The sequence below is a fragment of the Pseudomonas sp. URMO17WK12:I12 genome (assembly GCF_000514395.1).
Lineage (GTDB): Bacteria > Pseudomonadota > Gammaproteobacteria > Pseudomonadales > Pseudomonadaceae > Aquipseudomonas > Aquipseudomonas mucoides.
The window spans coordinates 1-57,218 of record NZ_AZVV01000011.1; the positions used below are offsets into that span (position 1 = coordinate 1).

General features: G+C 59.2%; 54 protein-coding genes, 4 tRNA genes and 1 pseudogene (1 of these 59 running past the window's edge). 31 read left to right on the forward strand and 28 right to left on the reverse strand.

What is annotated here, in order from left to right; genetic code table 11:
* Positions 1–348 precede the first annotated feature (348 nt).
* The 6 genes from msrQ to D882_RS0115765 form a co-directional block, all read right to left on the reverse strand.
* On the reverse strand, positions 349–969 hold the full coding sequence (gene msrQ / locus D882_RS0115740) for a protein-methionine-sulfoxide reductase heme-binding subunit MsrQ (RefSeq protein WP_027924134.1): 621 nt from the start codon (positions 967–969) through the stop codon (positions 349–351).
* Complete coding sequence (gene msrP / locus D882_RS0115745; protein ID WP_027924135.1) at positions 969–1,982, reverse strand: protein-methionine-sulfoxide reductase catalytic subunit MsrP; 1,014 nt, start codon at positions 1,980–1,982, stop codon at positions 969–971. The genes msrQ and msrP overlap by 1 nt, the downstream gene beginning before the upstream one ends.
* A gap of 63 nt (positions 1,983–2,045) precedes the next feature.
* Complete coding sequence (gene pssA / locus D882_RS0115750) at positions 2,046–2,903, reverse strand: CDP-diacylglycerol--serine O-phosphatidyltransferase (RefSeq protein ID WP_007948646.1); 858 nt, start codon at positions 2,901–2,903, stop codon at positions 2,046–2,048.
* Positions 2,904–3,048: 145 nt separating this feature from the next.
* The gene (ilvC, locus tag D882_RS0115755) at positions 3,049–4,065 is read right to left on the reverse strand and encodes a ketol-acid reductoisomerase (RefSeq protein ID WP_007948647.1); all 1,017 of its coding nucleotides are present in this window, start codon (positions 4,063–4,065) and stop codon (positions 3,049–3,051) included.
* Positions 4,066–4,113: 48 nt separating this feature from the next.
* Positions 4,114–4,605: an acetolactate synthase small subunit gene (gene ilvN, locus D882_RS0115760; RefSeq protein ID WP_003176102.1), complete on the reverse strand. Its 492-nt coding sequence runs from the start codon at positions 4,603–4,605 to the stop codon at positions 4,114–4,116.
* A gap of 2 nt (positions 4,606–4,607) precedes the next feature.
* Entirely contained in the window at positions 4,608–6,332 is a 1,725-nt protein-coding gene (locus D882_RS0115765; protein WP_027924136.1) for an acetolactate synthase 3 large subunit, read from the reverse strand.
* A 400-nt stretch (positions 6,333–6,732) separates the two neighbouring features.
* Between D882_RS0115765 and D882_RS0115770 the strand changes: the two genes are divergently transcribed.
* Positions 6,733–7,149 carry a DUF4124 domain-containing protein gene (locus D882_RS0115770; RefSeq protein WP_027924137.1) on the forward strand — a complete coding sequence of 139 codons (417 nt, stop codon included), beginning with the start codon at positions 6,733–6,735 and terminating at the stop codon, positions 7,147–7,149.
* Between the two features lie 18 nt (positions 7,150–7,167).
* Here D882_RS0115770 and D882_RS0115775 read toward each other — a convergent pair whose 3' ends face one another.
* From D882_RS0115775 to mrcB, 3 genes are read right to left on the reverse strand one after another with little or no spacing between them, the layout of a single operon-like run.
* Complete coding sequence (locus tag D882_RS0115775; protein WP_027924138.1) at positions 7,168–7,503, reverse strand: YqcC family protein; 336 nt, start codon at positions 7,501–7,503, stop codon at positions 7,168–7,170.
* On the reverse strand, positions 7,503–8,243 hold the full coding sequence (locus tag D882_RS0115780; RefSeq protein ID WP_027924139.1) for a tetratricopeptide repeat protein: 741 nt from the start codon (positions 8,241–8,243) through the stop codon (positions 7,503–7,505). Before D882_RS0115780 ends, D882_RS0115775 begins: the two co-directional genes overlap by 1 nt.
* Before the next feature lie 16 nt (positions 8,244–8,259).
* Positions 8,260–10,584: a penicillin-binding protein 1B gene (gene mrcB / locus D882_RS0115785; protein WP_027924140.1), complete on the reverse strand. Its 2,325-nt coding sequence runs from the start codon at positions 10,582–10,584 to the stop codon at positions 8,260–8,262.
* A gap of 118 nt (positions 10,585–10,702) precedes the next feature.
* Between mrcB and D882_RS0115790 the strand changes: the two genes are divergently transcribed.
* From D882_RS0115790 to D882_RS0115800, 3 genes are all read left to right on the forward strand, one after another.
* On the forward strand, positions 10,703–12,259 hold the full coding sequence (locus tag D882_RS0115790; protein ID WP_027924141.1) for a bifunctional aminoglycoside phosphotransferase/ATP-binding protein: 1,557 nt from the start codon (positions 10,703–10,705) through the stop codon (positions 12,257–12,259).
* Between the two features lie 90 nt (positions 12,260–12,349).
* Positions 12,350–12,694: a pentapeptide repeat-containing protein gene (locus tag D882_RS0115795; protein ID WP_027924142.1), complete on the forward strand. Its 345-nt coding sequence runs from the start codon at positions 12,350–12,352 to the stop codon at positions 12,692–12,694.
* A 221-nt stretch (positions 12,695–12,915) separates the two neighbouring features.
* Positions 12,916–13,188: a TfoX/Sxy family protein gene (locus D882_RS0115800; RefSeq protein WP_007948654.1), complete on the forward strand. Its 273-nt coding sequence runs from the start codon at positions 12,916–12,918 to the stop codon at positions 13,186–13,188.
* A 238-nt stretch (positions 13,189–13,426) separates the two neighbouring features.
* Here D882_RS0115800 and D882_RS0115805 read toward each other — a convergent pair whose 3' ends face one another.
* From D882_RS0115805 to D882_RS0115820, 4 genes are read right to left on the reverse strand one after another with little or no spacing between them, the layout of a single operon-like run.
* Positions 13,427–14,278, reverse strand: coding sequence for a ChaN family lipoprotein (locus tag D882_RS0115805; protein WP_027924143.1), 852 nt, complete (start codon positions 14,276–14,278; stop codon positions 13,427–13,429).
* Between the two features lie 19 nt (positions 14,279–14,297).
* Entirely contained in the window at positions 14,298–15,065 is a 768-nt protein-coding gene (locus tag D882_RS0115810; RefSeq protein ID WP_027924144.1) for a heme ABC transporter ATP-binding protein, read from the reverse strand.
* The gene (locus tag D882_RS0115815) at positions 15,065–16,048 is read right to left on the reverse strand and encodes an iron ABC transporter permease (protein WP_177327618.1); all 984 of its coding nucleotides are present in this window, start codon (positions 16,046–16,048) and stop codon (positions 15,065–15,067) included. The genes D882_RS0115810 and D882_RS0115815 overlap by 1 nt, the downstream gene beginning before the upstream one ends.
* A 50-nt stretch (positions 16,049–16,098) precedes the next feature.
* Entirely contained in the window at positions 16,099–16,971 is an 873-nt protein-coding gene (locus D882_RS0115820) for a hemin ABC transporter substrate-binding protein (RefSeq protein ID WP_027924146.1), read from the reverse strand.
* A gap of 165 nt (positions 16,972–17,136) precedes the next feature.
* Here D882_RS0115820 and D882_RS0115825 point away from each other — a divergent pair, with 165 nt between their 5' ends.
* Positions 17,137–17,454 (forward strand): Rieske (2Fe-2S) protein, encoded by a 318-nt coding sequence (locus D882_RS0115825; protein WP_027924147.1) that lies wholly within the window; start codon positions 17,137–17,139, stop codon positions 17,452–17,454.
* On the opposite strand, the gene sfsA is transcribed toward D882_RS0115825, so the two are convergent.
* Both sfsA and D882_RS0115835 read right to left on the reverse strand, forming a co-directional pair.
* Positions 17,451–18,164, reverse strand: coding sequence for a DNA/RNA nuclease SfsA (gene sfsA, locus D882_RS0115830; protein WP_027924148.1), 714 nt, complete (start codon positions 18,162–18,164; stop codon positions 17,451–17,453). The two genes, D882_RS0115825 and sfsA, sit on opposite strands and share 4 nt — an antisense overlap.
* Positions 18,164–19,336 (reverse strand): pyridoxal phosphate-dependent aminotransferase, encoded by a 1,173-nt coding sequence (locus D882_RS0115835; RefSeq protein ID WP_027924149.1) that lies wholly within the window; start codon positions 19,334–19,336, stop codon positions 18,164–18,166. The genes sfsA and D882_RS0115835 overlap by 1 nt, the downstream gene beginning before the upstream one ends.
* Positions 19,337–19,668: 332 nt before the next feature.
* Here D882_RS0115835 and dksA point away from each other — a divergent pair, with 332 nt between their 5' ends.
* The 16 genes from dksA (at position 19,669) to D882_RS0115915 (ending at position 40,581) form a co-directional block, all read left to right on the forward strand.
* On the forward strand, positions 19,669–20,109 hold the full coding sequence (dksA, locus tag D882_RS0115840; protein WP_027924150.1) for an RNA polymerase-binding protein DksA: 441 nt from the start codon (positions 19,669–19,671) through the stop codon (positions 20,107–20,109).
* 199 nt (positions 20,110–20,308) lie between these two features.
* On the forward strand, positions 20,309–21,205 hold the full coding sequence (gluQRS, locus tag D882_RS0115845; protein WP_027924151.1) for a tRNA glutamyl-Q(34) synthetase GluQRS: 897 nt from the start codon (positions 20,309–20,311) through the stop codon (positions 21,203–21,205).
* A 77-nt stretch (positions 21,206–21,282) separates the two neighbouring features.
* Positions 21,283–21,459 carry a hypothetical protein gene (locus tag D882_RS1000000132695; protein ID WP_003176118.1) on the forward strand — a complete coding sequence of 59 codons (177 nt, stop codon included), beginning with the start codon at positions 21,283–21,285 and terminating at the stop codon, positions 21,457–21,459.
* A complete protein-coding gene (locus D882_RS0115855; protein ID WP_027924152.1) occupies positions 21,443–24,397 on the forward strand; it encodes a sensor histidine kinase in 2,955 nt (984 codons plus the stop codon). The genes D882_RS1000000132695 and D882_RS0115855 overlap by 17 nt, the downstream gene beginning before the upstream one ends.
* 22 nt (positions 24,398–24,419) lie before the next feature.
* The gene (locus D882_RS0115860) at positions 24,420–25,856 is read left to right on the forward strand and encodes a sigma-54 dependent transcriptional regulator (protein WP_027924153.1); all 1,437 of its coding nucleotides are present in this window, start codon (positions 24,420–24,422) and stop codon (positions 25,854–25,856) included.
* 739 nt (positions 25,857–26,595) lie between these two features.
* Complete coding sequence (locus D882_RS0115865; RefSeq protein WP_027924154.1) at positions 26,596–27,996, forward strand: polynucleotide adenylyltransferase PcnB; 1,401 nt, start codon at positions 26,596–26,598, stop codon at positions 27,994–27,996.
* A gap of 3 nt (positions 27,997–27,999) precedes the next feature.
* The gene (folK, locus tag D882_RS0115870) at positions 28,000–28,485 is read left to right on the forward strand and encodes a 2-amino-4-hydroxy-6-hydroxymethyldihydropteridine diphosphokinase (RefSeq protein WP_027924155.1); all 486 of its coding nucleotides are present in this window, start codon (positions 28,000–28,002) and stop codon (positions 28,483–28,485) included.
* A 365-nt stretch (positions 28,486–28,850) separates the two neighbouring features.
* Positions 28,851–29,651, forward strand: a complete 801-nt coding sequence (panB, locus tag D882_RS0115875) for a 3-methyl-2-oxobutanoate hydroxymethyltransferase (RefSeq protein WP_027924156.1) — start codon at positions 28,851–28,853, stop codon at positions 29,649–29,651.
* Positions 29,648–30,508 carry a pantoate--beta-alanine ligase gene (gene panC / locus D882_RS0115880; RefSeq protein ID WP_027924157.1) on the forward strand — a complete coding sequence of 287 codons (861 nt, stop codon included), beginning with the start codon at positions 29,648–29,650 and terminating at the stop codon, positions 30,506–30,508. Before panB ends, panC begins: the two co-directional genes overlap by 4 nt.
* A 196-nt stretch (positions 30,509–30,704) precedes the next feature.
* Complete coding sequence (gene panD, locus D882_RS0115885; RefSeq protein WP_003228271.1) at positions 30,705–31,085, forward strand: aspartate 1-decarboxylase; 381 nt, start codon at positions 30,705–30,707, stop codon at positions 31,083–31,085.
* A 229-nt stretch (positions 31,086–31,314) separates the two neighbouring features.
* Entirely contained in the window at positions 31,315–32,979 is a 1,665-nt protein-coding gene (pgi, locus tag D882_RS0115890; protein ID WP_027924158.1) for a glucose-6-phosphate isomerase, read from the forward strand.
* A 227-nt stretch (positions 32,980–33,206) separates the two neighbouring features.
* Entirely contained in the window at positions 33,207–35,144 is a 1,938-nt protein-coding gene (gene acs / locus D882_RS0115895; protein ID WP_027924159.1) for an acetate--CoA ligase, read from the forward strand.
* A gap of 50 nt (positions 35,145–35,194) precedes the next feature.
* Positions 35,195–36,067, forward strand: coding sequence for an oxygenase MpaB family protein (locus D882_RS0115900; protein ID WP_027924160.1), 873 nt, complete (start codon positions 35,195–35,197; stop codon positions 36,065–36,067).
* 156 nt (positions 36,068–36,223) lie between these two features.
* Positions 36,224–37,240 carry a class I SAM-dependent rRNA methyltransferase gene (locus tag D882_RS0115905; RefSeq protein WP_027924161.1) on the forward strand — a complete coding sequence of 339 codons (1,017 nt, stop codon included), beginning with the start codon at positions 36,224–36,226 and terminating at the stop codon, positions 37,238–37,240.
* Between the two features lie 93 nt (positions 37,241–37,333).
* Positions 37,334–40,285 carry a DUF748 domain-containing protein gene (locus D882_RS0115910; protein ID WP_032833554.1) on the forward strand — a complete coding sequence of 984 codons (2,952 nt, stop codon included), beginning with the start codon at positions 37,334–37,336 and terminating at the stop codon, positions 40,283–40,285.
* A 35-nt stretch (positions 40,286–40,320) separates the two neighbouring features.
* Positions 40,321–40,581 (forward strand): DUF2845 domain-containing protein, encoded by a 261-nt coding sequence (locus D882_RS0115915; protein WP_050590206.1) that lies wholly within the window; start codon positions 40,321–40,323, stop codon positions 40,579–40,581.
* 181 nt (positions 40,582–40,762) lie between these two features.
* Here D882_RS0115915 and D882_RS0115920 read toward each other — a convergent pair whose 3' ends face one another.
* Together D882_RS0115920 and D882_RS0115925 are read right to left on the reverse strand one after the other, a co-directional pair.
* Entirely contained in the window at positions 40,763–41,116 is a 354-nt protein-coding gene (locus D882_RS0115920) for a BON domain-containing protein (RefSeq protein WP_027924164.1), read from the reverse strand.
* Positions 41,117–41,426: 310 nt separating this feature from the next.
* Positions 41,427–41,849, reverse strand: a complete 423-nt coding sequence (locus D882_RS0115925; protein WP_027924165.1) for a pilin — start codon at positions 41,847–41,849, stop codon at positions 41,427–41,429.
* Between the two features lie 225 nt (positions 41,850–42,074).
* On the opposite strand from D882_RS0115925, the gene pilB reads away from it, so the two are divergent.
* The 5 genes from pilB to yacG are packed head-to-tail and all read left to right on the forward strand — an operon-like array spanning position 42,075 to position 46,686.
* Complete coding sequence (pilB, locus tag D882_RS0115930) at positions 42,075–43,775, forward strand: type IV-A pilus assembly ATPase PilB (protein ID WP_027924166.1); 1,701 nt, start codon at positions 42,075–42,077, stop codon at positions 43,773–43,775.
* A 2-nt stretch (positions 43,776–43,777) separates the two neighbouring features.
* Entirely contained in the window at positions 43,778–44,995 is a 1,218-nt protein-coding gene (locus D882_RS0115935; RefSeq protein ID WP_027924167.1) for a type II secretion system F family protein, read from the forward strand.
* 1 nt (position 44,996) lies between these two features.
* Positions 44,997–45,869, forward strand: coding sequence for an A24 family peptidase (locus tag D882_RS0115940; RefSeq protein WP_027924168.1), 873 nt, complete (start codon positions 44,997–44,999; stop codon positions 45,867–45,869).
* Positions 45,866–46,489, forward strand: a complete 624-nt coding sequence (coaE, locus tag D882_RS0115945) for a dephospho-CoA kinase (RefSeq protein ID WP_027924169.1) — start codon at positions 45,866–45,868, stop codon at positions 46,487–46,489. The genes D882_RS0115940 and coaE overlap by 4 nt, the downstream gene beginning before the upstream one ends.
* Positions 46,486–46,686, forward strand: coding sequence for a DNA gyrase inhibitor YacG (gene yacG / locus D882_RS0115950; protein WP_027924170.1), 201 nt, complete (start codon positions 46,486–46,488; stop codon positions 46,684–46,686). Before coaE ends, yacG begins: the two co-directional genes overlap by 4 nt.
* 4 nt (positions 46,687–46,690) lie before the next feature.
* Here the strand turns inward: yacG and D882_RS0115955 are convergent, their stop codons facing one another.
* The 3 genes from D882_RS0115955 to D882_RS0115965 form a co-directional block, all read right to left on the reverse strand.
* Positions 46,691–46,906: a hypothetical protein gene (locus D882_RS0115955; protein WP_027924171.1), complete on the reverse strand. Its 216-nt coding sequence runs from the start codon at positions 46,904–46,906 to the stop codon at positions 46,691–46,693.
* 63 nt (positions 46,907–46,969) lie between these two features.
* Positions 46,970–47,659: an energy-coupling factor ABC transporter permease gene (locus D882_RS0115960; protein ID WP_027924172.1), complete on the reverse strand. Its 690-nt coding sequence runs from the start codon at positions 47,657–47,659 to the stop codon at positions 46,970–46,972.
* On the reverse strand, positions 47,656–48,123 hold the full coding sequence (locus D882_RS0115965; protein ID WP_027924173.1) for a hypothetical protein: 468 nt from the start codon (positions 48,121–48,123) through the stop codon (positions 47,656–47,658). Before D882_RS0115965 ends, D882_RS0115960 begins: the two co-directional genes overlap by 4 nt.
* Positions 48,124–48,251: 128 nt before the next feature.
* Here D882_RS0115965 and D882_RS0115970 point away from each other — a divergent pair, with 128 nt between their 5' ends.
* The 5 genes from D882_RS0115970 to D882_RS0115990 all read left to right on the forward strand — a co-directional run bounded on the left by D882_RS0115970 (position 48,252) and on the right by D882_RS0115990 (position 51,703).
* A complete protein-coding gene (locus D882_RS0115970; protein ID WP_027924174.1) occupies positions 48,252–48,878 on the forward strand; it encodes a DUF1780 domain-containing protein in 627 nt (208 codons plus the stop codon).
* Entirely contained in the window at positions 48,875–49,402 is a 528-nt protein-coding gene (locus D882_RS0115975; protein ID WP_027924175.1) for an MOSC domain-containing protein, read from the forward strand. Before D882_RS0115970 ends, D882_RS0115975 begins: the two co-directional genes overlap by 4 nt.
* Positions 49,403–49,452: 50 nt before the next feature.
* Complete coding sequence (locus tag D882_RS01000000131170; RefSeq protein WP_032833555.1) at positions 49,453–49,626, forward strand: DUF3094 domain-containing protein; 174 nt, start codon at positions 49,453–49,455, stop codon at positions 49,624–49,626.
* Between the two features lie 60 nt (positions 49,627–49,686).
* Positions 49,687–50,985: an NAD(P)/FAD-dependent oxidoreductase gene (locus D882_RS0115985; protein WP_027924176.1), complete on the forward strand. Its 1,299-nt coding sequence runs from the start codon at positions 49,687–49,689 to the stop codon at positions 50,983–50,985.
* Positions 50,986–51,304: 319 nt separating this feature from the next.
* On the forward strand, positions 51,305–51,703 hold the full coding sequence (locus D882_RS0115990; protein WP_027924177.1) for a hypothetical protein: 399 nt from the start codon (positions 51,305–51,307) through the stop codon (positions 51,701–51,703).
* Between the two features lie 62 nt (positions 51,704–51,765).
* Here the strand turns inward: D882_RS0115990 and D882_RS1000000133560 are convergent, their stop codons facing one another.
* The 8 genes and pseudogenes from D882_RS1000000133560 to pgeF all read right to left on the reverse strand — a co-directional run.
* Entirely contained in the window at positions 51,766–52,629 is an 864-nt protein-coding gene (locus D882_RS1000000133560) for a methyl-accepting chemotaxis protein (protein ID WP_371258950.1), read from the reverse strand.
* Positions 52,621–53,391, reverse strand: a pseudogene (locus D882_RS1000000133565) (MCP four helix bundle domain-containing protein); the annotation flags it as partial. The gene D882_RS1000000133560 and the pseudogene D882_RS1000000133565, both read right to left, overlap by 9 nt.
* A 171-nt stretch (positions 53,392–53,562) precedes the next feature.
* Positions 53,563–53,639 (reverse strand) — tRNA-Pro (locus tag D882_RS0116000).
* Positions 53,640–53,735: 96 nt separating this feature from the next.
* Positions 53,736–53,811, reverse strand: a tRNA-Lys gene (locus tag D882_RS0116005).
* 5 nt (positions 53,812–53,816) lie between these two features.
* A tRNA-Pro gene (locus D882_RS0116010) sits at positions 53,817–53,893 on the reverse strand.
* A gap of 9 nt (positions 53,894–53,902) precedes the next feature.
* Positions 53,903–53,978: transfer RNA gene (locus D882_RS0116015), tRNA-Asn, on the reverse strand.
* A 299-nt stretch (positions 53,979–54,277) separates the two neighbouring features.
* A complete protein-coding gene (gene clpB / locus D882_RS0116020; RefSeq protein ID WP_027924179.1) occupies positions 54,278–56,842 on the reverse strand; it encodes an ATP-dependent chaperone ClpB in 2,565 nt (854 codons plus the stop codon).
* Between the two features lie 264 nt (positions 56,843–57,106).
* Positions 57,107–57,218 carry the end of a peptidoglycan editing factor PgeF gene (gene pgeF, locus D882_RS0116025; protein ID WP_027924180.1) on the reverse strand. 641 nt of this gene lie beyond the right edge of the window, so only the last 112 of its 753 coding nucleotides appear in the window; its start codon lies off the right edge, out of view; the stop codon is at positions 57,107–57,109.

The window sequence follows — 57,218 nt, forward strand, 5'->3', positions numbered from 1 at the left end:
TGTTAAAGAGCGGTTGGTTAAGATCTTTCGTCTCAACCGAGGCGCGCATTCTACAGCAGCCTCTGTTGCTGTCAAGCGGTTATTTTCAGAAGTTTTCAAAGTTTCGCTTGGAAATCTTTAACAACTTCAACCACCTGCGCTTCCGATCACTCGGTAGCGGGAGGCGAATTCTACAGCGTTACACGCTGCTGTCAACACCTCTTTTTCAACTCCTTTCGCGCTTCGATGACCTGAAGCCGCCTGCTGCCGAAAACTGCGTAACTCTTTGTTTACCAAGGAGTTTTCCGTTTCGACTGCGCCGGAAGTGGGGCGAATTATAGACATCCAGAATCTGCCGTCAACCTTTAATTACGCCTTTCGTACGGAGGGTGCCTTTTTAGCCACTAAACGCGGGATTCGACGGGCAACCGCCGGTACACGCAACACTAATAGCAACGCCCCTATAGAGGCATACAGCGCCCACTCCTTCAGATCGGCGCGAACGATCCACAACATATGCAGCAACCCAAGTCCGAGAATGACATAGACCAGGCGATGCAGCTTCTTCCAGCGCGCACCTAAACGTCGCTGACTGTAGCGATTGGAGGTCACCGCCAACGCCAGCAAACACAGAAAGCCCAAGGTACCGACGATAATGTACGGCCGCTTGCGCAACTCAACCCCCAGCTGCGACCAGTCAAACCCGAGAATGAACGCCGTATAGCCACTTAAATGCAAAACCACATACGCGAAGCACCACAACCCCAACTGCCGGCGCACAGCAATCCACCCCGCCCACCCGGTGAGTTTTTGCAGAGGCGTCATGCTGAGTGTGATGAGCAGCAGAACGAGCGTACCCAACCCCAGCCGATCGACCAGCACTTTGCCCGGATCAGGTCCCAGCACATCCGCCCAGGCCTGATACAACCAAAGCAACGGCCACACTGCTGTCACGATGAAGACGCCAATACGCCAAACCGGAAATCGCATCAGTAGTTCTTCCGCAGATCGAGCCCTGTATAAAGAGAAGCGACTTCATCCGAGTAGCCATTGAACATCTGCGTGTCCCGCACATTGGGCTTGAACAGACCACTGGGCAATCGACGCTCCCGCGCCTGAGTCCAGCGCGGGTGATCAACCGTCGGATTCACGTTCGCGTAAAAACCATACTCATCCGCGGCAATGCTCTGCCAGGTGGTTTTCGGCTGCTCGCTGACCAGGCTGATACGCACAATGGATTTGATGCTCTTGAAGCCGTACTTCCAGGGCACCACCAGACGCAGCGGCGCGCCATTCTGATTCGGCAGTTCACGCCCGTACATGCCCACCGCAAGAATCGCCAATGGGTTCATGGCTTCATCCAGACGCAACCCTTCTACATACGGCCAGTCGATCAGGGCAAACCCGGAGCGCTGCCCCGGCATACTCTTGGGATCTTCCAGGGTTTCGAAACGAATGTATTTTGCCTTGGAGGTCGGCTCGACTTCCTTGAGCAGCGCCGAGATGGGAAAGCCGATCCACGGAATGACCATCGACCAAGCCTCAACGCAGCGAAGACGATAGATCCGCTCCTCCAGCTGATAAGGCTTCATGAAGTCTTCCAGCGCATACCGTCCCGGCTTACCCACTTCGCCATCCACCACCACGCTCCACGGCTCGGTCTTAAGCACGCTTGCGTTGGCAGCAGGATCGCCTTTATCAGTGCCGAACTCATAGAAGTTGTTGTAGTGGGTTGCGTCTTTGAACGGCGTGATCACTTCGTCCCTTACGTTGACCGCGCCCCATTTAGTAGAAGGAAGCTTTTCGGCAAACCAGGAAGGCGCCTTGCCAGCCTCGACATCGGCATAGCGCGCAGCGTCTTCGGCACTCGCCCAGCGCGGCAGGCTACTGACAGCCAAACCGGCAACGGCAGCACCGAGAACACTGCGACGAGATAGATAGAGGGATTCAGGCGTGACGTCCGACTCATGACAGTCAGACGCTTTGGGGACTTTGATCAGCATGGCAACTCCGCAGCATTGGAGAACAGTTGCACCAATAGACTGCGGAGTATGAGGGAAATTACATCACTCGGCGTTTTTGTGCCGACGAAGACGCAACAGGTACTGCACCGGGCCGGAGGCCGCATAAGCGAGGAAAACCAGCAGCAGAATGCGTGGCGGATCACTGAAGACCACGGCAAACACCAGCACCACCGCAAGAATCGCCACGAAAGGTACGCGCCCTTTCAAGTCCAGCTCCTTGAAGCTGTTGTACTTGATATTGCTGACCATCAGCATGCCAGCCGCCGCCACCATCAGCGCAACCAGGAAGGACATCTTCGACCCCTGAATGCCGTAGTCGCTGAACGCCCAGACGATCCCTGCGACCACACCCGCCGCTGCCGGACTGGCCAGGCCGATGAAGTAGCGCTTGTCTGCGGTGCCAACCTGAGTGTTGAAGCGCGCCAGACGCAGCGCAGCGCCAGCCACATAGATGAAGGCGACCATCCAGCCGACCTTGCCCATATCACCCAAGGCCCAGCCAAACGCCAGCAATGCCGGCGCGACGCCAAAGGCGACCATGTCCGACAACGAGTCGTACTCGGCGCCAAACGCGCTTTGGGTATTGGTCATGCGCGCCACGCGGCCATCGAGACCATCGAGCACCATCGCGACGAAAATCGCGATCGCAGCGAAAGCAAAGTACTTGCTCGCATTGACCGAATCACCGGCACTCAACGCGGCCTGGGCACTCATCGAGTTGATGATGGAATAAAACCCTGCAAACAGGTTCGCAGTGGTGAACAGATTCGGCAGAAGATAGATACCACGATGCCGGACTTTGCGGCCTTCAGCGTCATGCCCTTCCTCGATGTGTTCATCGATGGGCAGCAGGCTTTCGGCGTCAGAAGCCTGGTTTGGCTCTTCGGGGCGTTCGCTCATGGACATTACCTTGCAACAGGATGGAAAGTTTTCGACAGGCGTCTGGGACGACGGTTCGGCCACAAACGATGCAGCTTTATACCAGAAGCGGCGTTCCAAACGAAAAAACGCGGCCTAGGCCGCGTTTTTCGTACAGGGTCGCGACTTAGTTTTTGGCTTTGTCGACGATCTTGTTGGCACCGATCCACGGCATCATGGAGCGCAGTTGCTCGCCGATGATTTCGATACCGTGAGCGGCGTTGTTACGACGCTTGGCGGTCATCGAAGGATAGCCGGTTGCGCCTTCGCTGATGAACATCTTGGCGTATTCGCCGTCCTGAATACGTTTCAGGGCGTTGCGCATGGCCTGGCGGGATTCGGCGTTGATCACTTCCGGACCGGTCACGTACTCGCCGTACTCAGCGTTGTTGGAGATCGAGTAGTTCATGTTGGCGATGCCGCCTTCGTACATGAGGTCAACGATCAGTTTCAGTTCGTGCAGGCACTCGAAGTAGGCCATTTCTGGCGCGTAGCCAGCTTCAACCAGGGTTTCGAAACCGGCTTTAACCAGCTCAACGGTACCGCCGCACAGAACGGCTTGCTCGCCGAACAGGTCGGTTTCAGTCTCGTCCTTGAAGGTGGTTTCGATGATGCCGGTACGACCACCACCAACGCCAGCAGCGTAGGACAGTGCAACGTTTTTGGCGTTGCCCGAAGCATCCTGGTAGATAGCGATCAGGTCAGGGATACCGCCGCCTTTGACGAACTCGGAACGCACGGTGTGGCCCGGTGCTTTCGGCGCGATCATGATCACGTCGAGATCAGCGCGCGGAACAACCTGGTTGTAGTGGATCGCGAAGCCGTGGGAGAAGGCCAGGGTGGCGCCTTTCTTGATGTTTGGCTCGATTTCGTTCTTGTACAGGGCAGACTGGAACTCGTCCGGGGTCAGGATCATGACCAGGTCGGCAGCTGCAACAGCAGAAGCAACGTCGGTCACTTTCAGGCCATGAGCTTCGGCTTTGGCAACAGTGGCCGAACCTTTACGCAGACCAACGGTAACGTCAACGCCGGAGTCTTTCAGGTTGCACGCTTGAGCGTGACCCTGGGAACCGTAACCGATGATGGCAACTTTCTTGCCCTGGATGATGGACAGGTCGCAGTCTTTTTCGTAATAAACTTTCATGAAATTCCCCTATATATCCAGGCCGTTCAGGCCATTCGCTAATTTGGTTTAGATGCTGAGTACTTTGTCGCCGCGAGCAATACCGGTTACGCCGCTACGGACGGTTTCCAGAATCGACGCAGTGCCAATGGACTGAATGAAGCTGTCGAGCTTGTCGCTGGTACCGGTCAGTTGAACGGTATACACGCTAGCGCTGACATCGACGATCTGCCCACGGTAAATATCGGTGGTGCGTTTGATCTCGGCGCGCTGGGCGCCGGTGGCCTTGACCTTGACCAGCATCAGTTCGCGCTCGATGTGAGCACTCTCCGACAGGTCGACCAATTTGACCACTTCGATCAACTTGTTCAGGTTCTTGGTGATCTGCTCGATCACTTCATCATGGCCAACCGTGGTCAGCGTCAGACGCGACAGGGTCGGGTCTTCGGTTGGCGCCACGGTCAGGCTTTCGATGTTGTAGTTGCGCTGCGAGAACAGGCCGACTACACGAGACAAAGCGCCCGGTTCGTTTTCCAGAAGCAAGGAAATAATGTGTCGCATGATTAAGTACGCTCCGTCTTGCTCAGCCACATATCGCGCATGGAGCCGTCTTTGATCTGCATCGGATAGACGTGCTCGCTGGTGTCGACTGAAATATCCAGCACGACCAAGCGATCCTTCATGGCGAACGCCTCTTCCATCTGCGACTTCAAATTTTTCGAGTCAGTGATGCGCACGCCAACGTGACCATAAGCTTCTGCCAGCTTGACGAAGTCAGGCAGCGATTCCATGTACGAGTGCGAGTGACGGCTGCCGTAACTCATGTCTTGCCACTGGCGAACCATACCCAGAACACCGTTGTTCAGGATGACGATTTTGACCGGCAAGCCATATTGCAGACAGGTGGACAATTCCTGAATGTTCATCTGGATGCTGCCCTCGCCCGTCACGCAGACGACGTCGGCATCCGGGAAGCTCAACTTGATGCCCATGGCCGCCGGAAAACCGAAGCCCATGGTGCCCAGGCCACCGGAGTTGATCCAGCGATTAGGCTTGTTGAACTTGTAGTACTGCGCGGCGAACATCTGGTGCTGGCCCACGTCCGAAGCGACATAAGCATCGCCCTTGGTGACTTCGCACAGGGTTTCGATCACGGTCTGCGGCTTGATGACGCTGCCGTCGCCCTTGTCGTAAGGGAACAGGCCAGCATCACCGCGCCACTCGTCAACTTGCTTCCACCAGCTGGCAACGGACTCCTTGTTCGGGGTCTCGCCGATTTCCTTGAGGATCGCGACCATTTCGGTCAGGACGCTCTCGACCGGGCCGACGATAGGTACGTCTGCCTTGATGGTCTTGGAGATCGAAGCCGGATCGATGTCGATGTGAATGATCTTGGCATTCGGGCAGAACTTCGCCGGGCCGTTGATCACGCGGTCATCGAAACGCGCGCCGACCGCAAGGATCACGTCGGCGTGGTGCATCGCCAGGTTTGCGGTGTAGCTGCCGTGCATGCCGAGCATGCCGATGAACTGACGGTCAGTGCCAGGGTAGGCACCCAGCCCCATCAGGGTATTGGTCACTGGCAGGTTGAGCATCTTCGCCAATTCGGTCAGCGGCGCGGAGCCACCACCGAGAATCACGCCACCGCCGGCGTACATCACCGGACGCTTGGCCGCCAGGAGCATTTCTGCCGCCTTGCGGATTTGCCCGGAGTGACCGCGAACGGCTGGGCTGTAGGAACGCAGCTTGGCCTTTTTCGGGAAGATGTATTCGTACTTCTCGGCCGGGTTGGTCATGTCTTTCGGAATATCGACAACGACCGGGCCCGGACGACCGGATTGCGCCAGGTAGAAGGCTTTCTTCATGACTTCCGGAATTTCCGACGCGTGCTTGATCATGAAGCTGTGCTTCACGATCGGCCGGGAGATACCGATCATGTCGGTTTCCTGGAATGCGTCGGTGCCCACCATGCTGCTAGGCACCTGGCCGGAAATGACCACCATCGGAATCGAGTCCATATAGGCGGTGGCAATACCGGTGATGGCGTTTGTTGCGCCAGGACCGGAAGTCACCAGTACCACGCCGGCTTTACCGGTGGCACGGGCATAGCCGTCAGCCATATGGGTAGCCGCTTGTTCGTGACGAACCAGGATGTGGGTCACTTCCGGTTCTTTGAACAGGGCATCGTAAACATGAAGAAGAGCACCACCCGGGTACCCGTAGATATATTTGACGCCTTCGTCACGCAAGAAGCGGACGAGCATCTCACCGCCAGATAAAAGCTCCACGTTGTTCACCTCTAAAACGCCAGAATACCGCCCACATAAACGGGGACGGGTCTTAATAGGTTTACTTCTCAGCAGAGCATGAGCGACGGTGGTCGCCGACTACGTCAGCACTGACTGAGCAAGTATTGGGATCGTCCCAAGTGTTGCGGGCCTTTCCCACCCAGCGCGAGGTAACGCGTTGCGGGTGTAACAGGTCGGCGCGGATGTGCGCCTCATGATCTGCTGAGTGGGTCTGCTTCTGGCAGTCCCTCTACAGCGGACTTTGGATTCTTCTGTTTCGTCCCCTGCAAGTCAAGTCGTCTATGTGCTTTATTGAAGTAAGCACATGAGAAAGCAAGAAAAAATCGCCAAACAGCGACTGTGTTAGCTTCGATTGCGCAACTCATGACAAGGAAATGGCATGCGAACGATCTTCTTCATGGTCAGCCTGCTGATCAGCCCTTTGTGCACAGCCGCCCAGATCTACAAATGGGTCGATGCCCAGGGCGTGACTCACTTTGACGCACAACCACCCCAAGGCCAGCAGGCCACCACCGTGGTGACGCCCTCCTCTGCCGTGAGCCAACCGGCCACGGTGCCCGGCAGTAAAGCCATCGGCAATCAGCAGGACATCGACAACACGGTGAAAAAACAGGTCGCCGAACAGCAGGCCCAGCTCAAGGCATTTTGCATGCAGGCACGCACAAATCTGGCGCAACTGCAGAACAATCCGCGACTTCGGGAGGATGTGGAGGGCGAAATGCGTCGCCTGACCGATCAACAACGTCAGGAACGCATCAGCGAAACGCAGAAACAGATTGCGCAGAACTGCCAGTAAGCACTGGCAGTTTCCGATTCAGCGGGAGGCGGTGATCAGCAGATCGAACTCTTTGAGCAGCACTTGCAGCTGTCGATCCTTGCCCTGGACATCACGGGCGGCGAAGACCATTTCGGCCATCTCCTGAATCCCGGAGGCGGTGGGTAACGGCAGGTCCTGCTCGAGGAGCATCTTCATCCGGGGCAGGAAGATCCATTGCAGCCACTGCTCGAAATCCAGCGTATCGACCGAAAACGGCTCGACGCTGGAAAGCGCTTCAGCGGAGGGCGAGACTTCATCCCACCACCCCTGCACCCGCAGTTCACGCTCAATCAGCAGCAACTGCTCGGCAATCTTCGGGAAGCGCGCGTCCATCACAGCGAAACCTTGGCCTTCTGACGGGCCAATGCTGCGCCGGCAGAATCACCTTGCTTCTCGCGTGCCTGGGCGATCAATTCCCACAGGCTGGCCTGAAGGTCCGGACGGCCATTGGCAAACGTCAGACCACGTCGAGCGAATTGTTCAGCCTGCGGCGCATCGCCTTGGGCCATGCGCACCTGAGCCAGACGATAAAGCACTTGCGGCTCACGCGGTGCAACGCGCTGGGCACGCTCCAGGCTGGACGAAGCACCGTTGAGGTCGCCGCTCGCCTGTTGCTGCTGAGCCGTGGTCAACAGCGCCAGCACCGGACCATCCAGCTGCTCGTCGGCTGACAGACCGCCGGCGTTTGCCGAAGGAATCCCGCTCGGCGTCGACGGCATGCTGTAGCTGCCCTGATTTATCGGTGCCGACTGGACCGGAGACGTGTCGATCGGACCCGGAGTGATCGGGCCTGGCGTGATCGGCGAAGTGCTGATCGGTGCCGAGGAGACAGCGCCGCCACCCGGGACCATCACTACCACACCGGTATCGCCTTGCGGGATCGCCTGGGTTTGCGATTGGGCTTGCGCAGGACGCTTCACGGTCGACTTGCGGAAACCGCCATTCGCCGAAATCCGCTCACTGTTGGACACAGCCGTGCCGGAGTCTTCAACCGGAATCGAACCGCGTTGTACGGTGGAGCAACCGCTGAGCAACGCCACGGCGGCAACCGCTGGTATCAACCACTTGTTCACGTAAATCCCTCTTTGCTTAATTCATCCAGCCCTTGACCCAATCCATCACCGTTTCGCCGGAAGCAGGGCTTTCGCCACCGCAAGCCGCACCGGGAGGTGGCTCGCTGCCGCGAATATACGGCATCTGTACGGCGCCTGGGCAGTTGGCGTCGGAGCCTTGCCCGGTACGCGAATCGACCCAGGCCTGAACCACATTATCCGGCTGCGGCATGTCCAGCGGCAGCGGATCGGCTTTGCGCATGAAACTGGTCCAGACTTGCAACGCACCGGTCGCGCCGGTGAACGGCGTCTTGCCGTTGTCATCACGGCCTAGCCAGACCACCGCCAGCAAGTCCTGACTGAAACCGGCGAACCAGCTGTCTCGCGAGTCGTTACTGGTACCGGTCTTGCCGGCCAGTGTCAGGGTTTTCGGCAACACGTTATAAACCGAACTGCCGGTACCTTCACGCATGACCCGTTGCATGGCGCTCTGGATCAGGTAAATGGACGCCGGATCAAAACGCTGCTCGATCTGGAACGGATAACGCTTGAGCGGTTCGCCCTCAGCGGTCAAAACGCTACGAATCCCGCGCATCGGCGTATTGAAACCACCGTTGGCCAGCGTCTGGTACATGGTCGCCACTTCAATCGGCGTCATGCCACCTGCGCCCAGCAACATCGACGGGAATGCCGGGAATTCTCGGGTCACGCCCAAGCGAGCGAGGGTCTTGAGGACATTCGGTACACCCACTGCCAGGCCAAGACGCGCGGTCGACAGGTTGTAGGAATGCGCCAGCCCCTGATAAAGGAACACCGTCCCGTGGGAACGACGATCGTAGTTCTGTGGTTTCCAGACCTGACCGTCCGCGCCTTTGACCGAGAAGGATTCGTCCGACAGCCAACTGGTCAAGGTGTACTGGGTAGGTTTCTCAAGGGCCGTCAGATAAACCGCCGGCTTGATCAACGACCCCACAGGTCGCACCGCATCCAGCGCACGGTTGAAGCCGGCGAAACTCGCCTGGCGACTGCCGATCATGGCCTGAACCTCTCCGGTTTCCGGGTTGGTCACGACCATCGCTGCTTCAACGTCATCGGAACCCTTGCGACCCGACAGACGCTTGAAGGTGTCGTTGACGGAGGCTTCGGCTTTCATCTGCAGAATCGGGTCGAAGCTGGTGAAGATCCGCAGGCCTTCTTCGGTCAAGTCTTCGTCACGGTAGTCTTCGCGCAACTGGCGTTTAACCAGATCGAGGAAACCCGGGAACGAGCTGTCGGCCAATTTGCCGCGTGTCGTCACACCCAGTGGCATGTTCTTCGCCGCAGCAACTTGTTCAGCGGTGGCGACGCCCTGCTGTTCAAGGACGTCGAGCACCAGGTTGCGTCGTTCAAGCGCACGCTCGGGATTGCGACGCGGGTTGTAATAGGAAGGCCCTTTGACCATCCCCACCAGCAAGGCAACCTGATGCAATTTCAGTTCGGACAATGGCTGTCCGAAGAAGAACTGGCTGGCCAGACCGAAACCGTGCACCGCGCGCTGGCCGTCCTGACCGACGAACACTTCGTTGAGGTAAGCCTCAAGAATTTCCCGCTTGTCGTAATGCAGCTCAAGCAACATCGCCATCATGGCTTCGGTGAGCTTGCGGGTCAGGCTGCGTTCGCTGGTCAGGTAGAAGTTCTTGACCAACTGTTGGGTCAGCGTACTGCCGCCCTGGGTCATCTTGCCGCCAGAGGTGTTGACGTAGACCGCTCGGGCAATCGACTTCGGCGACACGCCCCAGTGGCTATAGAAATCCCGGTCTTCCACGGCGACCAGGGTCTCCAGCAGATACGGCGGGACCTGGTCGATTTTGATCAGGATGCGGTCTTCGAGGTTTTTCGGGTAAATCCCGCCGATCAGCAGCGGCTCCAGGCGCACCACCGACAGCTTCGAACCGTTCGTCGCCGAAAGCTCGGCGACATAGTCGCCGGAGAAACGCACGCGCACAGGCTGGGGCTTTTCCAGGCCTTCATAAAACTGGAAGCCGCGGGTATTCAAGTCCACGGTATTGCCGTTGACCGCCGCAGCGCCGGGACCATTGCTCACGCTTTCGCGGCGGTAGCCCAGGGCGTCGAGCTCGGTGAGGAAGTCTTCCTTGCTCAGCTTCTGGCCGGTAAACAGCTCCAGCGGGCGCGCATATACCTTGGCCGGGATCGTCCAGCGCTTGCCGGAAAACTTTTCCTGGACGATAGCGTCGAGGTAAACCGCGAATCCGGCGAGCACCACGAGGCCGACCAGACTGAGTTTAAGGGCCCAACCCAGCCACGGGCTAAGGCCCCTGGAAGGTGGTTTTTTTGGAGTGCGGGGGGATCGAGTACGAGTCATGGCGGCGGATTATACGCACTTTATTGATACTCAACAGACGCCCTCCGAGGTTTGCGTCAGGCGGACTTGCGGCCATAATGGCGGCCTTGAATTTTCCCCAGTCTTTGAAGGATCGCCTGTGAGCCAGTCCCTGATCGCCGCTCTGCAAAACCCGGCCCTCTACCCGCATCCGGTAGACGGGTTCCAGGTCATCGAAACCCATATTTCCTGGGTCATCCTCACAGGCCCCTTTGCTTATAAAGTGAAGAAGCCGGTGAACTTCGGCTTCCTCGACTTCACCAGCCTCGATGCCCGCGAGCATTTCTGCGGCGAAGAACTGCGTTTGAACCAGCGCCTGACCAACGATTTGTATCTGGAGGTGTTGCCAATCACCGGCAGCGCCGAAGCCCCTCAATTCGGTGGCGATGGCCCGGTCGTTGATTTCGCCCTGAAAATGCGTCAATTCCCACAAAGCCAGTTGCTCAGCACCCTGCAGGCCAATGGCGAACTGACCACCGCGCACATCGACGAGATGGCCGCGCAGATTGCTCAGTTCCATCTCAACGCGCCGAAAGTGCCTGCCGAACACGACGCCGGCACCCCGGACAGCGTGATGGCCCCGGTACGCCAGAACTTCGAGCAGATCCGTCCGTTCCTCAGCGACAAGGCCGACCTGGTGCAACTCGACGCCCTGCAAGCCTGGGCCGAAAGCAGCTTCGAACGCCTCAAACCACTGTTCGCCCAGCGCAAGGCCGAAGGCTTCATTCGTGAATGCCACGGTGATATCCACTTGGGCAATGCCACCGTGATCGATGGCAAGGTCGTGATTTTCGACTGCATCGAATTCAACGAACCGTTCCGTTTCACCGACGTCTACGCCGACACCGGTTTCCTGGCGATGGACCTGGAAGACCGTGGTTTGAAATGCCTCGCACGCCGTTTCGTCAGCCAATACCTGGAGCTGACCGGCGACTATCAAGGCCTTGAACTGCTGAACTTCTATAAAGCCTACCGCGCATTAGTTCGCGCCAAGGTCAGCCTGTTCAGCATGCCCGCCGAAGCCGATCCGGTGCAGCGCGCCACGACCCTGCGCCAATACCGCAACTACGCCAACCTGGCGGAAAGCTACAGCACCATTCCTTCGCGCTTCATGGCGATTACCCACGGCGTGTCCGCTGTCGGCAAAAGCCACGTGGCCATGCGCCTGGTCGAAGCGCTGGGCGCCATTCGCCTGCGCTCGGATGTAGAACGCAAACGTCTGTTCGGTGAACAAACCGTAGCGAATGATCCACAGGCCGGCATTTATAACGCAGACGCCACTGCCGCCACCTACAGCCGCCTGCATGAAATCGCCGGAATCATCCTGCGCGCCGGTTTCCCGGTAGTGATCGATGCCACTTACCTCAAGCGCGATCAGCGTGACGGCGCGGCGAAAATTGCCGAGGCCACCGGTGCACCGTTCCTGATCCTCGATTGCCATGCGCCGCAAGCTGTCATTGAGAGCTGGCTGGCCCTGCGTCAGGCAGACAAAAAGGATCCGTCCGACGCCAACCTGGCCGTTATCGCAGCCCAGCAAGCCAATCGTGAAGCGCTGACACCCGCTGAGATTCTGTGCAGCAAGCGAGTCCAGACCAATGAAAGCGGGACCCTCGACACCGTTGTTGCGCAAATCCGCCAACGCATGCCAGGCCTGTAAAAACTATTTCAGCCGTGACGCCTTCCCTGGCTTCACGGCTGTCAAATAGTGGCACTATACTGGCGTCATAAAACCATCAGGTGATGCGACATGAGCCAGCCCAAACTTCTCGACACCCCGCTGTATGCCTTGCTGCACAAAGACGACATCGCAGGATTCAACAATGAGCGGCCCAAAGACGGACCTATCGACATGGCCGGTGGCGATTTCCGTGGCCTGGACTTGCGTGAACTGAATGCCGATGGCGTCGACTTCACTGATGCTTATTTCCGCTCCGCCGATTTGCGCGGCATCGATTTTCGCAGCGCACAGCTGGAAGGCGCCAGCCTGGCCCATGCACAGATCTCCGGCGCCTACTTCCCGGCAGAGCTGAGCGCGGACGAGATCCTGATGTCGATGAACTTCGGCACACGCCTGCGTTATCGCACTCGCTAAAAACGACGTCTTAGCCTGACACGTCCAGCGCCCCCGCTTTGCGCTGGATGCCGTGCGATCGCCCGAAAACCGACTTCTGACGCCCCTTCCCTACCCGTCTTTGCCTCGTCCTCTTAGAAGCTTTTACGTCGAAACCGACCAAACAATCACGCTTTTCCTACTGATGGCTACACTCCTGAGAAGCTCGCCCACGCACCGTTCGGCCGTCGCAAGGAGGCTTGATGAATGATGAACTGCAACACCTGAAGAATCTTGGCAAGACGTCGGCGCAGTGGCTGCATGCCGTGGGCATCCACAGCGCCTCGGATTTGCGTCGCCTCGGGGCGGTGGATGCTTATCGGGCCGTGCGTACGCGCGGGTTTCGGGCGTCAAAGGTGTTGTTGTATGCGATCGAAGGTGCACTGATGGATGTGCACTGGAACGACATTCCGGCCGAGCGTAAAGAAGCCTTGAACAAACAGCTGGAAGCGATTTCCTCGCGCCACAAGGCTTGATGGCATTGGCTTTGAACCGAATTGACGGGGCATCTCAAAGAAACTGAAAAACAGCGGTTGACATGGTAATGAGAATCGCTATGATTACCACCAACTGGTCGCGAGACTGGTCGATATTTGAAAAGCCCTTGGTTCGGACTCTCAGATATCTCCTCATCAGGCTAATCACGGTTATTTGACCCGGCTCTTGCCGGGTCTTTTTTTGCCTGCGCCTTTTTACCTGTGAAAGCACCGGTCGTTACTTGCCGAATTGCTTGCGCATCTGTGCACAGTAATCCTGAGGCGGCGAAGCAGGCGTGTACCAGACGTAATCGGCCATTGCCGCTGTCACCTCCGCCCCCTGCTCTGCCAGCAGCAACACCGTCGGCGCTGGCGCCTGCCCCAAATCCAGCACATGGATCGGCACACCCACGTCCTTGCGCGCGTGATAGGCACCGGCAAACAGCAATGAAGGCGTTGGAGCCGCCAGCAAGTGCTCGGCCATTCGCCGGTCTCGTTGCTGCTGCACGGCCAACATGGCGGGCATCTGTGAAGTGGGCAGCAAACCGCAATGGGAGTCGCTGATCTCTGCCAGCAACTCATCCTTGACTGCTGCCGCATTGGAGCGCGAGCCAATCAATGCCGGAGGTTTGGCGTAGACCGCACGAACGTCGAGGTTGTCCAGGTTGGCCGCAAGCAGCGGATAGGGCTGAGTCAGCGCAAAACGCACGATGGGACCGTAAAGCGCCCAGTCCCACCCTTCCTGCCAAGCCAAGGCAGCTGGCAAATTGGACGGTGGCGTCGGCGCATGGCGAACATCATCAACCCGCGACTGCTGATCCGGCGTCAGCATTTCAAGGAGCAAACTGCCTTGCGGCCGTTGCTCACCCAGTGACTGCAACAACCACAGTTCCAGCTGATGGTGATCGCGATTGTCATGCTGCTCGCCGACGATCAGCCGCGAAGGCTTGGCCAGTCGCTCAAGCAGTTCCTGCGCGGTCAGGACCTGACCGTTTCGCAAGTCGCGGATTTCACCGTTGACCGACGGTGGCACCGCAACATGCTGGCAGGCACTCAAGAGCAGTACGGCCAGCAGCAAAATCCCACGCATGTTCACCTCGATGACAGTCTCAGCGGGCGATGATCAGCGGATGCCCACGCTCCGGATGCTGCTGCACTAACACTTCCAGCCCGAACACGGCTTTGAGCGGCTCGGGTTTCAGGACCTGCTCCGGCGTGTCCAACGCCACCGGTCGCCCGCCCTCAAGCAGCAACAGACGATCACAATACCGCGCCGCCAGGTTCAGATCATGCAGGATGACCAGCACCGCCGCGCCGCGATCGGCAAATTCGCGCACCGCTTGCAGGGTGGTGTGCTGATGCAGCGGGTCGAGCATCGAGGTCGGCTCATCGAGCAACAGCGTCTGCCCCGCTTCACCCGGCCAGAGCTGCGCCAGCACTCGGGCCAAATGCACCCGCTGACGCTCGCCGCCAGACAAGGCCAGATAGCTGCGACCACTCAGGTGACTGGCATCGGCGGCGTGTAGCGCGGCAGCGACAATCTCGTCATCGCGCACTCGCCCACTTTGATGGGGCAAACGCCCCATGCCCACCACTTCTTCGACGCGAAAGGCAAAGTCCAGGGTCGACACCTGCGGCAGTACCGCCAGTCGCTGCGCGCGCTGCGGTGCGGCCCAGTGACGCAATTCGCGATCATCGAGCCAGACGCTTCCATGATCGGCATGCAACTCGCCGCACAAGGCACCGAGCAAGGTACTTTTGCCGGCGCCATTGGGACCGAGCACGCCCAGCACTTCGCCCGGTCGAAGCTCAATCGTGATGTCCGACAGCACGGTCTTGGCGCCACGACGGATGTGCAGGTTCTGCGTGCGCAGCATCAGGCGCGCCTCCGGAGCAACAAGAACAGGAAAAACGGCGCACCGATGAAGGCCGTAACAATGCCGATCGGCAGTTCGGCCGGCGCCAGGGCCAGTCGCGCCACCAGATCGGCAAACAACAGAAGACTCGCACCGGCGAGCACAGAAGCGGGCAGTAACACTCGGTGATCAGGACCGGCAAGCAAACGCACGAGGTGCGGAACCACCAAACCGACAAACCCGATCATCCCCGCCGCTGCCACCGCCGCGCCCACACCCAGCGCTGTACAGAACACCAGTTCGCGCTTGAGCCCTTCAACATCGATGCCCAGATGACCGGCCTCCGATTCCCCCAGCAACAACGCATTCAAGGCCTTGGCCCGACGCGGCAACCAGAGCGCCACAGCCGCGCTGACCAGCAGCAACGGCCAGAGTCGCGCGTAACTGGCGCCATTGAGACTGCCCAGATTCCAGAACGTCAGCGTACGCAGGGTCGCGTCGTCGGCCAGATAGGTGAACAAACCCACCGCCGAGCCCGCCAGTGCGGTCAATGCGATACCGGCCAACAGCATCGTCGCGACGTTGGTCTGGCCGTTGCGCCGGCCCAGTCGATACACCAGCGCAGTCACCCCGAGCCCACCGAGAAACGCACACACCGATAACAGATAAGGCCCGAAGGACTCAGGCAAACCGCCAAACGCCGAGCCGCCAACAATGGCGATGGCGGCACCCAATGCCGCGCCGCTGGACACCCCTACCAACCCCGGATCGGCCAGCGGGTTGCGAAACAGGCCCTGCATTGCCACACCGGAGAGCGCCAGCACGCCCCCCACCGCCAACCCCAGCAAGGTTCGCGGCAGGCGAATTTGCCCGACGATCAATTCGGCTTGCTCCAGCCCATCCGGAGCAATCGGCAATCCGGCCAGGCGCAATGCAGCGTGCAAGGTGTCGAGCAACGGCAGACTGACCGGCCCCAGCGCCAGCGACAGCCAGATCGCCAGCACACACAGAAGGCTCAGGCCAATGAACAACGTACGAGGCTTAACCAGGACGGTCATTGGCTGGCCGTGCCAGGAAAGAAACCGTCAGACAGCTTTTTGAGGCTGTCCGGCAACCGTGGCCCCAGCCCGCCCACCAGCAACGTCGGATCCAGTTCCATGACCCGTCCGTCCTTCGCCGCACGCGTCGAGGACAGCATCGGGTTTTCCTTGAACAACGCGGCACGCGCCGCATCACCCGTCAGCGCCCGGTCGGAAAACACCAGCACCTCGGGGTCGAGGCTGATCAGCGACTCGACAGAAAACGGTTTGTAGCCGGTATGCGTGGCCAGGTTGTGGCCGCCGGCCTGGCGCAGCAACCAATCGGCGGCGGTGTCCTTGCCCGCGATGAGCTGTTTGCCGCCCGCATGCCCGAGTAGCAACAGCACACCCGGTGATGGTTGCGTCAGCTGCGCCTTGGTCACGCGGATTTTTTGCTGATCGAGTTGCTCCTGATAACGCTGGTACGCCTGAACAGCCTGCTCTTCAGCCCCCAGTAACTTGCCCAAATGCTGCAAATTGCCCTGCAATGTCGGCAAATCCGGCTGCGCCGAGAACAACTCGACCTGCACCCCCGCGTTACGAATCTGCGAGAGCACGGGCGGCGGACCCATTTCTTCGGTGCCGATGAGGATCTGCGGGCGTAAGCTCAAGATACCTTCCGCCGACAATTGCCGCTGGTAGCCAATGCTGGGCAGCGCCTTGAGGCTTTCAGGGTGCTGACTGGTGGTGTCGACGCCGACCAGTTTCGATTCGCCGCCCAGCACGCTTACCCACTCGGACAACGCGCCGCCGGCACTGACCCAACGTTGCGGTAACTCGGCCGCTGCAGCGTGGTGACTGACAAGGAGTCCGACACAGAGCACAGCAACGCGGGTACTCAGGCGCATAAACAGCTTCCTTCATAGTTTTCCCAGGCATCGAGATGACAGGCCAAGTATCCTTGGCCACTGGCACCTGCACCCGACGGGCAAGACGGCCATTTGATAATTGTTTGCATTTGAACGTCAAGCTCGGACTTATCCGGTCACGAGACGCTGGACTAGAGGATAGACATGAAGTTTCTTTGTACAGGCGCCGAATTGGCTGACGCCAGCAGTCGCGGTTTCGACATCGACGGGCAGAAGCTCTTCGCCGTACGCCGGGGCGGCCAGGTCTACGTCTACATCAATCGTTGCCCGCACCGTGGCGTCGGCCTGGAATGGACGCCAGACAGCTTTCTCGACCCCAGCAACAGCCTGATCCAGTGCGCCACCCACGGCGCACTGTTTCTGATCGAAGACGGCGAATGCGTTTCGGGCCCCTGCGCCGGTCAATCACTGACCGCCGTGCCCTGCCGCGAAGATGCGCAAGGCCTCTGGGTCAGACTTTAACTGTCGAGCAGCACGTCCAGACGTCGGTCGACGACCATCTCTTCATGGCTCAAACGCACGCCATAAGCCAGCACCTCGACCCCGCACGTCACCGCCTCACGCAAGGCTGCCGCGTAGGCCGAATCGATTTCTGCTGCAGGACGCACCGCGTCGATGCCGGTCAGGTTGACGCAATACAACTGCACCGCACGAATCCCGTCCCGGGCCAGGTGCGCCAATTCGCGCAAATGCTTGGCCCCGCGCAGGGTCACTGCGTCCGGAAACGCCGCTACCGACGACCCGTCGAAACCCAGGGTGACGCTTTTGACCTCTATATAAGCCGGGCCGCCGGGGTATTCGAGACGAAAATCGATGCGGCTGCTTTCCTGTCCGTAGGCGACTTCACGCTTCAGTTCAGTAAACCCGTTCAGCTCACTGATGACACCGGCACGCAGCGCCTCTTCGATCAACCCGTTGGCGCGGGCGGTGTTCACGCAAAACAAGCGCCCTTGCGGGGTTTCACCGACTTCCCAGGTGCCGGGTAACTTGCGCTTGGGGTCGTTTGAGCGGCTGAACCAGACTTGCCCGCCTTCGACCTGGCAATTGAGCATCGAGCCGGTGTTGGGGCAATGAATGGTCAGCAACTCGCCGCTAACGGTTTCGATATCGGCGAGAAAACGCTTGTAACGACGGATCAGGCGACCTTCTTCGAGGGGAGGATGAAAACGCATCAGCCTTGCCAGCTCTTCAGCCCGCGAGCAATGCGCTCGACCGCTTCCTGCAAGCGCGGCAGGCTTTGGGTGTAGGCAAAACGCACGTGGTGCCCGGCCTGATAACGCCCGAAATCCAGCCCTGGGGTAATGGCCACGTGTTCGATTTCCAGGAAGTGCCGGCAGAACGCGAAGGCATCTCCGCCGAACTTGCTGATATCGGCGTACAAATAGAACGCGCCTTCCGGCTCCACGGCAATCCCGAAACCCAACTCGCGCAGGGCCGGCAGGAGGAAATCGCGACGACGACCAAATTCAGCGCGGCGCTCTTCCAGAATGCTGATGGTCGCCGGCTCAAAACAGGCCAGAGCGGCGTGCTGAGCCATGCTCGGCGCGCTGATGTAGAGATTTTGCGCGAGTTTTTCCAGCTCGCCGACGGCCGCTTCCGGCGCCACCAACCAGCCGAGGCGCCAACCGGTCATGCCGAAATACTTGGAGAAGCTATTGAGCACGAACGCACTGTCATCGACTTCCAGCACGCTGGCGGCGTCGGTGCCGTACGTCAGGCCGTGATAGATCTCGTCCACCACCAAGTGGCCGTGACGAACCTTGATCGCCGCAGACAGCCCCGCCAGTTCGTCGCGGGTCAGGATGGTCCCGGTCGGATTGGCCGGGGACGCCACCAACGCACCGACGCTGTCGTGGTCCCAATGCCGGGCGACCAGATCAGGGGTCAGCTGATAACGCACGTCCGGACCGACTGGAACCAGCTGCGCCGCGCCTTCCACCAGTCGCAGAAAATGCCGGTTGCACGGGTAGCCCGGATCCGCCAACAGCCAGTGCTTGCCCGGATCCACCAGCAAGGCGCTGGCCAGCAACAAGGCGCCCGAACCGCCGGGGGTGATGAGGATTCGCTGAGGGTCAATGTTCAACCCGTAACGTTGCTGATAAAAATTGGAAATCGCCTCGCGCAACTCGGGAATGCCCCGCGCCGCGGTGTAACGGGTCTTCCCCGCCGTCAATGCGGCCTGGCCGGCCTGGATGATCGGCTCGGCGGTGGTGAAGTCCGGCTCGCCGATTTCCAGGTGGATCACGTCGTGGCCGGCGGCCTGCAATTCATTGGCCCGCGCCAGCAGCGCCATGACATGGAAAGGTTCGATCGCACGACTGCGAGCACTGTAGGACTGGGCCATTAGCCTTCCTTCGACGGGAAAAGAACCAATTCTACCCAAGCGCAGGAACGAGCGAGAACCTAAAGCGGTCAGACGCCTTAGAACCCTGACCATAAACGACTCAAACGAGTACCCCAGGTTTGACTAAAATCAATATTTGATCAGGCCTCCAACACCACCAGGCAAGGCTTTGCAATGATTTGCAAGCCCCGCGGGCCACTACCTCGACATCCGGGAGTAGCGCGCCCCGATTTGATCTGGTAAGTTCGCCCGCTTGCAGCCGCAGGGCCGGCAGGTGTCGGTGATGGAGCAATCCTGCGCAATGGATTACAAGAGTAGAGGCGGTCTATTTCATGTCCACCCAAGCAAAGCAGCAAACCACGACGATCAGCGGCTTCGAACCCTACAAAGAAGTCAAGGGCGAGGAGTACATGGGCAAGCCCATGCGCGCTCACTTCACCAAGATCCTGAACAAGTGGAAACAGGACTTGATGCAGGAAGTCGACCGTACGGTTGATCACATGAAAGACGAAGCGGCCAACTTCCCGGACCCGGCAGACCGTGCCAGCCAGGAAGAAGAGTTCAGCCTCGAACTGCGTGCCCGCGACCGCGAGCGCAAGCTGATCAAGAAGATCGACAAGACGCTTCAGCTGATCGAAGACGAAGAATATGGCTGGTGCGAGTCCTGCGGCGTCGAGATCGGCGTCAAGCGACTGGAAGCCCGCCCTACCGCCGACATGTGCGTTGACTGCAAGACCCTGGCGGAAATCAAGGAAAAGCAAGTCGGCAAGTAATATCGACTTGAACGAAAAACGGAGCGTGCGAACGCTCCGTTTTTGTTTCTGATATTTGCCATGGAGAGAAACCTGTAGAAGCGAGCCTGCTCGCGAAAGCGGTGTACCAGCCAACAATAATGTTGGCGCTGACGAGCCCTTCGCGAGCAGGCTCACTCCTACAGGGACTCGCGCACGACCAGAGATGTAACATTCGTCCATGAACGCCACGACTTCCACTCCCTACATCGGGCGCTTCGCCCCCACGCCCAGTGGCCATTTGCATTTCGGTTCGCTGGTCGCTGCCCTGGCCTCGTACCTCGACGCTCGCTCGGTGGGGGGGCGCTGGCTGATGCGCATGGAAGACCTCGACCCGCCACGGGAAGAACCCGGCGCACAGGCAGCGATTCTCAAGGCACTGGAGAGCTACGGTTTCGAGTGGGACGGTGAAATGGTTCGTCAGAGCGACCGCCACGAGGCTTATGCCGAAGTGCTCAATCGCCTGTTCAGTCACGGCCTCGCTTACGCCTGCACCTGTTCGCGCAAACAACTGGAGCCGTATCACGGCATTTATCCGGGACTGTGCCGCAACGCCGGCTACGGCACCGAAGACGCGGCCATTCGCCTGCGCGTACCCGAGCTGGAATACCACTTCATCGACCGCGTGCAAGGCGAATACCGCCAGCATTTGGGCCGAGAGGTCGGCGATTTCGTCATTCGCCGCCGCGACGGGCTCTACGCCTATCAACTGGCCGTGGTGCTGGACGATGCCTGGCAAGGCATCACCGACATCGTGCGTGGTGCCGACCTGTTGGACTCGACACCGAGACAACTCTATCTGCAAGAGTTGCTCGGCCTGCGCCAACCGCGCTACCTGCACATCCCGCTGATCACCCAGCCCGATGGCAACAAGCTTGGCAAGTCCTACCGCTCGCCACCGTTGACCGAAGATCAGGCAACGCCTTTATTGCTACGGGCATTGCGCGCACTCGGGCAAAAACCCGGCACCGAACTGGCTTACGCCAGCCCACGGGAAGTGTTGAATTGGGGCATCGCGCACTGGGATGCGTCGCTTATCCCGCGCACACTGAACCTGCCCGAGGCGCAACTGCAGTGATCGCACTTGCAGTGGCGCGCCCATCCGTTACCATCGCCGCACGTTTTCGGGCACGCGCATAAAAAAGAGAGGCCGGGATGTACATCTATCGCTTGGTCCTGCTCCTGGTAGTGGGGATTTATCTGTTTTCCCCGGCCATCATGGATTGGTGGATCGACGCCACTGGCGCCTGGTATCGCCCTTATCTGCTCTGGCTGATTCTGATCGTCGTGACCTTCATCCTGCAGAGCCAAAAAGATGCCGATGAGCTTTAGCCTGACCCAGATGATCCTGATCAGCGCTGCCTACCTGGCGGTGCTGTTCGGCGTGGCCTGGGTTAGTGAACGGGGCATGATTCCCCGGGCGATCATTCGCCACCCGTTGACCTACACCCTGTCATTGGGCGTCTATGCCAGTGCCTGGGCGTTTTACGGCACGGTGGGCCTGGCCTATCAGTACGGCTACGGCTTCTTGTCCAGCTACCTCGGGGTCTCCGGCGCATTTTTGCTGGCGCCGGTGCTGCTGTACCCGATCCTGAAAATTACCCGGACCTATCAACTGTCGTCGCTGGCCGACCTGTTCGCGTTCCGGTTCCGCAGCACATGGGCCGGCGCACTGACCACGATTTTCATGCTGATCGGTGTATTGCCCCTGCTGGCCCTGCAGATTCAAGCGGTCGCCGACTCCATCGGCATCCTCACCCGCGAACCGGTGCAGCATCGGGTCGCCCTGAGCTTCTGTGCACTGATTACCCTGTTCACCATCTTCTTTGGCTCGCGCCACATCGCGACCCGCGAGAAACATGAAGGCCTGGTGTTCGCCATTGCCTTCGAGTCGGTGATCAAGCTGATCGCCATCGGCGGCGTCGGCCTGTATGCGTTGTACGGCGTGTTCGACGGCCCTCAGCAGCTGGAACTGTGGCTGCTGCAAAACCAGACCGCCCTCGCCGCTCTGCACACGCCGCTGCAAGAAGGGCCGTGGCGCACGCTGCTGCTGGTGTTCTTCGCTTCGGCGATTGTGATGCCGCACATGTATCACATGACTTTTACCGAAAACCTCAACCCGCGCTCGCTGGTCAGTGCAAGCTGGGGCCTGCCCCTGTTCCTGCTGCTGATGAGCCTGGCAGTGCCGCTGATTCTCTGGGCCGGACTGAAACTCGGCGCCACCACCAATCCCGAATACTTCACGCTCGGCATCGGCATCGCCGCCAACAGCAAGGCCTTGGCACTTTTGGCGTACGTCGGCGGCCTGTCGGCAGCAAGCGGCTTGATCATCGTCACCACCCTGGCGCTGTCCGGGATGGCCCTGAACCACCTGGTGTTGCCGCTCTATCAGCCACCGGCCGAAGGCAACATCTACCGCTGGCTGAAGTGGACCCGCCGCGCCCTGATCGTCGCGATCATCATGGCCGGCTACGGTTTCTACCTGCTGCTGGGTGCAGAACAGGATCTGGCCAACCTCGGCATCGTCGCGTTTGTCGCCACGCTGCAGTTTCTGCCGGGTGTCCTGTCGGTGCTGTACTGGCCGACCGCCAACCGCCGCGGCTTCATTGCCGGTTTGCTCGCCGGGATTCTGGTGTGGCTGGTGACCATGCTGTTGCCGCTGGTAGGCAATCTTCAGGGTTTCTACATCCCGCTGCTGAACATGATCTACGTGCTGGACGACACCAGTTGGCACATGGCGGCGATTGCCTCGCTGGCCGCCAACGTACTGATGTTCACCCTGATCTCGCTGTTTACCAACGCCAGCCCGGAAGAAGCCAGCGCCGCCGAAGCCTGCGCCGTGGATAACGTGCGTCGCCCGCAGCGCCGAGAATTGCACGCCGCGTCCCCGCAGGAATTCGCCACGCAGCTGGCAAAACCCTTGGGCGCCAAAGCGGCGCAGAAAGAAGTCGAACAGGCGCTGCGTGATCTCTACCTGCCGTTCGACGAGCGCCGGCCTTACGCCTTGCGCCGCCTGCGTGACCGCATCGAAGCCAACCTGTCCGGCCTGATGGGCCCGAGTGTGGCGCAGGACATGGTCGAAACCTTCCTGCCCTACAAGGCCGGCGGCGAGAACTATGTCACTGAAGACATTCACTTCATCGAAAGTCGCCTTGAGGATTACCACTCGCGCCTGACCGGCCTGGCCGCCGAACTCGATGCCTTGCGCCGCTACCACCGCCAGACCTTGCAGGAACTGCCGATGGGCGTCTGCTCACTGGCCAAGGATCAGGAAATCCTCATGTGGAACAAAGCCATGGAGGAGCTGACCGGGATTGCCGCGCAACGCGTGGTCGGTTCGCGCCTGAGCACCATTGCCGATCCGTGGAAAGAACTGCTGCAAGGCTTCATCAATCTGCCGGACGAGCATTTGCACAAACAGCACCTGGCCCTCGACGGCCAGACACGCTGGTTGAACCTGCACAAAGCAGCGATCGACGAACCGCTGGCGCCGGGTAACAGCGGCCTGGTGCTTCTGGTGGAAGACCTGACCGAAACCCAGATGCTCGAAGACAAACTGGTGCACTCCGAGCGTCTGGCCAGCATCGGACGACTCGCGGCGGGTGTGGCCCATGAAATCGGCAACCCGATCACCGGCATCGCCTGCCTGGCGCAGAACCTGCGCGAAGAACGCGAAGACGATGGCGAGTTGAAGGAAATCAGCGGGCAGATTCTCGAGCAGACCAAACGCGTGTCGCGCATCGTCCAGTCGCTGATGAGCTTCGCCCACGCCGGCAGCCACCAGCACAGCGATGAGCCCGTCTGTCTGGCCGAAGTGGCGCAGGATGCCATCGGTTTGCTGGCCCTGAACCGACGCAATTTCGAAGTGCAGTTCTATAATCTGTGCGACCCCGATCACTGGGTCGAAGGCGATCCGCAGCGACTCGCCCAAGTACTGATCAACCTGCTCTCAAACGCCCGCGACGCCTCGCCTCCAGGCAGCGCAGTGCGCGTGAAAAGCGAAGCCGGCGAACACACGGTCGACCTGATCGTGGAAGACGAAGGCAGCGGTATTCCGAAGAACATCATGGACCGATTGTTCGAACCTTTCTTCACCACCAAGGATCCTGGCGAAGGCACCGGTCTGGGCCTTGCACTGGTCTATTCCATCGTTGAAGAGCATTATGGACAAATCACCATCGACAGCCCGGCTGATGTACAAAGCCAACGCGGCACCCGTATCCGGGTGACCTTGCCGCGTCATGTCGAAGCGACGTCCGCTGTGAACTGAGACCGTCGAGAGTATCGAATCAATGCCGCACATTTTGATCGTCGAAGACGAAACAATTATCCGCTCCGCCTTGCGCCGCCTGCTGGAACGTAACCAGTACCAGGTCAGCGAAGCCGGTTCAGTGCAGGAAGCACAAGAACGCTTCACCATTCCCACGTTCGACCTGATCGTCAGTGACCTGCGTCTGCCAGGCGCTCCGGGCACCGAGTTGATCAAACTCGGCCAGGGCACGCCGGTGCTGATCATGACCAGCTACGCCAGCCTGCGTTCGGCGGTCGACTCGATGAAGATGGGCGCGGTGGACTACATCGCCAAGCCTTTCGATCACGATGAAATGCTCCAGGCTGTCGCCCGCATCCTGCGTGATCGGCAATCGTTGCCGGCCGGTGGCGAAATGCCTGCTGGCAAAGCCACCAACGGCGCGGCGAAAGCGGGCGTCGACAACAGCAACGGCGAAATCGGCATCATTGGTTCGTGCCCGCCGATGCAGGACCTTTACAGCAAAATCCGTAAAGTCGCGCCGACCGATTCCAACGTGTTGATCCAGGGCGAATCCGGCACCGGTAAAGAACTGGTGGCGCGTGCCCTGCACAACCTGTCCAAGCGCGCCAAGGCGCCGATGATTTCGGTGAACTGCGCGGCCATTCCGGAAAGCCTGATCGAGTCCGAGCTGTTCGGTCACGAAAAAGGTGCGTTCACCGGCGCCAGCGCCGGGCGAGCCGGCCTGGTGGAAGCAGCGGACGGTGGCACGCTGTTCCTCGACGAGATCGGCGAACTGCCTCTGGAAGCCCAGGCCCGTTTGCTGCGCGTGTTGCAGGAAGGCGAAATTCGCCGTGTGGGTTCGGTTCAATCGCAAAAGGTCGATGTACGTTTGATCGCCGCGACGCACCGGGACCTCAAGAGCCTGGCGAAAATCGGCCAGTTCCGTGAAGACTTGTATTACCGCCTTCACGTCATCGCCCTGAAACTGCCTGCCTTGCGCGAGCGTGGTGCGGACGTCAACGAAATCGCCAATGCCTTCCTGGCGCGACAGAGCGCGCGGGTCAACCGCACCGATCTGAAATTCGCCCCGGATGCCGAACAGGCGATTCGTCATTACTCTTGGCCCGGTAACGTTCGCGAGCTGGAAAACGCTGTCGAGCGCGCGGTGATCCTGTGCGAGAGCCCGGAAATTTCTGCCGAGCTGTTGGGTATCGACATCGAATTGAGTGGCCTGGAAGAGGACGAGTTCATCGGCCTGGCACCGCAACAGGGCAACAATGGCAGTAACACCAGCCATGAGCCGACCGAAGACTTGTCGCTGGAAGACTATTTCCAGCATTTCGTCCTCGAGCATCAGGACCACATGACCGAAACCGAGCTGGCGCGCAAACTCGGGGTCAGCCGCAAATGCCTGTGGGAGCGTCGTCAGCGCCTGGGCATCCCGCGGCGCAAGACCGGGGTCGCCAGCGAAAGCTGAATGTCACCTGTCCGAGGTGTGGGTAACACGTGACTTCGTGAAAAAACTGTTACCCCAGATTTTTCACGTAACAGAAGCCGGGGCTTACGGTAACGAAGCCCCGGCTTTTTTTGGCCTCCAAAAACCCCACGGACCGACCTAACCCCTTGTTTTACTGGGGTTCGCAAAAGTTGGCACGCACCCTGCTATATGTTTGGTACAAGAACAATAACAAGCAATGCATAACATAATAAAAATAAGACGAATCGACTCACGCACAATAAAAACAAGACGGCGAGAGGCGCAGCTAACTGATTCTTTTGGAGAGGCGTTGTATTTGGGGCTTGCCCCACGACCAGGCCGAGAATAATAAAAAACTGTCCTAAGACAGTGCCTGAACTGGTTGGATCGCAAGATCACTGCAGCACAGCGACCAAAGCAATCCGTTTGCTCTTGGCTCCCGATTGGGAGGGTCATGAAGGAAAAGCTTCATGACGAGGGCACTTAACAAAAACAAAAAGCCCGAAACCAATAATAAAAATAGAGCATGCAACTACTTCTTGGGGAGCTTCGGCTCCCCTTGTAGTTTCTACGATTCGAAAAACCTGCCCCAATCTGCTTTGTTTTTCGCTGGAAGCCTGCGGCTTACAGCTCATATCTGCTGTGTCCTACACCATCCCTCGACTAAATGCTAGAATCCCCGCCCATCATGCGGTCATTCTTCTGTTATGGCCGAACATTCCTTCAAACAGTGCATCCCATGCTGAAGAAGCTGTTCCAGTCATTCCGTTCTCCCAAGCGTCATACGCAACACATTCGCAGTACGCCTGAAGTGCTCAACAGCGGCCAACACTCGCTGCAAAAGGCCCAATTCAGCCGTTACGCGGTGAATATCGTCGAACGCCTGCAGAACGCCGGTTACCAGGCTTACCTGGTCGGCGGCTGCGTGCGTGACATGCTGCTCGGCATCACGCCGAAAGATTTCGACGTCGCCACCAGTGCCACACCTGAACAGGTGCGCGCCGAATTCCGCAATGCGCGGATCATCGGTCGCCGATTCAAACTGGTGCACATTCACTTCGGTCGCGAAATCATCGAAGTGGCGACCTTCCGCGCCAATCACCCGCAAAACGACGAGGAAGAAGACAGCAACCAGTCTTCCCGTAATGAAAGCGGGCGCATCCTGCGCGATAACGTCTACGGCACCCTGGAAGAAGACGCGCAACGCCGCGACTTCACCATCAACGCGCTGTATTACGATCCGGTCAGCGAGCGCATTCTCGATTACGCCAACGGCGTACACGACATCCGCAATCATCTGATCCGCCTGATTGGCGACCCGAAACAGCGCTACCAGGAAGACCCGGTACGGATGCTGCGGGCCGTGCGTTTTGCCGCCAAGCTGAATTTCGGTATCGAAAAACACAGCGCCTTGCCGATTCGCGAGCTGGCTCCGATGCTGCGCGAGATCCCGTCGGCCCGCCTGTTCGAAGAAGTGCTCAAGCTGTTCCTCTCCGGCCACGCCGCGGACACCTTCGAGATGCTGGTCGACCTGCAGCTGTTCGATCCGCTGTTCCCCGCCAGTGCCGAGGCGCTGGAATACAACCCGACGTACACCCACACCCTGATCAGCGATGCGCTGGTCAACACGGACCTGCGCATCAAGCAGAACAAACCGGTGACCCCGGCGTTCCTGTTTGCCGCCCTGTTGTGGCCTGCCCTGCCGGCTCGCGTCTTGCGCCTGCAAGAACGTGGCATGCCGCCGATTCCGGCCATGCAGGAAGCCGCTCACGAGCTGATTGCCGAACAGTGCCAACGCATCGCCATCCCGAAACGCTTCACCATGCCGATCCGCGAAATCTGGGACATGCAGGAGCGCCTGCCACGTCGTAGCGGCAAGCGCGCCGATCTGTTGCTGGAGAATCCGCGGTTCCGTGCCGGTTACGACTTCCTGCTGCTGCGCGAAAGCGCCGGTGAGCAGACCGATGGCCTGGGCGAATGGTGGACGGATTATCAGGACGCCAACGACAGCGAACGTCGCGACATGATCCGCGACCTCAGCGGCAAGGAAGACGGCACCGGTGCACCGCGCAAACGTCGCCGCAGCGGTGGCGCCAAGCGTAAACGCGCCGCCGGCGCACCGAGCGTCTCGGGCGAGTAATCCATGGAACGCATCTACATCGGCATGGGCAGCAATCTGGCTGACCCCGCCGAACAATTGCGCAGCGCCGTCGAAGCGCTGGCGCGGTTACCGCAAACCGAGCTGGTCGGGGTGTCCGCTTTCTATCAAAGCGACTCGCTGCTACCCGGCCAACCGCGCTACACCAACGCGGTCGCCGCCCTCGACAGCACACTCGCGCCGCTGGACCTGCTCGATGCGCTGCAAGCCATCGAGAATGGCCAGGGTCGCGAGCGCCTGGAACGTTGGGGGCCTCGTACGCTGGATCTGGACATCGTGCTGTTTGGCGATCGACTGATCGATGAGCCTCGGCTCAAAGTCCCTCACTATCATATGCAGGAACGGGCCTTCGTCCTGTATCCACTGGCCGAACTGGCGCCTGCGGATTTGCGCTTGGCCGATGGCCGCCACCTCAGCGAATTACTTGCAGCCTGCCCGTTCGTCGGCCTGGAACGCCTCCCCAAAAATTGACCCTATCCCCCTGTAGGCGTGAGCCTGCTCGCGATGGCGTCCTGACATTCACCCAAGATGTTGACTGTCAGGACGCCATCGCGAGCAGGCTCACGCCTACATTGGTTTTTGTGTTGAAGCCAAAATCCGTTGCTGAATCGCATCAGTTACCCCGGTAACACCCCTGTCGTAACAATGCGGTAACACATGCAATTGACTTCCCGAGTTCTCCTCACGACTATAGGCGTCCCGCTGCCGCCAACACGGCGTTGAAGGGCGCAATCCAGGCCGTAAAAGCACGACAACAGACCGTGCGCCTGTATTTAACGAAGAATCACGCGCGTTACTCGCAGTAGTTTCCACAGCGCCTGAATGAGGATCTTTTCATGCCAGCCATCACCCTGACCACTCTGCAAGGTCTGAAGCAAAAAGGTGAAAAAATCACCATGCTGACCTGCTATGACGCGACCTTCGCCCACGCCTGTAATGAGGCTGGCGTCGAAGTGCTGCTGGTGGGCGACTCCCTCGGCATGGTTTTGCAGGGCCACGACAGCACCCTGCCCGTGACGACTGCAGAGATGGCTTATCACGTCGCAGCCGTCAAACGCGGCAACACCGATGCGCTCATCCTCGCCGACCTGCCCTTCATGGCCTACGCCACCACCGAACAAGCCATGACCAACAGCGCGCTGTTGATGCAGGCCGGTGCGCACATGGTCAAGGTAGAAGGCGCATTGTGGCTGGCGGACTCGATTCGCCTGCTGGCCGAGCGCGGCATCCCGGTGTGCGCGCACCTGGGGCTGACGCCGCAATCGGTGAACATCCTGGGCGGATACAAAGTCCAGGGCCGTAACGAAAACCAGGCGCGACAGATGCGTGCCGATGCGATTTCGCTGGAGCAGGCCGGCGCCGCCATGCTGCTGTTGGAGTGCGTACCCAGCGAACTGGCTGAAGAAATCACCCAGGCCGTGAAGATTCCGGTCATTGGTATCGGCGCTGGCAATAGCACCGACGGCCAGGTGCTGGTCCTGCACGACATGCTGGGCTTGTCGATTACCGGTCGCGTGCCAAAATTCGTGAAGAACTTCATGACCGGCCAGCCCACCCTTCAAGCAGCCCTGAGTGCTTACGTAACTGAAGTCAAAGCGGCGACTTTTCCAGGCATCGAACACGGATTTTCTGCATGAACACCGTAAAAACCGTACGCGAACTGCGGGCCGCCGTGGCCCGTGCCCGCAGCGAAGGCAAGCGCATCGGCTTCGTGCCGACCATGGGCAACCTGCACAGCGGTCATGTTGCACTGATTACCAAAGCCTCCCAGCGGGTGGATTTTGTGGTCGCGAGCATTTTCGTCAACCCGCTGCAATTCGGCGCCGGCGAAGACCTCGACAAGTACCCGCGCACCCTCGCCGCCGACCAGGAGAAACTGCTCCAGGCCGGTTGTCACCTGCTGTTTGCGCCGACCGTTGAAGAAATGTACCCGGACGGCATGGCCGGCCAGACGCGTGTCAGCGTTCCGCTGCTGTCAGAAGGCCTGTGCGGCGCCAGCCGTCCGGGGCATTTCGAAGGTGTGGCGACGGTGGTCAGCAAGCTGTTCAACATGGTCCAGCCGGACCTGGCGATTTTCGGCCAAAAAGATTATCAGCAACTGGCTGTGATCAAGTCCCTGGTGCATGACCTGAACATGCCGATCCAGATCATTGGCGAACCGACCGTCCGCGCGGCCGATGGCCTGGCGCTGTCGTCGCGCAATGGCTTTCTCAGCGAAGAACAGCGTGCCGTGGCACCGGTGGTCTATCGCACCCTGAGTTCAATTGCCGACGCGATCAAACAGGGTGACCGGGATTTCCCGGCGCTGATCGACGCGCAAATCAAGCAGCTCGAAGCCGCGGGATTGCGCACCGACTACCTGGAGATTCGCCATGCGCTGACCTTGCGCCCGGCGACGCCGGAAGATCGTGACCTGGTGATTCTGGTGGCGGCGTTCCTGGGCACCACGCGGTTGATCGACAACCTGCACCTGAACCTCGACGCGCTCGCCTAAACACCAGCAAACCCTGTGGGAGCGAGCTTGCTCGCGATAGCGGTGGATCAGCCAACATCAATGTTGAATGTTGATCCGCTATTGCGAGCAAGCTCGCTCCCACAGGGGTTAAGCAGTGGCTCAACACACTGTATTGCTGCCTCCAAAGCCTTCGGGCAAACTGCCCGCCGTTCGATTCCGACCTGGGGAAACACTCATGCACGCCATCATGCTCAAGGCCAAGCTGCATCGCGCCGAAGTTACCCACGCTGTACTTGATTACGAAGGTTCCTGCGCCATCGACGGCGAATGGCTGGACTTGTCCGGCATCCGCGAATACGAGCAAATCCAGATCTATAACGTCGACAACGGCGAACGCTTCACCACCTACGCCATCCGTGGCGAAGAAGGCTCGCGCATGATCTCGGTCAACGGCGCCGCAGCTCACAAGGCCAAGGTCGGTGACCGCGTAATCATCTGCGCTTACGCTCATTACAGCGAAGCCGAGCTGCTCAACTTCAAGCCGCGCATGCTCTACATGGCACCAGGCAATGAACTGAGCCACACCAGCAATGCCATTCCGGTCCAGGTCGCCTGATCGAGCCGTAGCCCTGTCTTTTTTCCGTTTGTCGGCCGCTTCAAACTTTGATGTTAAAAAAGTACCGGAAACAGGTCAGACAAAGTCAAGACAGATCAAGGCGCGGGGTTTACTGTATTCGCCCTGCGCCATGAAATCGTGTCGACGCAGTTGACCGGACGCCGACCCGCAGCGCTCCGGGATTTTTAGTGTTCAAAAAGCCGTTCAAGTAAAAAGGAAACCCGCAGCGATGGCGTACTACCGCACTCCTCACGACGTGACCGCTCTGCCCGCCTGGCAGGCGTTGAATGATCACCGCCAAGCCATGCAGGATTTCAGCATGCGCGAAGCCTTTAATGCCGACCCGCAGCGCTTTACCCAATTCACCCTGAGCAGCTGCGGGCTGTTTCTCGATTACTCGAAAAACCTGATCAACGCCGAGACCCGCAACCTGCTGGTGGGCCTGGCCAATGAAGTCGACCTCAAGGGCGCGATCAAGTCGCTGTTCGAAGGCGAAATCGTCAACGCCTCCGAAGGTCGTCCGGCCCTGCACACCGCACTGCGCCGCCCGGTGGGCGACAAGCTGTCGGTCAACGGTGTCAACGTGATGCCGGAAGTGCACAAAGTGCTGAACCAGATCACCGACCTCGTGGGCCGCATCCACGACGGTTTGTGGCGCGGTTACACCGAGAAGCCGATCACCGACGTGGTGAACATCGGCATCGGTGGTTCGTTCCTCGGCCCTGAGCTGGTGTCCGAGGCGCTGCTGTCCTACGCCCAGAAAGGCGTGCGGTGCCACTACCTGGCGAACATCGACGGCAGTGAGTTCCACGAACTGACCCAGAAGCTGCGCGCCGAAACCACGCTGTTCATCGTGTCATCGAAGTCTTTCAACACCCTCGAAACCCTGAAGAATGCCCAGGCCGCACGCGCCTGGTATCTGGCTCAGGGCGGTTCGGAAGCCGAGCTGTATCGTCACTTCATCGCCGTATCGAGCAACAATGCGGCCGCCGTGGCGTTTGGCATTCGCGAAGAAAACATTTTCCCGATGTGGGACTGGGTCGGCGGCCGTTACTCGCTGTGGTCGGCCATCGGTTTGCCGATTGCCCTGGCCATCGGCATGTCGAACTTCAAGGAACTGCTGTCCGGTGCCTACACCATGGACCAGCATTTCCAGACCGCGCCATTCGAACAGAACATGCCAGTGCTGCTGGCCCTGCTCGGCGTGTGGTACGGCAACTTCTGGGGCGCGCAAAGCCACGCGATCCTGCCGTACGACCACTATCTGCGTAACATCACCAAGCACTTGCAACAGCTGGACATGGAATCCAACGGCAAGAGCGTGCGTCAGGACGGCACCCCGGTGTCCACCGACACCGGTCCGGTGATCTGGGGCGGCGTCGGTTGCAACGGTCAACACGCCTATCATCAGTTGCTGCACCAAGGCACCCAACTGATTCCGGCCGACTTCATTGTGCCGATCGTCAGCTTCAACCCGGTGTCCGACCACCACCAGTGGCTGTACGCCAACTGCCTGTCACAGAGTCAGGCGCTGATGCTCGGCAAGACCCTTGCCGAAGCGGAAGCCGAACTGCGTGACAAAGGCATGAGCGAAGAAGACGTGAAGAAACTGGCGTCGCACAAAGTGATCCCGGGCAACCGTCCGAGCAACACCCTGGTGGTTGAACGAATCAGTCCGCGTCGCCTCGGCGCACTGGTGGCGATGTACGAACACAAAGTCTTCGTGCAAAGCGTGATCTGGGGCATCAACGCCTTCGATCAGTGGGGTGTGGAGCTGGGTAAAGAACTGGGTAAAGGCGTCTACAACCGCCTGGTCGGCAGCGAAGAAACGCCTGCTGACGATGCCTCGACCCAAGGCCTGATCAACTATTTCCGCGGCCGTCACCGCGGTTGATCTGACGCCTTGCCCACAGGGTTGAAACATAAACCCTGTGGGCAACACCATCCCCCTGCAGGAGTGAGCCTGCTTGCGATAACGGTTTGTCATTCAACATTAATGTTGGCTGATCCACCGCCATCGGGAGCAGGCTCACTCCTGCAGTTGTTTTGTGTATGACTTGAACCCGTTGACCGCTCGGCGCATCTTTATTACTTGTCGCAAAACAAGCATAAGGAACCGTCATGTTCGATATCAGCACGTTCCCCAAAGCCGATGCCGTCCGCCGGGCTGCGCATTTGAGTCAAGACGACTATCACCGCCTGTACCGCGAATCCATCGAACACCCCACCACTTTCTGGGCCGAACAAGCCTCGCGCTTTCTCGACTGGAGCACGCCGTGGGACACCGTCCAGCGCTATAACCTGAAAACCGGTGAAGCCAGCTGGTTTGCTGGCGGCAAGCTGAACGTCAGCTACAACTGCATCGACCGTCATCTGGCACAGCGCGGCGAGCAAATCGCCATTATCTGGGAAGGCGACGATCCCGCCGAATCCGCACAGATCACCTACAAAAAACTCCACCACAACGTCTGCCGCCTGGCCAACGTGCTCAAAAGCCGAGGCGTAAAGAAAGGCGACCGCGTCTGCATCTACATGCCGATGATTCCTGAAGCCGCTTACGCCATGCTCGCCTGCACACGAATCGGCGCGGTGCATTCGGTGGTCTTCGGTGGTTTTTCCCCGGACTCAGTGCGCGACCGGATTCTCGATGCCGATTGCCGCACCGTGATCACCGCCGATGAAGGCGTGCGCGGCGGCAAATTCGTACCGCTGAAAGAGAAAGTCGACAAGGCGCTGGAGAGTTGCCCGAACGTCAGCACCGTCATCGTGGTCGAGCGCACACAAGGCAAAGTGAATTGGGTTGAAGGGCGCGACCTCTGGTATCACCAGGCCCTGCGCGATGTCAGCGACGATTGCCCGCCAGAGCCGATGGACGCCGAAGACCCGCTGTTCATCCTCTACACCTCCGGGAGCACCGGCAAGCCCAAAGGCGTGTTGCACACCACCGGCGGTTATCTGCTGCAAGCGGCGATGACCTTCAAATACGTGCTCGACTACCGTGATAACGAAGTGTTCTGGTGCACCGCCGATGTCGGCTGGGTCACCGGCCATAGCTACATCGTTTATGGCCCGCTGGCCAACGGCGCGACCACGCTGATCTTTGAAGGTGTGCCAAGCTACCCGACCAGCTCGCGGTTCTGGCAAGTCATCGACAAGCACCACGTGAACATTTTCTACACCGCGCCCACTGCGTTGCGTTCGCTGATGCGCGAAGGGCCGGAACCGTTGAAGGAAACGTCCCGCGCCAGCCTCAGATTACTCGGCAGCGTCGGTGAGCCGATCAACCCGGAGGCGTGGGATTGGTACTTCAATGCGGTCGGTGAACAACGTTGCCCGATAGTCGATACCTGGTGGCAGACTGAAACCGGCGGCATCATGCTCAGCCCGCTGGTCAGTGCGCAACGGATCAAACCGGGTTGCGCCACGCAGCCCATGTTCGGCGTGCAACCAGTGTTGCTCGATGAAACGGGCAAGGAAATCAAAGGCGCTGGCAGCGGCGTGCTGGCGATCAAATCCAGCTGGCCGGCGCAGATCCGCAGTGTCTACGGCGACCCGCAACGAATGGTCGACACCTACTTCAAACCCTACCCCGGTTATTACTTTACCGGCGACGGCGCGCGACGCGATGAGGACGGCGATTACTGGATCACCGGGCGTATCGACGACGTGATCAACGTCTCCGGCCACCGTATCGGCACCGCCGAAGTGGAAAGTGCCCTGGTGCTGCATGACAGCATCGCCGAAGCCGCCGTGGTCGGTTACCCCCACGACCTCAAGGGCCAGGGCATCTACGCCTTCGTCACCCCGATGAACGGCACCGAACCCAGCGACGAACTGAAGAAAGAACTGCTGGCCCACGTCAGCAAGGAAATCGGCAGCTTCGCCAAACCGGACTTGATCCAATGGGCCCCGGCCTTGCCGAAAACCCGCTCGGGCAAGATCATGCGGCGTATCCTGCGCAAGATCGCCTGCAACGAACTGGACACCCTGGGCGATACGTCGACCCTGGCTGATCCGAGTGTTGTTCAGGACCTGGTCGATAAACGCCTGAACCAATAAGCCCGACGCGGCCAGCCATGGCCGCGTTTCATTTTCGCCACTGAGTCGCCATGGAATTTATCCGCACCCGCATCGAAACCCAGGTCATGAGCCTGTCCGGTCTGTCCCTCGGCAAGCTCGACCTGGAAAACCCCAAGGGCGATCCGGGCCTGTTCGGCCCCGATTCGGTGAGCTGGCAAGTGCATGGCGACTTCAGCAGCATGCTCATTGGCGGCATCAGTGCGCTGATGCTGCAAGCCTTGCACCCCCTGGCCCTGGCCGGGGTCTGGGACCATTCGAATTTCCGCGAGGACATGCTCGGCCGACTGCGCCGCACCGGGCAGTTCATCTCCGGCACCACGTTTGGCTCACGAAAAGATGCCGACTGGCTGATCGAGAAAGTCCGCACCATTCACCTACAAGTGACCGGCACAGCACCGGATGGTCGGCCTTATGCGGCCAGCGATCCGGACCTGCTGACCTGGGTGCACGTGGCCGAGGTCAGCAACTTCCTCGCCGCGCATTTGCGTTATCGCAATCCGCACCTGTCATTGACCGACCAGGACCGTTACTACGAAGAAATCGCGTTGATCGCCGAACGACTGGGCGCCCGTGATGTGCCCCGCTCGCGACAACAAATTGCTGATTATCTTGAGCGCATTCGCCCACAGTTGCTGTGCGATGAACGCAGCCGTGAAGTGTTGCGACTGTTGTTGAACGCGCCATCACCCAGCCGTCTGGCCAGGCCTTTCGGCGGGTTGATGATGCAGGCCGGGATCGATCTGCTGCCGGACTGGGCCAGTGACATGCTGGGCATCAGCCAGAATCCGTTGCAACGCAAACTGATCCGCGCCAGCGTCAATCGCAGTGCGCCGATGTTGCGCTGGGCGGTGCGTAATGGCTCGGTGCAGCGGGCGAAGCGGCGGATGGGGTTGCTCACCTGAAAAGCTAAAAGCTTCGCTAGCAGGCTCGCTCCCACATTTGATCGGTGTCGAACGCAAAATTCCTGTGGGAGCGAGCCTGCTTGCGAAGGCAGCACCTCGGTATGGCGCCAAGCTGCTAAACTCCCGCGCCAAATTCCCTCCTGCAAGGCGCCCAGCATGTCTTCCTTGAATCAGGCGCTGCGCGCCGCCCTAGAACATCGCCAGGACCTGCTTGCCGAACTGCATCAGCAAGGCACCGATTGCTATCGCCTGTTCCACGGCAGCCAGGAAGGCGCCGGCGGCCTGACCATCGACCGCTATGGACCGCAACTGCTGGTGCAAAGCTTTCACCAGGCGCTGGAACGCGATGCGCTGCTGCAATTGCACGAGGCAATCAATCAGCATTTGGGCCTCGACACCCTGTTGGTCTACAACGACCGCTCCCGTGGCAATTCACGCATCGACCGCGAAGACACGGTCTACCGAGCCGATGAAGCCGCGCTGGCGGACCTGGTCGGCCACGAATGGGGCCTGAACTACCGTGTTCGCGGGCGTCACGCCGGCCAGGATCCCCTGCTGTTCCTCGACCTGCGCAACACCCGCGGATGGGTCAAGGCGCACAGCCAAAACAAAAGCGTGCTCAACTTGTTTGCCTACACCTGTGGCGTCGGCCTGAGTGCTGCGGCCGGTGGCGCCCGTGAGGTGTGCAACCTGGATTTCGCCGAGGGTAACCTGGCGGTCGGCCACGAGAACGGGCTGCTCAATCCACAATTGCCCGCCATGCAATTCATCCAGTCCGATTACTTTCCGGCAATCCGCCAGTTGGCGGGCCTGCCGATCAGTCAACGACGCGGGCAGAAACTGCCGAGTTACCAGCGACTGGAACAGCGTCAGTACGATCTGGTGCTGCTCGATCCACCCGCCTGGGCCAAGAGCGCTTTCGGCACCGTCGACCTGCTGCGCGACTACCAGAGCCTGCTCAAACCCGCGCTGCTGACCACCGCCGACAACGGCGTGCTGATCTGCTGCAACAACCTGGCGAAGGTCAGCATGGACGACTGGCGCGAACAGGTGTTGCGCTGTGCAGAGAAGGCCGGACGGCCAGTACGCGAGTGGACCGTGATGACGCCGGGCGGGGATTTTCCGTCGAGGGATCAACAACCTCCGCTGAAAACGCTGATCCTGCAGCTCTGAGATTCCCCCTGACTTTCAGACAAATCCTGTAAAGCGTGATGACTTCGGAACCGTAATCGCGTGCCATACTCCAAGGCACTCCGATTCAGACAGATGAAGCCGCACATGCCCAAAGGATTGATTCGCGCTATCGGCGCCTTGTTGACTGCTCTGGCTCTCTACAGCTTGCTGGGGTTTCTGATTTTGCCGGGCATCGCGTTGCGGGTTGCCAACCAGCAATTGGCCAACTACGCCACGGTGCCCGCCCACCTTCAACGGATCGAACTCAACCCGTTCAGCCTTGAAGTCACCCTTTGGGGGCTGATCATCGGCGAACCGGGCAAGGAGCAGATCGGCTTCGAACGCCTCTACGCCAATGTGCAAGTCGACAGTCTCTGGACCAAGGCCGTGCATCTGTCCGACATCGAACTGGACAAACCCAAGACCGAAATCCTCTTCGGCAAGGACGGCCAGCTCAACCTGCTCGGGTTGTTCAAACTGCCCGCGAGCGAACCGACACCTGCCGACCCGAACGCCAAACCATTTCCGCTGCGCGTGGACCGGATCAATCTCGCGGGCGGCGCGTTGCACTTCGAGGACTCGCGTCCCAGCGAACCCATCGAATTTCTCTACGACAAACTCGACTTCGAGCTGAAAAACCTCAGCACTCTGCCCGACGACAGCGCCGACATGACCTTGGTAGCCATCGGCCCCAACGGCGGCCAGGTCGACTGGACCGGCAACTTCAGCCTGATCCCGCTCGCCTCCGAAGGTAAGCTGAAAATCACCGACGGCAAGATGAAAGCCTTCTGGCCCTACGTGCGCGACGCCGTGCCCCTGGACCTCGAAAGCGGCATCATGAACCTCAGTACCGACTACAAACTCAACCTGTCCAAAGAAACCGAACTGTTGCTGAACAACGTTGCGGTCAGCATCGCGCCGTTCGCGATCAAGGCCCCGGACGGCCGACCTTTGGCAAAACTGGAACGACTGGACATCAGCGAAACCACGGTCGACCTGGCCAAGCAGCAAGTGGTGGTCGGCAAGATTCGCAGCCAGAAACTGGAAACCTGGGCCGCCCTCGAAGCCGACGGGCAACTCGACTGGCAAAAGCTGTTCGCCAGCCAGCCGTCCAAATCCGCCGCCAAAGCCAAAGCCGAACCGGCCAGTACGCCAGCGGCAGCCGACTCGCCCAAACCGGAACCGGCGCCACCGAGCAAACCGTGGCAGGTGCTGCTCAAAGACGTGCAGCTGCGCGATTACCAGGTGCATCTGGCCGACCGCAAGGCGCAGCCCCCCGTAGCGCTGGAAGTCGGCCCGTTGAATCTGGACTTGCAGAACTTCGACAGCCTTAATGGCTCACCTTTCAATCTCAAGCTCGACACCGGCGTGGGTAAACAGGGCAAGCTCCTGGCAGACGGCGTGGTCAATCTCGCCCCGATCAGCGCCAAACTGAAGGTACAGACCAAAGACATTGACCTGCGTATCGCACAGTCCTACATCACCCCGTTCATTCGCCTGGAACTGCGCAGCGGCATGCTGGGCAGTGATCTGGCGGTCGATCTGAAAAGCACCGAGCCGTTGGCGTTCAGCGTCACCGGTCGTGCACAGGTCGATCAGTTGCACACCCTCGACACCCTTAAAACCCGCGACTTCCTCAAGTGGCAACAACTGGTGCTCGAAGGCCTGAATTATCAGCACGGCGACAGCCTGTCGATCGACAAGGTCAACCTGTTCCAGCCGTATGCGCGCTTCATGATCAACGATGATCGCACCACCAACATCGATGACCTGCTGATCCCGCAACCGCCCGATAGCGGCGCCAAAACCGCAGCGGCCAAACCGGCCAGCAAAGACAAACCCCTGGGCATTCACATCGGCGGCATTGCCATCAATGACGGTTCGGCGAACTTCGCCGACTTCAGCCTGACACCGAACTTCGCCACCGCCATCCAACAGCTCAACGGACAGATCGGCACCATCGACAGCCGTCAGGCGAAACCGGCCAGCGTGGACGTCAAGGGCAAGGTTGACCGTTATGCGCCAGTGACCATCAAGGGCGCAGTGAATCCGTTCGACCCAATGGCCAGTCTCGACATCGCGACCAGTTTCAAACGGGTGGAACTGACCACGCTGACGCCCTACTCCGGCAAATTCGCCGGGTATCGCATCCGCAAGGGCCGGCTCAATCTTGATGTGCATTACTTGATAACCAAAGGCCAGCTCAAAGCCGAAAACAAAGTGGTGATCGAGCAATTGCAACTCGGTGAAAAGGTCGACAGCCCGGATGCCGTAAGCCTGCCGCTGAAACTGGCGATTGCCTTGCTCAAGGATGTCGATGGCAAGATTTCCATCGAGTTGCCGGTCACTGGCGACCTCAATAATCCGCAGTTCAGCATCATGCCGATTGTCTGGCAGACCCTGCGCAACCTGATCGTCAAAGCGGCCGCTGCGCCGTTCAAACTGATTGGCGGACTGGTCAGTGGCGGCGGTTCCGAGGACTTGGGCACCGTGTCGTTCGCGCCGGGTTCAAGCGATTTGAGCAAGGACGCTGAAGGCGCCCTGGTCAAACTGTCCCAAGCCTTGAAGGAACGTCCAGCCCTGCGCCTGGAAATCGAAGGCACGGCCGCCGCCAGCAGCGACGGCCCGCTGATTGCCGAGCAACGCCTGGAACGTGAATACCAGTACAACTACTACAAAATGCTCCAGCGTCGTGGCGACAAGGTGCCGGCCCAGGCTTCGTTGCTCGAGGTCCCGGAGAACGAGAAAGGCCCGCTGCTGGAAGGCATCTACCGCACACGCCTGAAGACCCAGCCGCCAGCCGAATGGAAGGACCTGGGCAAGGAAGAACGCACCGCGAAAATGCGCGCCGACGTGATCAAGTTCTGGAGCACCAGCGATGTGCTGTTGCGTCAGTTGGGGCAGGAGCGCGCCAGCAGCATCAAGGACTATCTGGTGGATAAGGGTCAGTTGGCCGATGACCGTGTGTACTTCATCGACGCCAACCTTGGCGAAGCCGAAAGTGATGGCCGGGTGGTAACGCCGCTGCATCTGGACGCGGAGTGATCGTGAGGCGATTGCTGGCGGGCCTGGCCCTGGTGATGGTTGCCAGCCAGGCCTCGGCGGCCGATACGCTGCGCTGCGGCAGTCAATTGATCAGCGTTGGGGACAGGTCCAGCGAAGTGCTGCAGAAGTGCGGGGAACCGGTCAGCCGCGATGTGCTGGGCTACAAACGCAGTGCCAACCGACGCGAAGAGTTTCAGGTGGAAGAATGGACGTACGGGCCCAATGGCGGGATGTACCAGTTCCTGCGGTTTGAAGGGAATCGCCTGAGGCAGATCACCAGCAAGCGCGGCAACTGAACTTCACCACTCCTACATTTTGATTTTGGGTGCCGCAAATAGAACAGGCCCCCGACACGAATGTCGGAGGCCTGTAATGGCCACATCCTTATGGCCGTTCGCATGAACTCCTAAGAAGCGGCAGGCGTATTACTCAGCCCGTCTGCCACACCTTCTCCCGGTCCAGGCGAGAAGTCTTGCCTTACTCGGCTTTCAGGCCGTCAGCGGAGACCGCTTTGACGCCTTTGATTTTCTTGGTGATCGCCACGGCGGTGGCTTTCTGGGAATCAGTCACTGCAACAGTGGACGACAGCGACACAACACCTTTGTTGGTTTCAACTTTGATGTCGGTACCAGGAATGCCTTTTTCGGTCAGCAGGTCGCTTTTGACTTTGGTAGTGATCCAGGTATCGGAAGTAGCTTCCTCGGCCTTGGTCATTTCACCAGCAGCCAAGGTCATTGGCGCTTGAGTGGTGGTGGTCTGTGCGAATGCCACGTTGGCCATGGTCAGGGTCAGCGCGGTAGCAGTAGCGGCAGCGATAGCGAACTTCTTCATACGAGTAACTCCTGTTTTTCTAGAAAGTCTGCTGGTTGTCTTCTCAGCAGGGTTACTGAGTATGTTGCGAACGCTGTGCCAACTTTGAGACAACCAATAAATCCTTATAAATCAATAGCTTGCAAATTAGACCCATTTTCGAAATCATGCAAAATGCATGACCTGGGAAATCTCTGCATGCAACATGCGGCTTTTCACAAAGTTCCTAACACGCTGAATTTTTTGGCTTTTTTTCTGTGTCTGAAAGACATTCGCAAGCAAAAAAAAGCCCCGTGTCCTTTGGACGCGGGGCTGTTCTGGAGGTCAGCCTTCAGGTAGCGGAACCCGTGCAACCTTTAGGCACGTAGTCCTGTTGAGCGGTGCTGGTACACGACCAGCCATTGGTTGCATCGCGGGTCAAGGTAATGGTCTTGCTCAGCACTGGCGCCGGTGCATTCAGAATCGTGCACACAATCGTGCCCGCGCCTGTGGACGCCGTGCCAGTCACCGCGACCGTACAATTGCTGGTCGTGGCACTACCTGCCGGCGCCACGTTGGCAACCGTTGGCGCAGTGCCCTGGTTGATCACATCTTCATACGGCACCTTCATCGCGGAAATCTCGGCCAGACCCGCCGTCACTTTCGCCCGGGCCTGATATTTGGAATACATCGGCAACGCAAACGTCGCCAGAATCCCGATGATCGCCACCACGATCAGCAGTTCGATCAGGGTAAAACCTTTCTGAGTCTTCATAGACAAGCTCCATGCATGAGTCGGAATCTCATGATCTGAAAGAGCTCCAGCACAGCCCGTGCCAAGCGCTACAGCCCCTGCTGGCGGGGAGCAGTGTCGATCAAAGGACCTTTGCGACACCCAGCAACCGCACTATCTGACACTTTTTGTCACCTCAACACGGCTGGTTGGGCTCGGGTCCTTGACTAGGCTATAAGTCATGAACTGTCTGTGTCCGGTATCCCAATGAATGACATCGCCCTTAGCGGTCTGGCCAAGCAATTGGTCCTGGCCGAGCTGCTCACTGACAAAAGCGCGCAACAGGCGTATCAGCAAGCCCAACGCAATAAAATCTCCCTGGTCAGTTACCTGGTGCAAAACAAACTGGTGAAGAGCCGCCAGATCGCCGAGATCGCCTCGGAGCATTTCGGCATGGCGCTGCTCGACCTCAATGGCCTGGACAGGGAAACCCAGCCCAAGGGACTGGTCAGCGAAAAACTGATCCGCCAGCACCACGCCCTACCCCTCTGGCGGCGCGGCAACAAGTTGTTCGTGGGGGTTTCCGACCCGACCAATCATCAGGCGATCAATGACATCCAGTTCAGCACCGGGCTAAACACCGAAGCCATCCTGGTGGAGGACGACAAACTCAGTGAGGCCATCGAAAAATTCTTCGACAGCCACGCCAGTGGCCTGGAAGACATGGCAGACGTTGACCTCGATGGGTTGGACATCGAGTCGGCCGACGACAACAAAAATGACGCCATCGCCGGGCAGGATGCCGATGACGCCCCCGTGGTGCGGTTCGTCCACAAAATGCTGCTCGACGCGATCAAGAGCGGCTCTTCCGACCTGCACTTCGAGCCCTACGAAAAAACCTACCGGGTGCGGATGCGCACCGACGGCATGTTGCGCGAAGTGGCCAAGCCGCCCATCCAGTTGGCCAGCCGCATTGCGGCGCGGCTGAAAGTCATGGCCAGCCTGGACATCTCCGAGCGGCGCAAACCTCAGGACGGGCGGATCAAAATGCGCCTGTCCAAAAGCAAGTCCATCGACTTTCGGGTCAATACCCTGCCGACCTTGTGGGGCGAGAAAGTGGTGATCCGGATCCTCGACCCGGCCAGCGCGCAAATGGGCATTGATGCCCTCGGCTACGAACCCGACCAGAAAGACCTGTACATGGCCGCCCTGAAGCAGCCACAGGGGATGATTCTGGTCACCGGCCCCACCGGCTCGGGCAAGACCGTGTCGCTCTACACCGGCCTGAATATTCTCAACACCGTCGACATCAACATTTCCACCGCCGAAGACCCGGTAGAGATCAACATGGAAGGCATCAATCAGGTCAACGTCAATCCCAAGCAAGGGCTGGATTTCGCCCAGGCACTGCGTTCGTTCCTGCGCCAGGACCCGGACGTGATCATGGTCGGCGAAATCCGTGACCTCGAAACCGCCGAGATCGCCATCAAGGCCGCGCAGACCGGGCACATGGTGCTGTCCACTTTGCACACCAACAGCGCGGCCGAAACCCTGACCCGTTTGCTCAACATGGGCATTCAGGGCTTCAACATCGCCACCTCGGTCACCCTGATCATCGCCCAGCGACTGGCGCGCAAATTGTGCAGTCACTGCAAGACACCCCTCGAGATTCCCCGCGAAACGCTGCTCAAGGAAGGCTTTCCCGAGGAACGCATCGGCTCATTCACGATCTATGATCCGGTCGGTTGCGATCAGTGCAACGGCGGCTACAAAGGGCGAGTCGGGATTTATGAAGTGGTGAAGAACACCAAGGACCTGCAACGGCTGATCATGGCCGAAGGCAATTCACTGGAAATCGACAGCCAGATGCGCAAGGACGGTTTCAACGACTTGCGCACCTCGGGCCTGATCAAGGCCATGCACGGCGTCACCAGCCTTGAAGAAATCAACCGGGTCACCAAGGACTGAACATGGCGGTCAAAGCAGCAAAAATCAGCGTCTATGCCTGGGAAGGCACAGACCGCAAAGGCACGAAAATGACCGGCGAGCTGAGCGGCCAGAACCCGGCGTTGATCAAGGCTCAACTGCGCAAGCAAGGCATCAACCCCGGCAAGGTGCGCAAGAAATCCGCGTCGTTTTTCAACCTGGGCAAACGCATCAAGGCCCAGGACATAGCCCTGTTCACCCGGCAGATGGCGACCATGATGAAAGCCGGCGTGCCGCTCCTGCAATCGTTCGACATCATCGGCGAAGGCTTCGATAACCCGGCGATGCGCAAGCTGGTGGACGAGGTCAAACAGGAAGTGGCGGCGGGTAACAGCTTCGCCGCGTCCCTGCGTAAGAAGCCGCAGTATTTCGATGAGCTTTACTGCAACCTGGTGGACGCCGGCGAGCAGGCCGGCGCCCTCGATACCCTGTTGGAGCGGGTTGCGACTTACAAGGAAAAGAGCGAAAGCCTCAAGGCCAAGATCAAGAAAGCCATGACCTACCCGCTGGCGGTGGTCTTCGTCGCGATCATTGTCACCGGGATTCTGCTGGTCAAGGTCGTGCCGCAGTTCGAGTCAGTGTTCAAGGGCTTTGGGGCCGAATTGCCGGCGTTCACAGTGATGGTCATCGGTCTGTCGGAATTCATGCAGCAGTGGTGGTGGGCAATGCTCGGCGGGGTGTTCGCGGGCATTTTCGGTGTGCGTCACGCCTTCAGGAAATCCCCGGGGTTTCGCGACTGGCTGGACACCTGGCTGTTGAAACTGCCGTTGATTGGCACGCTGATGTACAAGTCTGCCGTGGCCCGCTACGCCCGCACGCTGTCGACCACCTTTGCCGCTGGCGTGCCACTGGTCGAAGCGCTGGATTCAGTGGCCGGCGCCACCGGCAACATCGTGTTCAAGCGCGCGGTGTTGCGCATCAAGCAGGACGTGTCGACCGGCATGCAGCTGAATTTTTCCATGCGCACGTCCGGCATCTTTCCCAACATGGCGATTCAGATGACGGCCATTGGCGAAGAGTCCGGTGCGCTGGACGACATGCTCGACAAGGTCGCGAGCTTCTACGAAGACGAAGTGGACAACATGGTCGATAACCTCACCAGCCTGATGGAGCCATTCATCATGGTCGTGCTCGGTGTTATCGTCGGAGGCCTTGTGGTTGCGATGTACCTGCCCATCTTCCAACTCGGCTCAGCGATCTGACATGCCATTGACTGAAATCCTCACGGTTTACCCGGCGTTTTTCGTGGTCATCGCCTTGGCGGTGGGCCTGGTGGTGGGCAGTTTTCTCAATGTGGTGGTCTGGCGCCTGCCAAAAATGCTCCAGCGCGAATGGCGACTGCAAGCCCATGACGTGCTGGGCGTGCCTCCCGAAGTGCCGGGGCCGACCTACAACTTGATGCTGCCCCACTCCCACTGCCCGCACTGCGACCATCGGATTCGCGCGTGGGAAAACATTCCGGTGCTCAGTTACCTGTTTTTACGCGGTCGCTGCTCAAGCTGCGCCGCACCGATCAGCAAGCGCTATCCGCTGACCGAACTGGCGTGCGGTCTGCTTTCGGCGTTTATCGCCTGGCATTTCGGTTTCGGCTGGCCGGCTTGCACGGTGCTGATCCTGACCTGGGGCTTGCTGGCGATGAGTCTGATCGACGCCGAGCACCAACTGCTGCCGGATGTGCTGGTGTTGCCGCTGCTTTGGCTGGGGTTGATCGTCAACAGCTTCGGCGTTTTCGTCTCACTGCATGAAGCGCTCTGGGGGGCAGTGGCCGGGTATATGGCATTGTGGTCGGTGTATTGGCTGTTCAAACTGCTCACCGGCAAGGACGGGATCGGCCATGGCGATTTCAAGTTACTGGCCATGCTCGGTGCCTGGGGCGGCTGGCAGATTTTGCCACTGACGATCCTCCTGGCATCGCTGGTAGGCGCCCTTCTCGGGGTGATTTTGTTGCGCCTGCGCGACGCGAAAACCTCGTTGCCAATCCCCTTCGGCCCCTATCTGGCGATTGCCGGCTGGATTGCCTTGCTCTGGGGTGGTCAAATAACCGACTTCTATTGGCAGTTTGTCGGTTTGAAATGAATACCCCTGTGGAAAAACCCTGGATTCTTGGCCTGACCGGCGGCATCGGCAGCGGCAAAAGCGCGGCGGCCCAACACTTCATCGACCTCGGTATCCACGTCGTCGACGCTGATCATGCGGCGCGTTGGGTGGTGGAACCGGGTCGCCCGGCGCTGGCCGCCATCGCCGAACACTTCGGCCCCGGCGTGCTGCAAGCCGATGGGCAACTGGACCGCGCCGCTCTTCGAAAACTGATTTTTGAAGTGCCGGAAGAACGCCTGTGGCTCGAAGGCCTGCTGCATCCGTTGATCGGTGAAGAAATCGCACACAATCTGGCCAAGGCACAATCGCCCTACGCGATTCTGGTTTCGCCCCTGTTGATCGAGTCCGGGCAGTACGCCATGACCCAACGGGTGCTGGTGATCGATGCGCCGGAACAGTTACAGATCGAACGCACCTTGCAGCGCGACCAGACCAGCGAGCAACAGGTCCAGGCGATCCTCAAGGCCCAGTCCAGCCGCGAAGACCGCTTGAGCCATGCCGACGATGTGGTGGTCAACGACCGCGACCTCGCCTGGCTGCACAGCGAGGTCGAACGCCTGCATCACTTTTACCTTACTTTGCGTGGAGGCCAGTCATGAGCCAACCAACAACCGTCGAATGCCCAACCTGTGGCGCGCCTGTCGAATGGAGCCCCGAGAACAAATTTCGGCCGTTCTGCTCGGACCGTTGCAAATTGATCGACCTCGGGGCATGGGCATCGGAAGAACACAAGATTCCGGTCAGCCCGGACGCTGAAGACGAGCTGTTCAGCGAAGATTTCGACCCGCGCCACTGATTTCTCAGGGCCGCATAAAACCGTAGTCCTGGTCGTCATCGAGGTTTTCCGCGAGAAAGCGCAACTCGTCAGCCAGGTCCTCGATACTGCGCACCGCCTTGCTTTGTTGCACCACTGCGCTGAGCAAGGCGCGCAGGCTCAACCCCGGATCAAAACCCACCTCCTGCGCCCCATCCAGACTCTGACGCAGCTCCTGTCTTGCCCATTCGTACACACTCATGTCGATGCTCCTCAAGATTTTGTCGAGCATGAGTTCACCGGCGTTTAGCCGATTTGATGTGGATCAAGAATTCGGATCGTCGTCTTTCCAAGGGGCCGACAGGTAGCGTGTGCGATTGAACGTCTCCAGCCATTCCGGGCAAAACACCACCAACGCGCTGACGATCATGCCGTTGATGAACGCTTCCGGAAAAATCAGCAGCCACAGATAGCCGACAAAATCTTCGAGCCAATACGGCATGACAAAAATTTCGTCGTACCACAGCACCCCCAGCGCCAGCAGCAGACACAACAATGCCGACAGCGCGGCGGCAAAAAAACCCGAACAGAAGATATACACAAAGGGATTTCGCGGTTGCGCCCGCTCTACCAGGATGGCGATGCACTCAGTAACCAGCACGGGTAGCAAAATCAGCAACGCCCCGTTCACCCCTACGGCGACCAGGTCCTGACGCCCGAGCAGCACCAGCCCGAACTGCGCAATCAAGCCACCGACGATTGCCAGCGGCCAGTCCAGCAACAACGTGACGGCCGTCATACCGATGAAGTGATAAGACACGCCGGTATCAAAATCCCGCCGCACCAGCCACAGCATAAACAGCGCGAACACCGTACCGAACAGCAAATGCTGGCGCCGACTGTCGGTGAATAACTCCACCCACGGCGCACGCCAGATCGCCCAGAGCAGCACGGGCACATAGATCAGCCAGCCGACCGTCAGCGTTTCGGGTGACAGTAGCTCGGCACCGATCATGGCCGGACCTTCTCCAGCGCCTCATGCAGCTGCGCGGCCGTGCTGTATTCGTGTTGCGCCACCAATTGGCCTGCCTTGAGTTGCAGCCACAGCACTTTATCCTCTGCACCTGGGTAACGCGGCACTACGCGCCCCTCACGGTCCAGCATTACCCTGTAGGAATAATCGCGCATGGCCGGAATGGCAAACATCTTCGCGATCAGCTGTGGCATGCGTTGGATGTCCGCTAGAAATACAACGTGCCGCGCCTCCAGATAGCCTTTGGGCTGGCCTTGCAACGCCGCCTCAACCAGTTTGGCGGCTTCCATGCTCCGCGCCACCAGCAGCGTCTGAGTCTGATTATCGAGCGTGAAGGCCTGATCGAACTGATCGAGCAGGGTCCAGGGCGCCAGTCGCTCACCCACCTCCAGCGCCTGGGCCCACACGGGTAGAAAACTGAGCAGCAACACCGGCCAATATTTCACGTTCACACCTCGTACTATCGCTTACGCATGATGGCCATCAGTCTACACCGCCGATTCTGACTGCCCAGTGATCTCCAATGCCGGTAAACGGTTTCTGCTTGTCGCATTTGAACGCTAAGCTTGGGCCTATGGATGACTCAGATTATTTACGCCTGCTGACCATTGCGGCCGAGCAAGCCAACGCGTTCCTTTCCAATGCCCGCAAATGGGAGCGTGAGCGTTGGGTGTGCCAGCGCCTGCTGCAAGGCCTGAACATTTCCTACCGCGCCGACGAGTTCGCCCCGGCCGGGGAGCCGCCGGACGTGTTGTTTCGCGAAGCGAATTTCGAAGTGTTCTTCGTACTCGATGAGGGCCGCCGACTGAACGACGAATGGCGCGACGAGCTGCAACGTCGGCGCAGCGCGTTTTCTCTGAGCCAGTTGGTGCGCCGCGAAGCCAAGCCTAAGCGCATTCCTGCCAATGAGTTTTTGCTGCGACTGGCGCCGACCTTGCGCAAAAAAGCGCACAACTACAAAGAACGCGGCATGGACCTGGGGGAGCTCGACATCATCGCCTTCGCCAGCCTCAAGCGTGAAGTGCTGGACCTCAACAGCCATTTTCCGCCGCCCACCGAATATTTGCGCCAGGGCTGGCGTTCGTTGTCGCTGGTCGGCCCGACATTCGCCCGGGTGCTGTTCGCGCACCCGGATGCGCCGGATTTCCTGCGCAGCAACCTGGGGCGCAGCATCGTCTTCGATGTCGGAATCAGCCTGTGAGCCCATTGCAGGAATTGATCGCACATGTCCCGCAAACTGGCCGAGTCCGCTGGATCGGCGTGCGCCCGGAACCTCACGTACCGATGATCGAACTGGATGCAGTGGAAGCGCGACTCGAGGCCGGCTTGACTGGCGATCGAGCCCGTCCTGGCATCAGTAACGCGCGGCAGGTGACATTGATTCAATGGGAACACTTGGCCGTCATCAGTTCTCTGATGGGCCGCCCGGACGATCAACCGATTTTACCTGATGATTTGCGGCGCAACCTCGTTATTAGCGGTATCAACCTGTTCAGTCTCAAGGGCCGGCGCTTCCGGATCGGTCAGGCGATTTTCGAAACCACCGGTTGGTGCCAGCCTTGCGCGCGTCTGCAAAACAACCTCGGCCCCGGGACCTTTCAGGCCGTGCGTGGCCATGGCGGAATCACCGCTCGGGTGATACAAAGTGGAATCATTCGACTGGACGACACGGTGAGCGTCGAGCCCATCCCGGACAGCGGCTATGCTCCGTTCAACGTGCGTTAAATCTGCCTGTAGCTTCTACACATTCAGCAACGTCTACTGACGAGGCCTTTATGACCAGCCGCCTGAACCCCGACGACCAAAAGCATGTCGAAGAGTACCTGCACTTGTCCCAGCACCAAGTCGAGCGCCGGCCTTTCCGGCCGTGGATGCTCCTGGTGGTGGTGTTGGCAGTGACCATAGGCCTTGGCCTGTTGAGCCGATTTATCAGTTACCTGACGCTATGAGCTGCCTTGCGCTCGCTCGGGTAACCGTACCGATTTCTTTTAGCCTTGCGAGTTATCCCCATGTCCCATCGTATTGTTATTGTCGGCGGCGGCGCCGGCGGTCTGGAGTTGGCTACCCGTCTGGGTAAGACTCTGGGCAAGCGTGGCACGGCCAGTGTGATGCTGGTCGACGCGAACCTGACCCACATCTGGAAACCGCTGCTGCACGAAGTGGCGGCCGGGTCGCTGAACTCTTCCGAAGACGAACTCAACTATGTTGCCCAAGCCAAATGGAACCACTTCGAGTTCCAGCTGGGGCGCATGAGCGGGCTCGATCGCACGCAGAAAAAAATCCAGCTGGCCGCCACTTACGACGAAGCCGGCCTGGAACTGGTGCCCGCCCGTGAAGTGGGTTACGACTCGCTGGTGATCTCGGTCGGCAGCACCACCAATGATTTCGGCACCCAGGGCGCGGCGCAGCATTGCCTGTTCCTCGACACCCGCAAACAGGCCGAACGCTTCCACCAGCAATTGCTCAACCATTATCTGCGTGCCCATGCCGGGCAAACCGACAAGGTCGAACAGATCAGCGTGGCCATCGTCGGCGCCGGGGCCACCGGTGTCGAACTCGCTGCCGAGCTGCACAACGCAGCGCATGAACTGGCGGCGTATGGTCTGGACCGGATCAAACCGGAAAACATGCACATCACCCTGATCGAAGCCGGTCCACGGGTATTGCCGGCCCTGCCGGAACGCATCGGCGGGCCTGTGCATAAAACCCTGGAGAAACTCGGGGTCAACGTTATGACCAATGCGGCGGTCAGTGAAGTGACGGCCGACAGCCTGATCACCGCCGATGGCAAAGTGATCAACGCGAGCCTGAAAGTCTGGGCCGCCGGGATTCGTGCGCCGGGCTTCCTCAAGGACATCGATGGCCTGGAAACCAACCGCATCAACCAGCTGCAAGTGCTGCCGACCCTGCAAACCACCCGCGACGAGAACATCTTCGCATTCGGCGATTGCGCGGCCTGCCCGCAACCAGGTACCGATCGCAATGTGCCGCCGCGCGCTCAGGCGGCGCATCAGCAGGCGTCGTTGCTGGCCAAATCGCTGAAGCTGCGGATCGAGGGCAAGGCGTTGCCGGAGTACAAGTACACCGATTACGGCTCGTTGATCTCGCTGTCGCGTTTTTCGGCTGTGGGTAACTTGATGGGCAACCTGACGGGCAGCGTGATGTTGGAAGGCTGGCTGGCGCGGATGTTTTACGTGTCGCTGTACCGCATGCACCAGATGGCGCTGTATGGGGCGTTCCGTACGGCGATGCTGATGCTGGGCAGTAAAATCGGGCGCGGGACTGAACCGCGACTCAAACTGCACTAAAATTTCCGGCATGCGTCAGGGCCTCATCGCGGCCACGCCACACTCCCACAGTTGATCTGCATCCTCCTGTGGGAGCGTGGCGTGCCCGCGATGCAGTCGCCTCGGTCTCTCCTGCAAACACTTCTGTGTCTCACTGTATCTCCCCCTGCGTTTTCGCCCCTTCGCTTACAAACTCCCCCCTTGCGCGACACAGTAGCGATACACCCATCCCGCTAAATGGCCACACCCGAGCAAGGCAACTCGCCAGCTTCGGTTGTCGCCGCACTTACGTGGCAACCCTCTATCAAGTGGTTGTGTCGTGCAACCCAGGAGAATTGAAATGTCCCGTACTACCAAAAATACTATCGGTCTGCTTGGCGCTGTTCTGGCGGGCGGCATGATGTTGACCGGCTCCGTCTTCGCTTCGCAGCCACTGACTCAAGGCTATCTGTTGGCCTCGGCTGAACAGGTGGTGAAAACCCCTGAAGGCAAGTGTGGCGAAGGCAAGTGTGGCGATGCGTCGATGGCCAAGACTGACACTGATGGCGACGGCAAGGTCTCCCGCGCCGAATTCCAGGCTGTCGCGCCGAAATCCAACTTCGACAAGATCGACACTAACCACGATGGCTTCATCGACGAGCAAGAAGCGTTTGATAACGTGAAAGCCAACTACGAAGCCAACGGCAAGAAAATGCCAAAAGGCCTGTTCGAGCACCTGAAAGACCAAGACGGCGCCTAAGCCTCTGAGCACCACGCCCCGCTTTCTCTACCGAGAAGCGGGGCTTTTTTCGTCGGGCGGATTTACACCTGGAAGCGTTGCACCATAGTGCTCAACGAATTGGCCAGGCGTGAGAGCTCATGGCTGGAGGCACTGGTCTGATTCGCCCCGGCAGCGGAACGCACGGACAGATCGCGAATATTCACCAGATTGCGATCCACTTCTCGCGCCACTTGGGCCTGTTCTTCAGCCGCGCTGGCGATCACCAGATTGCGCTCATGGATCTGGTGAACCGAGTCGGTGATGGTCTGCAGCGCTTCACCCGCACGCTCGGCCAGGGCCAGCGTCGTCGCTGCGCGAGTTGAGCTCGCTTGCATCGAATCCAGCGCCTGGGTCGAGCCGCTGCGCATCCCCTGAACCATTTGTTCGATTTCCTGGGTCGATTGCTGCGTGCGATAAGCCAGTGCGCGAACTTCATCGGCCACCACTGCAAATCCTCGGCCGCTTTCCCCAGCGCGCGCCGCTTCGATGGCGGCGTTGAGCGCCAGCAGATTGGTCTGCTCGGCAATCGCGCGAATCACATCCAGCACCTTGCCAATGTCCTGCGACTGGTTGGCCAGGGACTGAACCAGGCCACCCGTCACTTGCACATCACTGGCTAGCGCACCGATGGCCGTGACCGTTTCGCTGACGCGCTCCTGACCGGCGTGGGCGGATTCGCTGGATTGGCGCGTAGCGTCGGACGTCGACACCGCATTGCGGGCAACCTCCTCAACCGCTGTGGTCATCTCGTTGACGGCCGTGGCGGCTTGTTCGATCTCGTTGTTCTGCTGTTGCAGGTTTTGCGTGCTGTCGAGGGTGACCGCGTTCAACTCATCCGCCGCCGTCGCCAGTTGCGCCGCCGAGCCGCTGATGCCTTGCAAGGTGTCGCGCAGGTTCTGCTGCATGGTTGCCAGCGCCTTGAGCAAGCGGCTGACTTCGTCGTTGCCATGGGTTTCGATCGGCCGCGTCAGATCGCCACGGGCCACGTTTTCCGCGGCCTGCAACGCTTCGCCCAAGGGCTTGACGATGCTGCGGGTCAGCAACATGGCCAGGCCGACGGTGGCCAGTGCCGCCAACGCGATGAACAGGCTGACGATCATTCGCGAGGTGTCGTAATGCGCGGCGGATTTCTCGCTTTCGGCGGCGACTTGCCTGGCGAACAGGTCCGCCAGATCACTGAGCTGTTTACCGGAGCCATCGACCACGGTTTTCATGTCAATCAGCAGCAATTTGGTCAGTTCGTCACGACGACCTTGTTCCGCCAGGGAAAACGATTGGGCAATACCGGAACGGTAGGCCGCGAAGGTGGTTTTGAACTGGTCATATAACGCCTTGCCTTCGGCCGTGTTTACCAACTTGTCGTACGCGGCGATCCTGTCGCTGAGCTCCTTGTCGCGAGTATCCATCTGGCTGCGGTATTGAGGAATGTTCCTGGGGTCCTGATCCAGGGCCATGCGCAGAGAAATGGTACGGATGCGCAACATGATTTCGCGGATCTCGTCGCCACCGCGAATGCTCGGCAGCCATTGCTTCTCCACCGCCACCTCACTGTCGCGAATGCTCGACATCTGCCCCAGCGCAAACACACCGAGCAAGGCAACCAACACGGCGATCAGGGCAAACCCCAAGGCCGCCCGAGGAGCAATATTCAACTGACGAAGCAACATAACGAACGCCCTTTTCTTGTAATGGCCTGGATAAGGGGCGTGTGTCGGCAGAACCCCGTCGCTTCGCTATCGGCAAGTTGTACGATGACTTGAAGGGAATCGCCTTTTCGGCAGACAAAAAACGGCAGACAAAAAAAATCCCCGTATCTTTCGATACGAGGATTTTTAATATGGTCGGGGTAAGGGGATTCGAACTCCTGACATCCTGCTCCCAAAGCAGGCGCGCTACCGGACTGCGCTATACCCCGGTAAAAAAAAGGCGACCTTCACAAGTCGCCTTCTTCGATCAGCGCTTTTGGCCTCTGATCTTAAGATCTGATCCCAGCGTTAACTGGTTTCAAAAATGGTGGGTCGTGTGGGATTCGAACCTACGACCAATTGGTTAAAAGCCAACTGCTCTACCAACTGAGCTAACGACCCAAAAATGGTCGGGGTAAGGGGATTCGAACTCCTGACATCCTGCTCCCAAAGCAGGCGCGCTACCGGACTGCGCTATACCCCGGTTTGAAATTGGCTCCGTGACCAGGACTCGAACCTGGGACCCAATGATTAACAGTCATTTGCTCTACCGACTGAGCTATCACGGAACTACATATTTCAATTTACAACGGTGAAGCTTTTTGCGTTCTCTTCGACCCGTTCGCATCGCTGCGTTCGTGTGTCTGAGGCGCGCTATTCTACAATCTTCAGCACCTCTGTCAACCCCCTAAATTGCTTTCAAGTTAATGATTTGCAACTTATTTTGGATTCCTGCTTGGGGAGCGGAAACCCTGGCGGGTGACTGACTGCGGGGCGCACTTTACAAGCCTTTTCCTTAGAGTTCAACAGCCTGGCGAAAAAAAGGCCTCGCAATGCGAGGCCTCGTCGGTTTTGTTGCCTGGATGGGTCAGACGAATACGATTTCGTCGTTTTCCACCACACCCTTGGCGGTATCGCCGGGCATGAAACGACCCGACAGAATCAACTGAGCCAGCGGGTTCTCGATCCAGCGCTGAATCGCTCGTTTGAGCGGACGTGCGCCGTACACTGGGTCGTAACCCACCGCGATCAGCTTATCCATGGCCTCAGGGCTCAGTTCCAGCTTCAGTTCACGCTCGGTCAGGCGACTGCGCAGGCGACCCAACTGAATCTCGGTAATGCCCGCGATCTGATCCCGCGCCAATGGCTCGAAGATCACCACTTCGTCGACCCGGTTGATGAACTCCGGCCGGAAGTGGGTGGAAATCGCATCCATCACCGCCGCGCGCTGTGCCTCACGATCACCGACCAGTTCCTGGATCTGTACCGAGCCCAGGTTGGACGTCATGACGATCACGGTGTTCTTGAAATCCACCGTGCGGCCATGGCTGTCAGTCAAGCGGCCATCTTCCAGCACTTGCAGCAAGATGTTGAACACATCCGGGTGGGCCTTCTCGACCTCATCCAGGAGGATCACCGAGTAAGGCTTGCGACGCACCGCCTCGGTCAGGTAACCGCCCTCTTCATAGCCTACATAGCCTGGTGGCGCACCAATCAGCCGGGCCACGGAATGTTTCTCCATGAACTCGGACATGTCGATCCGCACCATCGCCTCTTCAGTATCAAAGAGGAACTCGGCCAGTGCCTTGCACAGCTCGGTTTTACCGACACCGGTCGGGCCGAGGAACATGAACGAACCGCTCGGGCGATTCGGGTCGGACAACCCGGCCCGGGAACGCCGCACCGCATTGGAGACCGCGATGACTGCTTCGTCCTGGCCGATCACACGCTGGTGCAACAGGCTTTCCATCTTCATCAGCTTGTCGCGCTCGCCTTCGAGCATTTTTGACACCGGAATGCCGGTCCACTTCGACACGACTTCAGCGATTTCTTCCTCAGTCACCTTGCTGCGCAACAACTGGTTCTCGCTTTTACCGTGCTGGTCGACCATTTGCAGGCTGCGCTCCAGGTCCGGGATCACCCCGTATTGCAGCTCGGCCATGCGGTTCAGGTCGCCTTTACGGCGTGCGGCTTCCAGTTCCTGACGGGACTGTTCGATTTTTTGCTGGATCTGTGCAGAACCCTGGACTTCGGCTTTTTCCGAATTCCAGATTTCTTCGAGGTCCGAGTACTCACGCTCGAGGCGGACGATTTCTTCCTGGAGTTTTTCCAGGCGTTTGATCGCCGCTTCATCGCTTTCTTTCTTCAGTGCCTGGGATTCCACCTTCAACTGAATCAGGCGACGCTCCAGACGGTCGAGCACTTCCGGCTTGGAGTCGATCTCCATGCGGATGCGGCTGGCCGCTTCGTCGATCAGGTCGATGGCCTTGTCCGGCAACTGACGGTCAGTGATATAGCGATGGCTGAGCTTGGCCGCTGCAATGATGGCGCCGTCGGTGATCGCCACCTTGTGGTGAACCTCATAGCGTTCTTTGAGGCCACGCAGTATCGCGATGGTGTCCTCTTCACTCGGCTCATCCACCAACACTTTCTGGAAGCGCCGCTCGAGGGCTGCGTCCTTCTCTATATATTGGCGGTACTCATTAAGCGTGGTCGCGCCGACGCAATGCAGCTCGCCGCGCGCCAGCGCAGGCTTGAGCATATTGCCCGCATCCATCGAGCCTTCGCCTTTACCGGCGCCGACCATGGTGTGCAGTTCGTCGATGAACAGAATGATCTGCCCTTCCTGCTTCGACAGCTCGTTGAGCAGCGATTTCAGGCGCTCTTCAAACTCACCGCGATACTTGGCACCGGCGATCAGCGCCCCCATGTCGAGGGACAGCAGACGTTTGCCTTTCAGGCCGTCCGGCACTTCGCCGTTGATGATGCGCTGGGCCAGACCCTCGGCAATGGCGGTTTTACCCACACCAGGCTCACCGATCAGCACCGGGTTGTTTTTGGTACGGCGTTGCAGGACCTGAATGGTCCGGCGAATTTCGTCGTCACGGCCGATGACCGGATCGAGCTTGCCTTCTTCGGCGCGCTTGGTCAGGTCGACGGTGTATTTATCCAGCGCCTGGCGCGATTCCTCGTGGTTGGCATCGTTGACCGCTTCGCCACCACGCAGGTTATTGATCGCGTTTTCCAGGGCTTTCTTGCTCACGCCCTGCCCCAGCAACAACTTGCCGAGCTTGCTGTTCTCGTCCATGGCGGCGAGCAGCACGAGTTCGCTGGAGATGAACTGGTCGCCCTTCTGCTGGGCCAGGCGATCAGCCTGATTAAGCAGACGCGCCAGATCCTGCGACATGTTCACGTCGCCGGTCGGGTTCTGGATTTTCGGCAGCTGGTCGAGCTCTTTGGTCAGCTCTTTACGCAGGCTGTTGACGTCGAAACCGACCTGCATCAGCAGGGGTTTGATCGAGCCGCCCTGCTGTTCGAGCATGGCCTGCATCAAGTGCGCCGGCTCGATGCCGGGATGGTCGAGGCCGACGGCCAAGGATTGGGCGTCGGAGAGTGCTAACTGCAATTTGCTGGTTAATCGATCTATGCGCATGGGTCACCTTCCTTTTGAGCAGGCCGGACCTATAAAACATCCTGAATGAAGAAACCTGCCAGATACCGTTATAGATGCGGTCGATTCTGGGAGTTTCAAGCGTCGATCAGTTGATGCAGATCAGAGAAGTCTAGCGTTTGTGCCCTGTCTCACGAATACGTTCCTCTTTTGACGAGTGGCTGTTGTCGTCAGGCAAGGCGCCGCGACGAGTCATAGCCCGCTATGGCGAGGGGCGGCAACGCAGTATGACGGCAACAGACACCGTCAAAAAGGAACAGTATTCGTGAGACAGGGCACTTCAAGCCAGATAAGGGAGGCAAAGCGGCCCGTTTGAGGACTGCGGCGGTAAGAAAAGAAGCGCGGATCGGTCACGGTG

Coding starts and splice junctions, on each gene's coding strand:
- msrQ (WP_027924134.1), bottom strand. CDS start 969: ATGCGATTTCCGGTTTGGCGTATTGGCGTCTTCATCGTGACAGCAGTG.
- msrP (WP_027924135.1), bottom strand. CDS start 1,982: ATGCTGATCAAAGTCCCCAAAGCGTCTGACTGTCATGAGTCGGACGTC.
- pssA (WP_007948646.1), bottom strand. CDS start 2,903: ATGAGCGAACGCCCCGAAGAGCCAAACCAGGCTTCTGACGCCGAAAGC.
- ilvC (WP_007948647.1), bottom strand. CDS start 4,065: ATGAAAGTTTATTACGAAAAAGACTGCGACCTGTCCATCATCCAGGGC.
- ilvN (WP_003176102.1), bottom strand. CDS start 4,605: ATGCGACACATTATTTCCTTGCTTCTGGAAAACGAACCGGGCGCTTTG.
- D882_RS0115770 (WP_027924137.1), top strand. CDS start 6,733: ATGCGAACGATCTTCTTCATGGTCAGCCTGCTGATCAGCCCTTTGTGC.
- D882_RS0115775 (WP_027924138.1), bottom strand. CDS start 7,503: ATGGACGCGCGCTTCCCGAAGATTGCCGAGCAGTTGCTGCTGATTGAG.
- mrcB (WP_027924140.1), bottom strand. CDS start 10,584: ATGACTCGTACTCGATCCCCCCGCACTCCAAAAAAACCACCTTCCAGG.
- D882_RS0115795 (WP_027924142.1), top strand. CDS start 12,350: ATGAGCCAGCCCAAACTTCTCGACACCCCGCTGTATGCCTTGCTGCAC.
- D882_RS0115800 (WP_007948654.1), top strand. CDS start 12,916: ATGAATGATGAACTGCAACACCTGAAGAATCTTGGCAAGACGTCGGCG.
- D882_RS0115805 (WP_027924143.1), bottom strand. CDS start 14,278: ATGCGTGGGATTTTGCTGCTGGCCGTACTGCTCTTGAGTGCCTGCCAG.
- D882_RS0115810 (WP_027924144.1), bottom strand. CDS start 15,065: ATGCTGCGCACGCAGAACCTGCACATCCGTCGTGGCGCCAAGACCGTG.
- D882_RS0115820 (WP_027924146.1), bottom strand. CDS start 16,971: ATGCGCCTGAGTACCCGCGTTGCTGTGCTCTGTGTCGGACTCCTTGTC.
- D882_RS0115825 (WP_027924147.1), top strand. CDS start 17,137: ATGAAGTTTCTTTGTACAGGCGCCGAATTGGCTGACGCCAGCAGTCGC.
- sfsA (WP_027924148.1), bottom strand. CDS start 18,164: ATGCGTTTTCATCCTCCCCTCGAAGAAGGTCGCCTGATCCGTCGTTAC.
- D882_RS0115835 (WP_027924149.1), bottom strand. CDS start 19,336: ATGGCCCAGTCCTACAGTGCTCGCAGTCGTGCGATCGAACCTTTCCAT.
- dksA (WP_027924150.1), top strand. CDS start 19,669: ATGTCCACCCAAGCAAAGCAGCAAACCACGACGATCAGCGGCTTCGAA.
- gluQRS (WP_027924151.1), top strand. CDS start 20,309: ATGAACGCCACGACTTCCACTCCCTACATCGGGCGCTTCGCCCCCACG.
- D882_RS1000000132695 (WP_003176118.1), top strand. CDS start 21,283: ATGTACATCTATCGCTTGGTCCTGCTCCTGGTAGTGGGGATTTATCTG.
- D882_RS0115855 (WP_027924152.1), top strand. CDS start 21,443: ATGCCGATGAGCTTTAGCCTGACCCAGATGATCCTGATCAGCGCTGCC.
- D882_RS0115860 (WP_027924153.1), top strand. CDS start 24,420: ATGCCGCACATTTTGATCGTCGAAGACGAAACAATTATCCGCTCCGCC.
- D882_RS0115865 (WP_027924154.1), top strand. CDS start 26,596: ATGCTGAAGAAGCTGTTCCAGTCATTCCGTTCTCCCAAGCGTCATACG.
- folK (WP_027924155.1), top strand. CDS start 28,000: ATGGAACGCATCTACATCGGCATGGGCAGCAATCTGGCTGACCCCGCC.
- panB (WP_027924156.1), top strand. CDS start 28,851: ATGCCAGCCATCACCCTGACCACTCTGCAAGGTCTGAAGCAAAAAGGT.
- panC (WP_027924157.1), top strand. CDS start 29,648: ATGAACACCGTAAAAACCGTACGCGAACTGCGGGCCGCCGTGGCCCGT.
- panD (WP_003228271.1), top strand. CDS start 30,705: ATGCACGCCATCATGCTCAAGGCCAAGCTGCATCGCGCCGAAGTTACC.
- pgi (WP_027924158.1), top strand. CDS start 31,315: ATGGCGTACTACCGCACTCCTCACGACGTGACCGCTCTGCCCGCCTGG.
- acs (WP_027924159.1), top strand. CDS start 33,207: ATGTTCGATATCAGCACGTTCCCCAAAGCCGATGCCGTCCGCCGGGCT.
- D882_RS0115900 (WP_027924160.1), top strand. CDS start 35,195: ATGGAATTTATCCGCACCCGCATCGAAACCCAGGTCATGAGCCTGTCC.
- D882_RS0115905 (WP_027924161.1), top strand. CDS start 36,224: ATGTCTTCCTTGAATCAGGCGCTGCGCGCCGCCCTAGAACATCGCCAG.
- D882_RS0115910 (WP_032833554.1), top strand. CDS start 37,334: ATGAAGCCGCACATGCCCAAAGGATTGATTCGCGCTATCGGCGCCTTG.
- D882_RS0115915 (WP_050590206.1), top strand. CDS start 40,321: ATGGTTGCCAGCCAGGCCTCGGCGGCCGATACGCTGCGCTGCGGCAGT.
- D882_RS0115920 (WP_027924164.1), bottom strand. CDS start 41,116: ATGAAGAAGTTCGCTATCGCTGCCGCTACTGCTACCGCGCTGACCCTG.
- D882_RS0115925 (WP_027924165.1), bottom strand. CDS start 41,849: ATGAAGACTCAGAAAGGTTTTACCCTGATCGAACTGCTGATCGTGGTG.
- pilB (WP_027924166.1), top strand. CDS start 42,075: ATGAATGACATCGCCCTTAGCGGTCTGGCCAAGCAATTGGTCCTGGCC.
- D882_RS0115935 (WP_027924167.1), top strand. CDS start 43,778: ATGGCGGTCAAAGCAGCAAAAATCAGCGTCTATGCCTGGGAAGGCACA.
- D882_RS0115940 (WP_027924168.1), top strand. CDS start 44,997: ATGCCATTGACTGAAATCCTCACGGTTTACCCGGCGTTTTTCGTGGTC.
- coaE (WP_027924169.1), top strand. CDS start 45,866: ATGAATACCCCTGTGGAAAAACCCTGGATTCTTGGCCTGACCGGCGGC.
- yacG (WP_027924170.1), top strand. CDS start 46,486: ATGAGCCAACCAACAACCGTCGAATGCCCAACCTGTGGCGCGCCTGTC.
- D882_RS0115955 (WP_027924171.1), bottom strand. CDS start 46,906: ATGAGTGTGTACGAATGGGCAAGACAGGAGCTGCGTCAGAGTCTGGAT.
- D882_RS0115960 (WP_027924172.1), bottom strand. CDS start 47,659: ATGATCGGTGCCGAGCTACTGTCACCCGAAACGCTGACGGTCGGCTGG.
- D882_RS0115970 (WP_027924174.1), top strand. CDS start 48,252: ATGGATGACTCAGATTATTTACGCCTGCTGACCATTGCGGCCGAGCAA.
- D882_RS01000000131170 (WP_032833555.1), top strand. CDS start 49,453: ATGACCAGCCGCCTGAACCCCGACGACCAAAAGCATGTCGAAGAGTAC.
- D882_RS0115985 (WP_027924176.1), top strand. CDS start 49,687: ATGTCCCATCGTATTGTTATTGTCGGCGGCGGCGCCGGCGGTCTGGAG.
- D882_RS0115990 (WP_027924177.1), top strand. CDS start 51,305: ATGTCCCGTACTACCAAAAATACTATCGGTCTGCTTGGCGCTGTTCTG.
- D882_RS1000000133560 (WP_371258950.1), bottom strand. CDS start 52,629: ATGCAGCAGAACCTGCGCGACACCTTGCAAGGCATCAGCGGCTCGGCG.
- clpB (WP_027924179.1), bottom strand. CDS start 56,842: ATGCGCATAGATCGATTAACCAGCAAATTGCAGTTAGCACTCTCCGAC.